Source organism: Spirillospora sp. NPDC048824 (genome assembly GCF_043198455.1).
Lineage (GTDB): Bacteria > Actinomycetota > Actinomycetes > Streptosporangiales > Streptosporangiaceae > Spirillospora.
The window spans coordinates 1-57,028 of sequence record NZ_JBICUS010000018.1 but is presented as its reverse complement, the minus strand read 5'-3'; the positions used below and the strand labels follow the sequence as shown (position 1 = coordinate 57,028).

Annotated in this window: 50 protein-coding genes, 1 tRNA gene and 1 pseudogene (1 of these 52 cut by a window edge); 20 read left to right on the top strand and 32 right to left on the bottom strand. The window is 71.9% G+C overall.

Translation table 11 applies throughout. From position 1 onward, the window contains the following. On the top strand, positions 1–727 hold the 3' portion of the coding sequence (locus ACGFIS_RS29950) for a class I SAM-dependent methyltransferase (RefSeq protein ID WP_392973306.1). It extends 83 nt beyond the left edge of the window; only the last 727 of its 810 coding nucleotides appear in the window; its start codon lies off the left edge, out of view; its stop codon occupies positions 725–727. Between the two features lie 184 nt (positions 728–911). On the opposite strand, the gene ACGFIS_RS29945 is transcribed toward ACGFIS_RS29950, so the two are convergent. Both ACGFIS_RS29945 and ACGFIS_RS29940 read right to left on the bottom strand, forming a co-directional pair. Further along, the gene (locus tag ACGFIS_RS29945) at positions 912–1,517 is read right to left on the bottom strand and encodes a GNAT family N-acetyltransferase (RefSeq protein ID WP_392906192.1); all 606 of its coding nucleotides are present in this window, start codon (positions 1,515–1,517) and stop codon (positions 912–914) included. Between the two features lie 6 nt (positions 1,518–1,523). Beyond that, positions 1,524–3,140 (bottom strand): XRE family transcriptional regulator, encoded by a 1,617-nt coding sequence (locus ACGFIS_RS29940; RefSeq protein WP_392906193.1) that lies wholly within the window; start codon positions 3,138–3,140, stop codon positions 1,524–1,526. Between the two features lie 431 nt (positions 3,141–3,571). Between ACGFIS_RS29940 and ACGFIS_RS29935 the strand changes: the two genes are divergently transcribed. From ACGFIS_RS29935 to ACGFIS_RS29920, 4 genes and pseudogenes are all read left to right on the top strand, one after another. After that, positions 3,572–3,865 carry a hypothetical protein gene (locus tag ACGFIS_RS29935; protein WP_392973304.1) on the top strand — a complete coding sequence of 98 codons (294 nt, stop codon included), beginning with the start codon at positions 3,572–3,574 and terminating at the stop codon, positions 3,863–3,865. Between the two features lie 248 nt (positions 3,866–4,113). Beyond that, the gene (locus ACGFIS_RS29930) at positions 4,114–5,109 is read left to right on the top strand and encodes a mechanosensitive ion channel family protein (RefSeq protein ID WP_392906196.1); all 996 of its coding nucleotides are present in this window, start codon (positions 4,114–4,116) and stop codon (positions 5,107–5,109) included. A 72-nt stretch (positions 5,110–5,181) separates the two neighbouring features. Further along, a pseudogene (locus ACGFIS_RS29925) lies at positions 5,182–5,547 on the top strand (globin); the annotation flags it as partial. A 24-nt stretch (positions 5,548–5,571) separates the two neighbouring features. Next, entirely contained in the window at positions 5,572–7,143 is a 1,572-nt protein-coding gene (locus ACGFIS_RS29920) for a glycoside hydrolase family 13 protein (RefSeq protein ID WP_392973302.1), read from the top strand. Between the two features lie 169 nt (positions 7,144–7,312). On the opposite strand, the gene ACGFIS_RS29915 is transcribed toward ACGFIS_RS29920, so the two are convergent. The 17 genes from ACGFIS_RS29915 to ACGFIS_RS29835 all read right to left on the bottom strand — a co-directional run bounded on the left by ACGFIS_RS29915 (position 7,313) and on the right by ACGFIS_RS29835 (position 27,540). Continuing rightward, positions 7,313–8,758 carry a S28 family serine protease gene (locus ACGFIS_RS29915; RefSeq protein ID WP_392973300.1) on the bottom strand — a complete coding sequence of 482 codons (1,446 nt, stop codon included), beginning with the start codon at positions 8,756–8,758 and terminating at the stop codon, positions 7,313–7,315. Positions 8,759–8,955: 197 nt separating this feature from the next. Further along, complete coding sequence (locus ACGFIS_RS29910; protein WP_392973298.1) at positions 8,956–9,549, bottom strand: GNAT family N-acetyltransferase; 594 nt, start codon at positions 9,547–9,549, stop codon at positions 8,956–8,958. Beyond that, positions 9,546–9,983 (bottom strand): acyl-CoA thioesterase, encoded by a 438-nt coding sequence (locus ACGFIS_RS29905; protein ID WP_392906204.1) that lies wholly within the window; start codon positions 9,981–9,983, stop codon positions 9,546–9,548. The genes ACGFIS_RS29910 and ACGFIS_RS29905 overlap by 4 nt, the downstream gene beginning before the upstream one ends. A 139-nt stretch (positions 9,984–10,122) precedes the next feature. Beyond that, positions 10,123–11,451: an enolase C-terminal domain-like protein gene (locus ACGFIS_RS29900; protein WP_392906206.1), complete on the bottom strand. Its 1,329-nt coding sequence runs from the start codon at positions 11,449–11,451 to the stop codon at positions 10,123–10,125. Beyond that, entirely contained in the window at positions 11,448–12,932 is a 1,485-nt protein-coding gene (locus tag ACGFIS_RS29895) for an aldehyde dehydrogenase (NADP(+)) (RefSeq protein ID WP_392906208.1), read from the bottom strand. Before ACGFIS_RS29895 ends, ACGFIS_RS29900 begins: the two co-directional genes overlap by 4 nt. 191 nt (positions 12,933–13,123) lie before the next feature. Continuing rightward, positions 13,124–14,785 carry an energy-dependent translational throttle protein EttA gene (ettA, locus tag ACGFIS_RS29890; protein WP_392906209.1) on the bottom strand — a complete coding sequence of 554 codons (1,662 nt, stop codon included), beginning with the start codon at positions 14,783–14,785 and terminating at the stop codon, positions 13,124–13,126. A gap of 88 nt (positions 14,786–14,873) precedes the next feature. Further along, positions 14,874–16,160, bottom strand: a complete 1,287-nt coding sequence (locus ACGFIS_RS29885; RefSeq protein WP_392906210.1) for a GGDEF domain-containing protein — start codon at positions 16,158–16,160, stop codon at positions 14,874–14,876. Between the two features lie 368 nt (positions 16,161–16,528). Further along, on the bottom strand, positions 16,529–16,996 hold the full coding sequence (locus ACGFIS_RS29880) for a single-stranded DNA-binding protein (protein ID WP_392906211.1): 468 nt from the start codon (positions 16,994–16,996) through the stop codon (positions 16,529–16,531). A 114-nt stretch (positions 16,997–17,110) separates the two neighbouring features. Further along, a complete protein-coding gene (locus tag ACGFIS_RS29875; protein ID WP_392906212.1) occupies positions 17,111–18,820 on the bottom strand; it encodes a GTPase family protein in 1,710 nt (569 codons plus the stop codon). Beyond that, positions 18,817–20,799, bottom strand: coding sequence for an AAA family ATPase (locus tag ACGFIS_RS29870; protein ID WP_392973296.1), 1,983 nt, complete (start codon positions 20,797–20,799; stop codon positions 18,817–18,819). The genes ACGFIS_RS29875 and ACGFIS_RS29870 overlap by 4 nt, the downstream gene beginning before the upstream one ends. After that, complete coding sequence (cobA, locus tag ACGFIS_RS29865) at positions 20,796–22,034, bottom strand: uroporphyrinogen-III C-methyltransferase (protein ID WP_392906215.1); 1,239 nt, start codon at positions 22,032–22,034, stop codon at positions 20,796–20,798. Before cobA ends, ACGFIS_RS29870 begins: the two co-directional genes overlap by 4 nt. A 136-nt stretch (positions 22,035–22,170) precedes the next feature. Beyond that, a complete protein-coding gene (cobT, locus tag ACGFIS_RS29860; protein WP_392906217.1) occupies positions 22,171–23,268 on the bottom strand; it encodes a nicotinate-nucleotide--dimethylbenzimidazole phosphoribosyltransferase in 1,098 nt (365 codons plus the stop codon). Positions 23,269–23,294: 26 nt separating this feature from the next. Beyond that, positions 23,295–24,467 (bottom strand): pyridoxal phosphate-dependent aminotransferase, encoded by a 1,173-nt coding sequence (locus ACGFIS_RS29855; RefSeq protein ID WP_392973295.1) that lies wholly within the window; start codon positions 24,465–24,467, stop codon positions 23,295–23,297. After that, positions 24,464–25,066, bottom strand: coding sequence for a precorrin-8X methylmutase (locus ACGFIS_RS29850; protein ID WP_392906221.1), 603 nt, complete (start codon positions 25,064–25,066; stop codon positions 24,464–24,466). Before ACGFIS_RS29850 ends, ACGFIS_RS29855 begins: the two co-directional genes overlap by 4 nt. A 56-nt stretch (positions 25,067–25,122) precedes the next feature. Next, the gene (locus ACGFIS_RS29845; RefSeq protein WP_392973293.1) at positions 25,123–26,403 is read right to left on the bottom strand and encodes a precorrin-6Y C5,15-methyltransferase (decarboxylating) subunit CbiT; all 1,281 of its coding nucleotides are present in this window, start codon (positions 26,401–26,403) and stop codon (positions 25,123–25,125) included. 16 nt (positions 26,404–26,419) lie between these two features. Continuing rightward, positions 26,420–26,896 (bottom strand): hypothetical protein, encoded by a 477-nt coding sequence (locus tag ACGFIS_RS29840; protein ID WP_392906224.1) that lies wholly within the window; start codon positions 26,894–26,896, stop codon positions 26,420–26,422. Continuing rightward, positions 26,893–27,540 carry a GNAT family N-acetyltransferase gene (locus ACGFIS_RS29835; protein WP_392906225.1) on the bottom strand — a complete coding sequence of 216 codons (648 nt, stop codon included), beginning with the start codon at positions 27,538–27,540 and terminating at the stop codon, positions 26,893–26,895. The genes ACGFIS_RS29840 and ACGFIS_RS29835 overlap by 4 nt, the downstream gene beginning before the upstream one ends. A gap of 39 nt (positions 27,541–27,579) precedes the next feature. On the opposite strand from ACGFIS_RS29835, the gene ACGFIS_RS29830 reads away from it, so the two are divergent. After that, positions 27,580–28,176 carry a TetR/AcrR family transcriptional regulator gene (locus tag ACGFIS_RS29830; protein ID WP_392906227.1) on the top strand — a complete coding sequence of 199 codons (597 nt, stop codon included), beginning with the start codon at positions 27,580–27,582 and terminating at the stop codon, positions 28,174–28,176. A gap of 66 nt (positions 28,177–28,242) precedes the next feature. Here ACGFIS_RS29830 and ACGFIS_RS29825 read toward each other — a convergent pair whose 3' ends face one another. Next, positions 28,243–28,875, bottom strand: a complete 633-nt coding sequence (locus ACGFIS_RS29825; RefSeq protein WP_392906228.1) for an ATP-binding protein — start codon at positions 28,873–28,875, stop codon at positions 28,243–28,245. A 192-nt stretch (positions 28,876–29,067) separates the two neighbouring features. Here ACGFIS_RS29825 and ACGFIS_RS29820 point away from each other — a divergent pair, with 192 nt between their 5' ends. From ACGFIS_RS29820 to ACGFIS_RS29800, 5 genes are all read left to right on the top strand, one after another. After that, entirely contained in the window at positions 29,068–29,913 is an 846-nt protein-coding gene (locus ACGFIS_RS29820) for a helix-turn-helix domain-containing protein (RefSeq protein ID WP_392906230.1), read from the top strand. Continuing rightward, positions 29,910–30,110, top strand: a complete 201-nt coding sequence (locus ACGFIS_RS29815) for a DUF397 domain-containing protein (protein ID WP_392906231.1) — start codon at positions 29,910–29,912, stop codon at positions 30,108–30,110. The genes ACGFIS_RS29820 and ACGFIS_RS29815 overlap by 4 nt, the downstream gene beginning before the upstream one ends. 109 nt (positions 30,111–30,219) lie before the next feature. After that, on the top strand, positions 30,220–31,239 hold the full coding sequence (locus ACGFIS_RS29810) for an LLM class F420-dependent oxidoreductase (protein WP_392906232.1): 1,020 nt from the start codon (positions 30,220–30,222) through the stop codon (positions 31,237–31,239). Between the two features lie 97 nt (positions 31,240–31,336). Then, the gene (locus tag ACGFIS_RS29805) at positions 31,337–32,992 is read left to right on the top strand and encodes an acetolactate synthase large subunit (RefSeq protein WP_392906233.1); all 1,656 of its coding nucleotides are present in this window, start codon (positions 31,337–31,339) and stop codon (positions 32,990–32,992) included. 56 nt (positions 32,993–33,048) lie between these two features. Further along, positions 33,049–34,143 carry an AI-2E family transporter gene (locus ACGFIS_RS29800; RefSeq protein WP_392973291.1) on the top strand — a complete coding sequence of 365 codons (1,095 nt, stop codon included), beginning with the start codon at positions 33,049–33,051 and terminating at the stop codon, positions 34,141–34,143. A 14-nt stretch (positions 34,144–34,157) separates the two neighbouring features. Here the strand turns inward: ACGFIS_RS29800 and ACGFIS_RS29795 are convergent, their stop codons facing one another. Both ACGFIS_RS29795 and ACGFIS_RS29790 read right to left on the bottom strand, forming a co-directional pair. After that, on the bottom strand, positions 34,158–34,952 hold the full coding sequence (locus ACGFIS_RS29795) for a methyltransferase domain-containing protein (protein ID WP_392906236.1): 795 nt from the start codon (positions 34,950–34,952) through the stop codon (positions 34,158–34,160). 133 nt (positions 34,953–35,085) lie between these two features. Next, positions 35,086–35,301, bottom strand: a complete 216-nt coding sequence (locus ACGFIS_RS29790) for a hypothetical protein (RefSeq protein ID WP_392906238.1) — start codon at positions 35,299–35,301, stop codon at positions 35,086–35,088. 292 nt (positions 35,302–35,593) lie between these two features. Here ACGFIS_RS29790 and ACGFIS_RS29785 point away from each other — a divergent pair, with 292 nt between their 5' ends. Beyond that, complete coding sequence (locus tag ACGFIS_RS29785; protein WP_392906239.1) at positions 35,594–35,941, top strand: hypothetical protein; 348 nt, start codon at positions 35,594–35,596, stop codon at positions 35,939–35,941. 97 nt (positions 35,942–36,038) lie between these two features. Further along, entirely contained in the window at positions 36,039–36,737 is a 699-nt protein-coding gene (locus ACGFIS_RS29780; protein ID WP_392906242.1) for a DUF4328 domain-containing protein, read from the top strand. On the opposite strand, the gene ACGFIS_RS29775 is transcribed toward ACGFIS_RS29780, so the two are convergent. The 3 genes from ACGFIS_RS29775 to ACGFIS_RS29765 all read right to left on the bottom strand — a co-directional run bounded on the left by ACGFIS_RS29775 (position 36,717) and on the right by ACGFIS_RS29765 (position 40,726). Further along, positions 36,717–40,073, bottom strand: coding sequence for a DNA polymerase III subunit alpha (locus tag ACGFIS_RS29775; protein ID WP_392906243.1), 3,357 nt, complete (start codon positions 40,071–40,073; stop codon positions 36,717–36,719). The genes ACGFIS_RS29780 and ACGFIS_RS29775 overlap by 21 nt on opposite strands. 1 nt (position 40,074) lies before the next feature. Next, on the bottom strand, positions 40,075–40,350 hold the full coding sequence (locus ACGFIS_RS29770) for a DUF6504 family protein (RefSeq protein WP_392906244.1): 276 nt from the start codon (positions 40,348–40,350) through the stop codon (positions 40,075–40,077). A 106-nt stretch (positions 40,351–40,456) separates the two neighbouring features. Continuing rightward, positions 40,457–40,726: a hypothetical protein gene (locus ACGFIS_RS29765; RefSeq protein WP_392906246.1), complete on the bottom strand. Its 270-nt coding sequence runs from the start codon at positions 40,724–40,726 to the stop codon at positions 40,457–40,459. A 320-nt stretch (positions 40,727–41,046) separates the two neighbouring features. Between ACGFIS_RS29765 and ACGFIS_RS29760 the strand changes: the two genes are divergently transcribed. The 4 genes from ACGFIS_RS29760 to ACGFIS_RS29745 all read left to right on the top strand — a co-directional run bounded on the left by ACGFIS_RS29760 (position 41,047) and on the right by ACGFIS_RS29745 (position 46,079). After that, positions 41,047–41,721 (top strand): TetR family transcriptional regulator, encoded by a 675-nt coding sequence (locus ACGFIS_RS29760; RefSeq protein ID WP_392906247.1) that lies wholly within the window; start codon positions 41,047–41,049, stop codon positions 41,719–41,721. A gap of 70 nt (positions 41,722–41,791) precedes the next feature. Beyond that, positions 41,792–42,754 carry a quinone oxidoreductase family protein gene (locus tag ACGFIS_RS29755; protein WP_392906516.1) on the top strand — a complete coding sequence of 321 codons (963 nt, stop codon included), beginning with the start codon at positions 41,792–41,794 and terminating at the stop codon, positions 42,752–42,754. A 73-nt stretch (positions 42,755–42,827) separates the two neighbouring features. Next, a complete protein-coding gene (locus ACGFIS_RS29750; RefSeq protein WP_392973289.1) occupies positions 42,828–44,261 on the top strand; it encodes a DUF4389 domain-containing protein in 1,434 nt (477 codons plus the stop codon). A gap of 78 nt (positions 44,262–44,339) precedes the next feature. Further along, entirely contained in the window at positions 44,340–46,079 is a 1,740-nt protein-coding gene (locus ACGFIS_RS29745; protein ID WP_392973287.1) for a serine/threonine-protein kinase, read from the top strand. A gap of 18 nt (positions 46,080–46,097) precedes the next feature. Here the strand turns inward: ACGFIS_RS29745 and ACGFIS_RS29740 are convergent, their stop codons facing one another. Next, positions 46,098–47,072, bottom strand: coding sequence for an alpha/beta hydrolase (locus tag ACGFIS_RS29740; RefSeq protein WP_392973285.1), 975 nt, complete (start codon positions 47,070–47,072; stop codon positions 46,098–46,100). Between the two features lie 133 nt (positions 47,073–47,205). On the opposite strand from ACGFIS_RS29740, the gene ACGFIS_RS29735 reads away from it, so the two are divergent. Beyond that, entirely contained in the window at positions 47,206–49,002 is a 1,797-nt protein-coding gene (locus ACGFIS_RS29735) for a protein kinase (RefSeq protein WP_392906252.1), read from the top strand. Positions 49,003–49,025: 23 nt separating this feature from the next. On the opposite strand, the gene ACGFIS_RS29730 is transcribed toward ACGFIS_RS29735, so the two are convergent. Beyond that, on the bottom strand, positions 49,026–49,661 hold the full coding sequence (locus ACGFIS_RS29730; RefSeq protein ID WP_392906253.1) for a LysE family translocator: 636 nt from the start codon (positions 49,659–49,661) through the stop codon (positions 49,026–49,028). 122 nt (positions 49,662–49,783) lie between these two features. Here ACGFIS_RS29730 and ACGFIS_RS29725 point away from each other — a divergent pair, with 122 nt between their 5' ends. Continuing rightward, positions 49,784–51,322, top strand: a complete 1,539-nt coding sequence (locus ACGFIS_RS29725) for an ArnT family glycosyltransferase (protein ID WP_392906254.1) — start codon at positions 49,784–49,786, stop codon at positions 51,320–51,322. Positions 51,323–51,335: 13 nt separating this feature from the next. Here ACGFIS_RS29725 and ACGFIS_RS29720 read toward each other — a convergent pair whose 3' ends face one another. From ACGFIS_RS29720 to ACGFIS_RS29705, 4 genes are read right to left on the bottom strand one after another with little or no spacing between them, the layout of a single operon-like run. Beyond that, entirely contained in the window at positions 51,336–51,977 is a 642-nt protein-coding gene (locus tag ACGFIS_RS29720; protein WP_392906255.1) for a DUF1444 domain-containing protein, read from the bottom strand. Positions 51,978–52,023: 46 nt separating this feature from the next. Then, positions 52,024–53,553, bottom strand: coding sequence for a cobyric acid synthase (locus tag ACGFIS_RS29715; RefSeq protein WP_392906256.1), 1,530 nt, complete (start codon positions 53,551–53,553; stop codon positions 52,024–52,026). After that, entirely contained in the window at positions 53,550–54,446 is an 897-nt protein-coding gene (locus ACGFIS_RS29710) for a cobalamin biosynthesis protein (protein WP_392906258.1), read from the bottom strand. The genes ACGFIS_RS29715 and ACGFIS_RS29710 overlap by 4 nt, the downstream gene beginning before the upstream one ends. Then, positions 54,430–55,221 carry a phosphotransferase enzyme family protein gene (locus tag ACGFIS_RS29705; RefSeq protein WP_392906260.1) on the bottom strand — a complete coding sequence of 264 codons (792 nt, stop codon included), beginning with the start codon at positions 55,219–55,221 and terminating at the stop codon, positions 54,430–54,432. Before ACGFIS_RS29705 ends, ACGFIS_RS29710 begins: the two co-directional genes overlap by 17 nt. A gap of 113 nt (positions 55,222–55,334) precedes the next feature. On the opposite strand from ACGFIS_RS29705, the gene ACGFIS_RS29700 reads away from it, so the two are divergent. Beyond that, positions 55,335–55,411 (top strand) — tRNA-Arg (locus ACGFIS_RS29700). Between the two features lie 204 nt (positions 55,412–55,615). Here the strand turns inward: ACGFIS_RS29700 and ACGFIS_RS29695 are convergent. Beyond that, positions 55,616–56,650, bottom strand: coding sequence for a tyrosine-type recombinase/integrase (locus ACGFIS_RS29695; RefSeq protein ID WP_392973283.1), 1,035 nt, complete (start codon positions 56,648–56,650; stop codon positions 55,616–55,618). Positions 56,651–57,028: the final 378 nt, after the last annotated feature.

The window sequence follows — 57,028 nt, the reverse complement described above, 5'->3', positions numbered from 1 at the left end:
GTCCGCCGGCCACCTCGACCTGCTCGGTCCCGGCGCGCAGCCGTCGCCGTCCCTCGCCCAGTCGGCGATGGAGTCGACGTTCCTGCCGCAGATCTACGAGCACGTGTGGCGGCCCGTCGGGTTCAACCTGGCCAAAGGCTGGCCGTTCGGCCCGGACACCGCCGCCGAGCACGCGATGGCCCGCGACTGGCTCGGGCTCTCCCACCCCGGCTACGCGGCCCGGCCACCCGCGACCGTCCTGGACGTGGCGTGCGGACCCGGCAACGTCACCCGCGCACTCGCCGAAGGCGTCGGGCGGGGCGGACTCGTCGTCGGGCTCGACACGTCCCAGACCATGCTCGCCCGCGCCGTGGAGGACACCGCGGACGGCGACGTCTGCTACGTCCGCGGCGACGCCGTCGACCTCCCGTTCCGGGACGGGACGTTCGACGCCGTCTGCTGCTTCGGCGCGCTGTACCTGTTCGACGACCCCTGGACGGCCCTGGACGGCATGACCCGCGTCCTCAAACCCGGCGGCCGGCTCATCATCCTCACCTCGCGGCGCCCCGTCCCGCTGACCGCGGCCCGCATCGGCGGGGAGCTCATCCGCCGCGCCACCGGTCTCACCGTCTTCGGCGACCGCGAGATCACCAGGGCCCTCTCCGAGAGGGGCTTCACCGCCGTCCGGCAGCACCGCTACCCGCTGATGCAGGTGGTCGGAGGCAGCCGCGGCCACCCCCTCCCCTAGTCGACGACCGGGGATGACGCTACGCTCCCACCAGAACGCGCACGGGAACACTCCCGTGCGACATCGCCCCCTCCTGGGGTTGGGAAGCCTCCAGGAGGGGGTTTGGTGTTCGAGCCCAACCCCGGGCCGCGCGGCCTCGCGGCGGACCGCGCCTCCGGCGCGAGGCCCCGCGGCCCGGGTGTCTTCAGCGGAGCGGCTTCTCTATGTAGATGTTGACGATGCCGCCGATCGCCTCCCGGCGCGTCTCCGTCCAGCCGAACTTGCGGTAGAGCTCGAGCGCCGGGGCCTGCAGTTCGGTCGTGTCGCCGCGCAGGACGCGGTAGCCGAGCTCCTTGGCACGTTCCTCCAGGGCCTGGACGACGGCGGCGCCGTAGCCGCGGCGCTGGACGGCGGGCAGGACGCGCAGGCGGACCATCTCGACGGCGTCGAGGACCGGGTTGCCGGGCGCGTATCCGCCGAACGCGCGGGCGCGGCCGCCGGGGACGAGGTCGGCGCGGCGCAGGCCGCCCATGGCGACGATCCCGCCGTCGAGTTCGCCGACGATGAACTCGCCGTCGTTGCGGAGGTAGATGTCCTCCATCCGGAAGAAGTCGTGGTCGTAGTAGACGCCGTCGCCGGGACGCAGGCCGACCTGGGCCAGGCCTTCGCGGTGCAGCGCGAGGACGATGCCGTGGTCGGCGGCGTGGTAGCGGCGCAGCCTGAGCTCTCCGAAGCTCCAGACCGGCGGCTCGTCCTGGATCCGGACGAGAGTGTGGGCGGGGTGGTCCTGCCAGGGGGTGTTGTCGGGCATGCCGCGTCAGACCTGCTCGGACGGGGAGACGGACGGGCGCTCCTGCGCCGGGCTGGTGACCCAGGGGCCGGCGAGCGCCTCGTAGAAGTCCTTCAGCGCCGGTATCTCGCCGTGCTTGGCGGCGACGGCCGCGCCGATCTGGCGGGCGCGGTGCACGAGGATGTCGGACCGGTGGTCGGACGGCAGTTCGAGGATGGCCTCCCGCCCGGCCACGAGCGCGCCGTCGGGGTTGCCGGCGTGGAACTTGCACATGGCCCGGTCGAGGCGCACGAGGGTCAGGTCGACGCGGTCGGTGGGCGAGTAGAGGGTGAGGGCGTGGCTCAGCACCTCGTCGCCGTGCTTGTGGTCGCCGAGGCTGGTGAACGTGTCGCCCTCGTAGAAGGCCATCTGCCGGTCGGTGAACCCGTACACCAGGTCGCTGGTGTCGGCCTTGGAGAGCTGGTCGAACACCGAGCGTCCGCGGACGAGGGCGCGGCGGGCGCTGGGGGCGGCGTCGCCGCGTCCCCGCATCGCGAGCATGCCGAGCGCACGCGCCTCCACGGCGGGCGCCATGGCACCGGCGACGCCGGGCGTGCGGCCGGCGAGGTCTTGTGCCTTGCGGGCCAGGTGGAGGGCCTCGCGGGGATCGCCGTAGTACATCGGCACCAGGGACTCACGGACGGTCACCCAGGCGCGCAGCTGCCGGTCGCCGGTCTCGTCGGCGGCGGTGCGCGCGGTACGGAAGAACGAGCGGGCCAGCCGGTGGTCACCCAGGTTGATCATGATCAGGCCGGAGAGCCCGGACAGCTGGGCCGCGATCCGGCACAGGCGTTCCTGCAGCTCGACCGGCTGGCGTTTGTCGCACATGCGGCGCACCTCGCTGAAGTCCAGCAGGACGTCGCAGAGCATCCGGAGGGACGGGGTCGCCTGGTACTGCTGGCCGTAGCCGTAGGTCGTCTCCTCCCACTGGTCCAGCATGGTCGGCGAGACGGTCGCGCCCACGAGTGTGTCGTCCATCTTGCGGCGCAGGTTGTCGACTGCCCCAAGGAACTGACCGTCGAGCGCCACGCCCGCTCCGGCCAGCAGCTGCAGCAGGGTCCTACGAAGCACGATGTCCTCCTCTCCCACATCAATGGTCAGGGGGCCGTCGGCGCGGTCCGGGCCCCGTAGGTCGTTGACGGTTGCCCAGGGACGTTCGTCGGCCCTGGGGATGATCGCCCCGACGAGCGCGTCGGGGTCGGGTGCCGGGCGCCGGTCGGGTTGCCGCGGCTGCGGGACGCTCGCCGCCCCGGGGCGGCCCGCGTGACCGCGGCCGCAGATGCAGGGACCCTGGTAGTCGAGGGCGTCGGGTTCCACCCGGTAGACGGCGCAGAGATAGTGCAGATACTCGGGGCCGGGTCTCTTGTAGCCGCTCTCATAGGCGGACAGCAGCGTCTCCCCGAGGCGGGGCGCGGGTTTGCCGTCGACCTCGTAGAGCGCCTTGACCTGCGCCACGATGTCGGACAGCGCGACACCGTGGGCCAGGCGGTGCGCCTTGACCCTGCTGGTGCCGAACAGCGGTCCGCACTGCTCGTGGATCTCCTGCGCGATCTCGACCGGACCGTGTCCCCGCCCCAGAGCGCGCGCACGGATCCGGCGAGCCACGTCCGTTTCTTTCCGAGGGGGGTCCGACATCCTCCGGCCTCCTCCCGTCGTGCCGGGACGCCGCTCTCCCGGGGGAGAGGGCGATCGTCCCCGCCACGGCGACCGGTCACTTCACTTGATGGCCACGACAGATAATCTTCCGCGCACGCAGCGTAACCCTCGCCACGGGGGCGGCCAAGCGATTCCACAGAAGAAGCGGCGGTCAGGGCACCTCCCGCCTCCCCGGGGTAGAGATTCTTCCTCCACAGGGGTGCAGGCTTCCCCTGAGGTGGGGGAATTCGGTACCGGACGCCACGCCCCGTCACTTGACCCGCACCCGTGAGAGTTGCAATTCTCGCCGCGAGTGACCGAACGGATTCACAGAGTCGATCAAAGACAGCCGTCAAAGCCGGTGCTCGCCCGTGGAGCCGGCGCTCTCCAACGGAGGGGGTGTGAAGGTGGTCAGCGACAGACGCGTCGGCTACCTCGAGGAGCTGGAGCACGAACTCGACACTCAGGGCCTCGTCGCCCGCGTCGTCAGGACCCGTTCGGGGCCGGCGTTCCTGCGGGTGGTGAACCCGGAGGCCGCGAGCCTCGCGGAGGACGTCACGTGCGCCCCGGCCCCGGAGACCACGGACCACTACTTCTGGTGGTCCTGGGGGGAGCGCATGCACCGCGTCGACGACGTGGGAGGCGCCGCGATGAAGCTGGCGCACGTCCTGCAGCCCCGGGACGCTCTGACATGACGCTCTGAGAACCCGGGCGCCCCCGAGACCGAGCGTGTCCCGCGAGGCCGTGGCCAGGACGGCGCGGCAGCCGCGGACCCCGCGGGACACGCTCGCCCGATCAGCCCCTCCCCGGCCGGGCCGGGACACGTCGCCAGCGGTAGTACGAACCGGTCGGAACCGTCCCCTACGATCAGGCTCGTACCCGCCGCGGGTCCACGGCGAGGTGTCCAGGCACCACTCACGACGGCCGGGGAGGGTCTGCCGCCATGTCACTCGCCGTCGAACCGTTGCTGCCGTGGGCCCAGGACGGCTCCCCCGAGGCCGCCTGCCGCGACCGGACGCCCACCGCCTCGTGCCGGCTCGTCTGGAACATCTCGCACAACACCGACTTCACCCGGTTCTACTCGACCTGGCTCGACGGTCCCCTCACCACCCTTTTCTGGATCATCGTCACCCTGGTGGCCGCGCTGATCGTGAAGAGCATCGCGCACCGCATGATCACCAAGGTCACGCTGCGGATGGCCGAGGGCACGATGTCGGAGCGGGTCAGGGAGCGTTCCCGGACGGTCTTCGAGGGCAACCCGGCCCTGCTCAACAAGCGGCGGGCCCAGCGCGCCCAGACGCTGGGCTCGGTGCTGCGCTCGATCGCGTCCGTGCTGATCATGGGGACGGCGGCGTTCAGCGTGCTCGGCTCGCTCGGCCTCAACCTCGCGCCCATCCTGGCCAGCGCGAGCGTCATCGGCGTCGCGGTCGGGTTCGGCGCGCAGAACATCGTCAAGGACCTCCTCGCCGGGCTGTTCATGCTGCTGGAGGACCAGTACGGCGTCGGCGACTACATCGATGTGGGCACCGCCAAGGGGACGGTCGAGGCCGTCACGCTGCGCGTCACCCGGATGCGCGACATGGACGGCGTCGTCTGGTACGTCCCGAACGGTGAGATCAAGAAGGTCGGGAACGAGTCGCAGAACTGGGGCCGTGCCGTCCTGGACATCCCGGTCGACATCCACGAGGAGACCGAGCGGGTCAAGGAGATTCTGCAGACCACCGCCGACACGATGGTCGCCGACGCGCCCTGGAGCGACCTCGTCCTGGAGGAGCCCGCCGTGTGGGGTGTGCAGGCGCTCGCCGGGGACGCCGTGGTCATCCGCGTCGTGCTGAAGACGGCCCCGGGCAGGCAGGGCGACGTCGCCCGCGAACTGCGCGAGCGGGTCAAGCGGGCGTTCGACGAGGCGGGCGTCACGGTCGCCACCCCCGCCCCCTGATCGATCAAGATCGGGACCGGGGCCCGCAACGGCGCGCGTCTCGCATAGGGTGGGGAAGCTATGGCTGAACAGGTGACCTTCTATGAGGCGGTCGGCGGCGAGGAGACCTTCCACCGGCTGGTGCACCGCTTCTACCAGGGTGTCGCGGACGACCCCGACCTTCGCGCCCTCTATCCCGAGGAGGACCTCGGCCCCGCCGAGGAGAGGCTGCGGCTTTTCCTGATCCAGTACTGGGGCGGCCCCAACACCTACAGTCAGCGGCGCGGGCATCCCCGGCTGCGGATGAGGCACGTGCCGTTCGTCATCGACGAGGCCCAGCGGGACGCCTGGCTCCGGCACATGCGGGTGGCGGTGGAGGATCTGGGGCTTCCCGAGCCGCTGGAGCGGCAGCTGTGGAACTACTTCACCATGGCCGCGCAAAGCTTGGTGAACGCCCCGACATAACAGGGTAGATCGGCCTGTATGACGCGAATCCCGTGGTGGCGCAACGCCGTCGTGTACGAGGTCTACGTCCGCAGCTTCGCCGACTCCGGCGGAACCGGTGAGGGCGACCTCCAGGGGATCCGCTCCCGCCTCGGGTACCTGCGCGACCTCGGCGTGGACGCGCTCTGGCTCACGCCGTTCTACACCTCCCCGCTGGCGGACGGCGGCTACGACGTCGCCGACTACCGGGACGTGGACCCGCGGTTCGGCACGCTGGACGACTTCGACGACCTCGTCGCGGACGTGCACGCGCACGGCCTGCGGCTGATCGTCGACATCGTCCCGAACCACTCGTCGGACCGGCATCCCTGGTTCCAGGAGGCGCTCGCCGCACCGCCCGGGTCATTCGAGCGTTCCCGCTACATCTTCCGCGCGGGCAGGGAAGGGGAACGTCCCGGTGAGGAGTGGCCGCCGAACGACTGGCCGTCGGCGTTCGGCGGCCCCGCCTGGACGCGGGTGGACGACGGCGAGTGGTACCTGCACCTCTACGCGCGCGAGCAGCCGGACTTCAACTGGCGCAACCCGGAAGTGCAGCGCGAGTTCGAGGAGATCCTGCGGTTCTGGCTCGACCGCGGCGTGGACGGCTTCCGCATCGACGTGGCGGCCGGCCTGTTCAAGGACGCGTCGTTCCGCGACCTCGGCGGGCGGGATCGCCGCGCACCGAACGGTCCCATCTACAGCCGCCCCGAAGTCCACGACGTGTACCGGCGGTGGCGGCAGATCATCGACGAGTACGACGGCGACCGCATGGCCATAGGCGAGGTGTGGACGGACGGGCCCGCCGACCTCGCGCTCTACCTGCGTCCAGACGAACTGCACCAGGTCTTCCAGTTCGACCTGCAGCTCGCCTCGTGGTCGGCCACGGCGTTCCGCGATGTGGCGACGGCCGCGATGAAGGCCGTCGCGCCCACGGGGGCCGCGCCCACCTGGGTGCTGTCCAGCCACGACTCCGTTCGTCATGTCACCCGGTACGAACAGCCGGAGAGCGTCCCCGGGATCGGCTGGGCCAGAGCCCGTGCGGCGCTGCTGATGCTCCTGGCGCTGCCGGGGTCGGCGTACGTGTACCAGGGGGAGGAACTGGGCCTGCCGGAGGTGACCGACCTGCCCAGCGAGGCCAGGCAGGACCCCATCTGGGAACGCACGAACGGGCGGCTCGCGGGACGCGACGGCTGCCGGGTCACGCTGCCCTGGTCGGGCGACGCCGAACCGTACGGGTTCTCTCCCGGCGGCGTCCGTCCGTGGCTGCCGATGCCGGAACGCTGGGCGTCGCTGACCGCCGAGGCGCAGGCGTCCGACCCGTCCTCCATGCTGGCGTTCTACCGTGAGGCACTGGCGCTGCGCCGCCGCGTGCTGGACGGCCTGCCGGACGACGTGGAGTGGCTCGACTCCCCCGACACGGCCGTCTTCTTCCAGCGGGGCCCGCTCACCTGCACCCTCAACTGCGGAGAGAACCCGGTGCGGCTCCCGCCGGGCACCCTGCTGCTCGCCAGTACCCCGCTCTACGGCGATCTGCTCCCCGGCAACGGGTCCGCCTGGCTTAGCACCGGCTGACCCGGCGCGCGGAAACCCGGCGCGCACGCAAAACCGGGCGGGCGAAACCCCGCGCGTGGAAAACCGGTGGTCGAAACACGACGCGCGGAAACGCGGTGTGCCGGTCCGGGCGAGGGGTCAACGCACGGGCCCGGCACACCGCGAGCCTGACGGAACGGCTCGGTTCCCGCTACAGCGGCGGACGCTGGAGCTGGAGCGGGTCGTCGGCCCTCGGGCCGGACTTGAGCGTCTGCAGGCCGGCGTCGACACCCGCCCAGCGCTTGATGTCGGCGATGGACTTCGCCCTCTGATCGGCGGGCAGCTTGTCGATCAGGCGGCCGCTGTGGTTCGCGCCCTCGGCGACATAGACGGCGGAGTCACGGCTGCCGCGGCCGAGGCGGAACGGCTCGGCGCCCCACGGGTCGTTCGAGCCGTACAGGAACAGCATGTGGTTCGCGTTCCCCCGCACCCAGCGGTCGATGTCGCGCATCGCTCGGCCGCGGTCGAACCGCATCGGGATGTCGCGCGGGACGTAGGTGCGCGGGTGGTAGCTGTCCTCGTACCGCAGCAGGTGGCGCATGTGCTTGAACTTCGGCGACGGCCAGCCGAGCTCCGTGCCCGCCTGGTAGTAGTACGGGACGTAGGGCGTGAGGCCCTGGTCGGTGTAGAACGACAGCCCGGAGATGGAGTCGAGCGTGTCATAGATCTCGTCGTCGGAGGCGTCCACCGGCGGCAGGTCCGCGCAGTCGGACTGCAGGCTGTACTGCCAGAACGCCCACTCGTAGTCCATCACGGAGTTCTCGAACGCCCGGTCCGGGGTGCGCAGGATGTCGAACGTCCAGCCGTTCTTGCCGGCGGCGTCCGTGAAGCGCTTGAGCATCTCGGGGCGGCGCTTGAGGAACTCCCGCGCGAGCGCCTGGAGGTGGCTGCGGCATTCGGGGTCGGTGCCGACCGTCTGGAAGAACCTGTCGTAGGCGCGGTCGTCGTTGTTGCGGTAGTCGTTCGGCGCGACGTAGACGACGCTGCCGTCGACGTCACGCGGGTAGAAGCGCTTGTGGTAGACGGCCGTCATGCCGCCCTTGCTCGCGCCCGTCGAGATCCACTTCCCGTTGTAGATCCTCTTCAGCGCGCGGATGATCCGGTGCTCGTCGGTGGCGGCCTGCCAGATCGTGTCCTTGCGCCAGTCGGTCGGCTCGGGACGGGACGGGCTGAAGTAGCGGTATTCGACGGAGATCTGGTTGCCGTCGACCAGCGCGGTCGGCTCGGAGGTGAACATCACCTCCGGGGTGTGGTAGCCGCTGGTGTAGAGGACCATCGGCCGGTCGGTGGACTTGTGCTGCAGCATGATGCGCTGCTCGAACCATGGTCCTTGAGGGTCGCGATGATCGACCGGCTGCCTGTACTCGAGCCAGAACCAGCGGTGGCCGGGCAGCGTGGAGGTCTTCTCCGTCACCTCCATTCCGGGAATCGCCTTGAGCCGCTCGAGAATGTCGCCCGTCTGGACGGTGCCCGTCCGGGTCGTGCCTGCCGGGAGGGTGCCCGCCTGGGTGGTGACCGCCTGCGCCGCCGTGGCGCCGGCGCCGGTCATTCCCGCGGCGAGCAGCAGTGCCGTCGCTCCTCGTGAGACGCGCCGCATTGTGCCCCTTTCACGTGGGTTCTCCACAATCGCGTCGCGACCCTAGAGCGATACGTCAGCCGGAAACGGAGTGCTGCATCGCTTGTTATCTATCCGTGACGACTCGGTTGCCAACGGGGCAGTCAGGCGGACAACGGTCAGAAGGCACGCAACCACCGGGCGACCTCGGAGAGGGGTGCCGCCGGAGCAGGGCCGCGTCAGGCGGGGGGAGTCAGCGCGACCCCGTCGTCCCAGGGGGCCAGGCGCTCGAAAAGCCGCTCGTCATGCCAGCGCCCGTCCAGGTGAATGTGCCGGCGCGCCGTCCCCACGACCGTGAAGCCGTTGCGTTCCAGCACCTTCTGGGACGCGGAGTTGTCCACCCTCGTGAACGCCTCGACACGGTGCAGCCGGAGCGCACCGAACGCCACGTCCAGCGCCAGCCGCAGCGCCTCGGTCGCGACACCGTGTCCCGCGTGCTCGCGCGCCACCCAGTACCCGACGAAACAGCACTGCAGAGGCCCGCGCAGAACATTGTTGAGCGTGATCCGCCCGGCGATCTCACCGTCGACCAGGATGACGCCCGGCCACATCTCCTCCGTCGCATACGCCTCGACCAGGTCATGCAGATTGTCGAGCTGGCCTTCGACGGTGTAGTAGGAGTCGTCGCGCTCCGGCTCCCAGGGGCGCAGGTAATCGCGGTTTGCCTCGTAGAGCGCGGCGAGTTCCTCAGCGTCCGCCATCTGGACGACCCGCAGCCGCACCCCGGGATGGGCACGGTCCAGCGGGGCGGACGGCCCCGCGAGCGCCGTCATGCCGAGGGCGCCACATAGCGCCCGATGAACTCCCGCTCCTCCGGGGTGAAGCGGCGCAGCCGGTTCGACTCCACATCGAACGCGACGAGCGTCGAGGTCGCCTCCGCGTAGACGTTCTCGTCGTCCCGCACCTCGTAGGCCAGCTTGAACGAGGCCGCGCGCGCCTCGGTCACCCACGTCTCCACCCGGATCGGGTAGACGGTCGGCAGCAGCGGCGTCCGGTAGTCGATCTCATGCCGCGAGATCACCATGCCGCGGACGGGCTCGTCCCCCTTGCGCACCGGGTCGCCGTGGAACATCTCCAGCCGCGCGTCCTCCAGGTAGCCGAGGAACTTCACGTTGTTCACATGGCCTTGGGAGTCGATGTCACCGAACCGGATGTTGAACTCGTAGACGTGCCGGTATTCGGCCGCGGGCAGGTCGGTCTGCTGCATGTCCTCGCCTGGGGGTACGGGGGAAAACCGGATCCGGCTCGATGTTACCCGCAGTAGGTTTCCGCCCCGCCGGGGTCCCCCGGCCGCCCCCGGGCCCCCGGGCGCCCCCGGGCCCCCGGGCGCCCCCCGAACGCTCCCGTCAGCCGCGCACGAGACACGGGCGTTTCGGGTCGAACGTCCAGCCGGGGACCAGGTACTCCATCGCGGCGGCGTCGTCGCGGTCCCCCAGCCCGTGCTCGACGTAGAGCCGGTGCGCGGCCTCGATCCGCTCCTCGTCGACGTCGATGCCCAGGCCGGGCGCCTCGGGCAGCGCGATCCGCCCGTCCACGATGCGCAGCGGATCCCTGGTGAGGCGCTGGCCGTCCTGCCAGATCCAGTGCGTGTCGATCGCGGTGATCTCGCCCGGGGCGGCCGCGGCGACGTGGGTGAACATCGCCAGCGACACGTCGAAATGGTTGTTGGAGTGCGAGCCCCAGGTCAGGCCCCACGCCTGGCACAGCTGCGCCACCCGCACCGAGCCGCGCATCGTCCAGAAGTGCGGGTCGGCGAGCGGGATGTCCACCGCGTCCAGCCGGATCGCGTGGCCGAGTTCCCGCCAGTCGATCGCGATCATGTTGGTGGCGGTGCGCAGGCCGGTGGCGCGGCGGAACTCCGCCATCGTCTCGCGTCCCGAGTAGCCGAGTTCGGCGCCGCACGGGTCCTCGGCGTAGGCGAGGACGCCCTTGAGCTCGTTGCCCAGGCGGACGGCCTCGTCCAGGGACCACGCGCCGTTCGGGTCCAGGTTGATCCGGGCGCCGGGGAAGCGCGCGGCCAGCGCGCGTACGGCGTCTGCCTCCTCGTCGCCCCGGAGCACGCCGCCTTTGAGCTTGAAGTCGGCGAACCCGTACCGCTCCTGCGCCGCCTCCGCCTGCCGGACGATCGCGTCCGGCGTCATGGTCTCCTCGCGCCGGACCCGGAACCAGCCGTCCGCGCCCTCCGGCGGCGGCTCGTACGGAAGGCCGGTCTTGCGGCGGTCGCCGATGTAGAACAGGTAGCCGAGCATCGGGATCGCCCGCCGCTGGACGCCGTCGCCGAGCAGCGCGGCCACCGGGACGCCGAGGAACCGCCCCATCAGGTCCAGCAGTGCCGACTCGATCGCGGTCAGCGCGTGGACGGTGATCCTGGTGTCATGCGTCAGCGGTCCGCGCCCGCCCGCGTCCAGGTGGCCGAACGTGCCGCGGATCGCGTTCAGGATCTCGTCGGACCGTCCAATGGGCCTGCCGACGATCAGTTCACGCGCGTCCTCCAGCGTCCGCCGGATGCCCTCGCCGCCCGGCACCTCGCCGACACCGGTGCCGCCGGACGAGTCGGTGAGCAGCAGCAGGTTCCGCGTGAAGAACGGCCCGTGCGCGCCGCCAAGATTGAGGAGCATGCTGTCGTGTCCCGCGACGGGGACGACGCGCATCCCGGTGACGACCGGCGTGCTCATCGCTGCGCCCCCTGGTAGGCGATCGGACGCTGGAACCGCTCGACGGCCAGGCTCCCCACGGACGTCGTCCGCGAGTCGGACGTCGCCGGGAACGGGCCGCCGTGGACCATCGCATGCCCCACTCTCACCCCGGTGGGCCAGCCGTCCCACACGATCCTTCCGGCCAGGCGCTCCAGGACGGGCAGCAGCCGCGCCGCGGCGTCCCGGTCGCCGGGACCGGCGTGGATCGTCGCGGTCAGCTGCCCCTCCAGGCCGCGCGCCAGCTCCCGCACCTGGTCGAGGTCCGCGCATCGGACGACCAGCGAGCACGCGCCGAAAACCTCCTCCTGGAGGTCGGGACCGAAGTGCTCGGCGTCCACCGCGGCGAGCGCCGCCGCGCCCCCCACGGCCGCCTCGGGTTCCCGTCCACGTGCGAGGATCTCCACGCCCGGACGCCGTTCGAGCCGCGCCACACCGTCGGCGTAGGCGCGCGCGATGCCCGGGGTCAGCATGGGCGCGCCCGGGGTGCCGGCGATCGCCTTCGCGGCCGCGTCCAGGAACGCGTCCAGCTCCGGGCCCCTGACCGCGAAGACCAGCCCGGGATTCGTGCAGAACTGGCCCGCCCCGAGCGTCACGGAACCGACGAACGCGTCGGCCAGCTCGCCGCCACGCGCCGCGAGGACCTCGGGCAGCAGGAACACCGGGTTGACGCTGCTCATCTCCGCGTACACCGGGATCGGCCCGGGCCGGTTCGCCGCCGCCTTCGCGATCGCCAGGCCCGCCGCCCGCGACCCGGTGAACCCGACGGCCTGGACGCGCGGGTCCGTGACGAGCGCGATGCCGAGCGTCGGACCGTCCCCGTAGAGCATCGAGAACACGCCCTCGGGGAGGCCCGCCTCCCGGACGGACTCCGACACGGCCCGGCCGACCAGCTCGCACGTCCCGGGGTGGGCGTCATGCGCCTTCACGATCACCGGGCAGCCCGCCGCGAGCGCCGACGCCGTGTCCCCGCCCGCCACCGAGAACGCCAGCGGGAAGTTGCTCGCCCCGAACACCGCCACCGGGCCCAGCGGCACCTTCCCCTGCCGGATCTCCGGCCCGGCGTCACCGGCGGGATCGACGCTCACGAATGAATCACCAGCGGCGCGGAGGCCGGTGGCGAAGAGCCGGAGCTGGCCGGTGGTGCGGGCGACCTCGCCGGTCACGCGCGGGACGGGGAGCCCGGTCTCCGACGTGGCGCGGGCCACGAGATCGTCGGTGAGTTCGTCCAGCCTGCCCGCGATCGATTCGAGGAACGCGGCGCGGCGCTCGGGGGACGTCGCGCGGTAGACGTCGAAGGCCTCGTCGGCCAAAGCGCAGGCACGGTCCACCTCGGCCTCGCCGCCGTAGCGGTACTCCGGGTCGAGACGTTCACCGGTGCGGGGATCCACGGCACTGATCGCCGCGCCCGTCCCGGCGACGCGCTCGAAGCCGATCACCATGTGTCCGGTGAGCTGCGCCATCGTCCGTCCTCCTCGGTCAGGCGGGGTGGGTCAACCCGGACGATAGGAGACGGAATCGATACCTGTCCAACACGAAATACGCATCGTTCGATGCACGCCTTGTATCACTCGGCTACGGGCGCGAACACGGACGGCCGCGCGGTCGATCGAGGACCGCGCGGCCGTCCGGGAACCCGTTCAGAGGATCAGGATCAGCGGGTGAGCTTGCGGTGCGTCACCCGGTGCGGGCGGGCGGCGTCGGCGCCCAGCCGCTCGATCTTGTTCTTCTCGTAGTCGGCGAAGTTGCCCTCGAACCAGAACCAGTTCGAGCCCTCTTCCCACGCGAGGATGTGCGTGGCGATGCGGTCCAGGAACCACCGGTCGTGCGAGGTGATCACGGCGCAGCCGGGGAACTCCAGGAGGGCGTTCTCCAGGCTGGACAGCGTCTCGGTGTCCAGGTCGTTCGTCGGCTCGTCCAGCAGCAGCACGTTGCCGCCCAGCTTGAGGGTGAGCGCCAGGTTGAGGCGGTTGCGCTCGCCGCCGGACAGGACGCCCGCCGGCTTCTGCTGGTCGGGGCCCTTGAACCCGAACGCCGCGACATAGGCGCGGGACGGCATCTCGACCTGCCCGACGTTGATGTGGTCGAGGCCGTCGGACACGACCTGCCACACCGACTTCTTGGGATCGATGCCGCCGCGGCCCTGGTCGACGTAGGAGACCTTGACGGTTTCGCCGACGCGCAGTTCCCCCGCGTCCGGCTGCTCCTCACCGACGATCATGCGGAACAGGGTGGTCTTGCCGACGCCGTTCGGGCCGATGACGCCGACGATGCCGTTCGGAGGCAGGTTGAACGACAGGTCGTCCATCAGCAGCCGGTCGTCGAAGCCCTTCGTCAGCTTCTCCGCGACGATCACCGTGGTGCCCAGCCGCGGACCCGGCGGAATCTGGATCTCCTCGAAGTCCAGCTTGCGGAACTTGGAGGCCTCGGCGGCCATCTCCTCGTACCGCTCCAGGCGCGCCTTGCTCTTGGTCTGCCGCGCCTTCGGGTTCGACCTGACCCACTCCAGCTCGTCCTCAAGGCGCTTCTTGCGCTTGGCGTCCTTGTTGCCCTCGACCTTCAGCCGGTCGGCCTTCTTCTCCAGGTAGACGGAGTAGTTGCCCTCGTACGGGTAGCAGCGGCCCCGGTCCAGCTCCAGGATCCAGGTGGCCACGTTGTCGAGGAAGTACCGGTCGTGGGTGACGGCCAGGACGGTGCCCTCGTACTTGGCGAGGAACTGCTCCAGCCACTGCACGCTCTCCGCGTCCAGGTGGTTGGTCGGCTCGTCCAGCAGCAGCAGGTCGGGGGCCTCGAGCAGGAGCTTGCACAACGCGACGCGCCGGCGCTCACCACCCGACAGTGTCGTCACCTCGGCGTCGCCCGGTGGGCAGCGCAGCGCGTCCATCGCCTGCTCGAGCTGGCTGTCGAGGTCCCACGCGTTGCGGTGGTCGAGCTTGTCCTGGAGCTTGCCCATCTCCTCCATCAGCTCGTCGGAGTAGTCCGTCGCCATCTTCTCGGCGATCTCGTTGAACCGGTCGAGCATCGCCTTCGTCTCGGCGACGCCCTCCTCCACGTTCCCGAGGACGGTCTTCTCCTCGTTCAGCGGAGGCTCCTGCTGCAGCATGCCGACGGTGAACCCGGGCATGAGGCGCGCGTCGCCGTTGGACGGCTGCTCCAGACCGGCCATCATGCGCAGCAGCGTCGACTTACCGGTGCCGTTCGGCCCCAGGACGCCGATCTTGGCACCCGGAAGGAAGTGCAGGGTGACGTCGTCCAGGACGACCTTGTCGCCATGTGCCTTGCGCACACGCTGCATCGTGTAGATGTACTCGGCCATATCGTCCAGCCTAGAGGGTCACGGGCACCGCTTCGTCGCCCCAGCCCGACGCCGCGCACCCGCCCGCCCGGCCGCCGGGGCGGTGCGGTCAGCCGGGTGCTTTGGGGCCGTCGAGCGCGGGGAGACAGACGCGGTCGCGGCCGGACGACTTGGCCCGGTAGAGCGCCAGGTCGGCGGACGCCAGAAGCTCCAGGAGGTCCTGGCCGTGCGTGCGGAACAGCGCGACGCCCACGGACACCGTGACCGTCACCGTCCCCTCCTCGGCGGGGACCGCGAGCCGGCGGACACGGCCGCGCAGACGCTCGGCGACCCGGCACGCCTCGACGGTGTCGGCGCCCGGCAGGAGCACGACGAACTCCTCGCCGCCGAACCTGCCGACCACGTCGTAGTCGCGCAGCTGGTGGCACAGCGTGCTCGCCACGCCCACCAGCACCTGGTCGCCCATCAGGTGCCCGTGGGTGTCGTTGACCCGTTTGAAGTGGTCGATGTCGATCAGCAGCAGAGCCACGGCGTCATGCGTGCGCTGCGCCCGGGACAACTCGGTGTCGGCCTCCCGCTGCCAGGCCGCCGCGTTGAGCAGGCCCGTCTTGGCGTCCGTCCGCGCCGCCGCCTGCAACTGCTGGTGCATCAGGCTGCGTTGCAGCAGCATCACCGGTGGCAGCGCCAGGAGAAGCAGCCCCAGCGACAGCGCGCTCGTGATCGCCACGATGGTGCCCACGCACAGCTCCACCACGTCCAGGAGCAGGCTCTCCCGCGTCCACAGGACGTCCCGCCAGCGGCTCTCGGGGTTGGCCGCGTGCGCTGCGACCGCGACGATCGCGGTGTTCACCACGGTGAACAGCGCCGCGCACCCCACGGCCGCCGGAATGCCCGGGTACGCCTCGACGACCCACTGCGGCGCCCCCTCCAGCGGCTCGGGCACCACCAGGTGGAACACCATGGACGCGCACGCCCCGGCGATGCCGAACGCGGCGGAGACCAGCGCCCGCCGGTAGATCAGTGTGCGGCGCACCCGGAACTGGAGCAGCGCCTGCAGCGGTATCGGCATCAGCAGCGAGTACACCGGGGGCAGCAGCAGCGCGACCGGCAGCCACCACGCCGACAGCAGGTCGCGCGCGACGCCGGCCGGCATACCGAGCCGCCGGGACGCCTCGATGCACACCGCCCCGCACGCCAGCAGCGCCGCGAACGTCGCGGCGTCGCCGACCCGGAACGGCGTCTCGAACAGCCCCGCGACGGTGAGCCCCAGATGGGCGGCCACGAGCACCGGCACATAGATCACGAGCAGGGACGGACGCCCCAGTCGCGCCCGTCGCCTTGGCCGGTGGGCCAGCTCACCACCGCGGTCCTCGGCGGACGACTGCACTGCCGTCATCCTTCCCCCTTACGCGCATCACCTTCCGTAACACGATAGTTGCAACGTGTGCGGAAGGGGCGTGAAACAGGTACGTTCGGGAACGCATATGCGGGTGGCCGTTCAGACCACCGGCATCAGGGGTCCGCGGATTCGCGGCCCCGGGCACATCCTGGGGGGGATACGACCATGCGCGGCATTTCCTGGATCTGACGCCGCACACCCCGACGGTGCGGGGGCGCCGACCGGCAGCGACCCGATGCCGGCCACGCCCCCGCTCCCAAGAGCCCAGGACCCCAGGCAGAGCCACGCAGGCGACCACTGTTCCCACCCGGACACACGCCGACGCCATCGCCGAACGCGCGCACCCGAACCGCCGGGAGTGACCGTCAGGCGGCCTTGGGTTCCTTGTCCTCTTCCGCAGGAGCCGCCAATGCCCATTCGTCGGCGGCGTCGCGGGCCAGTTGGCGGTCCTCTTCGCTGAGGGGGCCGCCGCGCTGGACGGGGCGGAAGTCGGCGGTGCCGCGCAGGAGGTCGGGGCCGAGGGTGGAGGCCTCGATCTCGGCGGAGAACCGCCACTGGCCGTCGCGCTCGTACTGGCGGATGCGCAGGCGGCCCGTGACCAGGACCGGGGTACCGCGCGGGAACTCGGACGCGTTGACGTTGTCGGCGAGGCTCCGCCAGCAGTTGACGGTCAGGAACAGCGTCTCCACGTCCTGCCATTGGCCGGCCTGCCGGTCGTAGCGGCGGGGCGTGCAGCCGACCCTCAGCGAGAGGAACGGGGTTCCGTTGGGCGTCATGGTGTAGCGGGGCTCGGCGGCGACCCAGCCGGTGATGGTGATGTGCGCCTCGTTCACTGCGTCCTCCGTCGTCTCACGTACGGGTCCGTTCCGCGTACAGGTCAACGGTGGCGCAGCGGGCGCGGGCGGGAGGAGCGGCCGCGGAATTGTGGATAACCCGGCATGGGCCGGTCAGCGTCGGCCGAGGGCCACGTCCACGTTCTCGCGGAAACGGGCGTAGACCTGAAGGTCGTCCTCGATGGGCCCGATCACCTTCTGGTACGCGACGCGCTCGATGCCCACGCGCATGTGGTGCTCCATCCTGTCGCCGTGCTTGGCCGACGACAGGGCCACCAGGTTGCGGCAGGCGGACGCGGTGAGCCAGCCCATGCCGAGCGTGCACACGACCAGGACGGCGACGTACGGGATGAGGCCCGCCTCTCCGATGAGGCCCGGGTTGTCGCCGCCGAGGCCGAGCAGGCCGTAGGCGACGAGGAAGCCGATCCACACGATGCTGAGGGCCGCGACCAGAACGAGGAAGTACTGCCAGGTCTTGACCAGCCACCACCAGCGGGGCACCACGTTGAACGTGGGCAGGGCGTCCTTGAGGGATTCGCCCAGGCCCTCCGGGATCTCCGTGGCGTGCGCGCGGGCGGCGGCGCGGACGGAGCGTCCCCAGTGGGTGGGCAGTTCCTGGGACAGGCCCTCGGTGACGTTCTGGAGCGCGTTGTCCACATCGCCCTGCTGGGCGCCGATCGGGCCGGTGAAGGCGTTGCGGAGTTCCTCGCGCAGTTCGGTGAGGCGCATCCGGCGCAGCGGGTCGGAGCGCAGCCGCGCGACGATGGCGGCGACGGGCCAGCCGACGAAGTCGGCGGCGCGCAGTTCGTAGGCGCTCTCCATGGCCTCCGCGACCGCGGGCGCGCCGGCGGCGTCGGTGAAGGCCTGGACGAGGTCGGCGCGGCGGCCGTCGTCGACGGTGGTGGGCGGCTCGGTGGTGAAGCGGTAGTCGTCGAACCGCTCGGCGACCCTGTCGACGTCGGCGGACAGGCGCTCGGTGCGCGCGCGGCGGGCGGCGACGGTGTCGACGAGGACGTCGCGGAAGCCGTAGGTTCCGTCCTCGGCGACCGCGGAGGTGGTCACGATGCGCGGGTCGGCGAGGCCCTCGGCCTCCAGCAGGCGGCGCAGGTCGGCGACGCAGTCGTCGATCTCGTGCGGGGTGAGCCGGTCGACCTGGTTGAGGACGACGAGGGTGACGCCGGTGTGCCGTGCGAACGGGACGATGTAGTTGCGGTGCAGGGCCGCGTCGGCGTACTTCTGCGGGTCGACGACCCAGACGAGCAGGTCGGCGATGGTGACGAAGCGGTCGACCTCCGCGCGGTGCATCGCCTGGATGGAGTCGTGGTCGGGCAGGTCGATGAGGACGAGGCCCTGAAGGGAACTGTCGGCGCGCTCCAGGTCGAGGGCGCTGGCGCGGGCGTAGCGGTGCCGCTTGTCGACGGCCAGCCAGTCGAGCAGGGGGCCCGCGCCGTCCAGCCCCCAGACGCACGCGTGGGCCTGGGACGTCATGGGGCGGCGCATCCCGGTCGGCGACAGTTCGAGCCCGCAGATGGCGTTGAACAGGGACGACTTGCCGCTGCCGGTGCCGCCGGCGAGGGTGACGACGGTGTGCTCGCCGGACAGCCGCAGCCGCTGCCCGGCCCGGTCCAGCAGCGCGGCGGCGTCGTCCAGGACGGGCTGGTCGAGCCGGCCGATGCCGGCGTGGACGAGGCGGTCGAGCCCGTTGAGCCGGTCGGTCAGCCCGGGCGGGCCGGCGGGTTCGCCGGCGCCGTTCATGTCCGGGGCCGCGATCGGGAACCCGCCGGTGCCGGCCGGCGAGTTCGCGGGGAGGGCCGAGGTTGTCATCGGGCGACCTCGAGGTTGTAGGTGGCCTGGTACAGCTGGACGGGGACGGTCTCGTCGGGGATGCCGGCGGAGTCGAGCACCTGCCCGAACCGGATGGCCTCCTCGTCGAACAGCATCCCGATGCGGCTGCGCAGGTCGGCGCGGGCCTTGGCGCCCATGCCGCGCAGCGACTCGGCGCCGAACAGCGCCTTGAGCAGCCGCTGCGGGACGGCGCTGTTGCCGCCCTCGACGGCCACGTCGGACGTGCCGTACCCGAGCAGGCCGATCGTCAGGACGAGGGAGACCGCCTCGGTGTCGAACGAGACCAGCTTCGCGACCGAGCGCTTGGTGACGCCCTCGGTGCGGATCAGCTCCTGGACGTGGTCCTGCCAGGAGCTGACGGCCCGGGTGACGCGGCGCGACAGCTCCGGGGAGACGTGCCCGAGGTCGGCGCCGGCCCCGGCGATGACCTGGCGTCCGGACGGGTGGTCGCGCCAGCGGGCGACGACCTGTTCGGCGCCGTGCTCGGCGGACGCCATGATCAGTGATTCGAGGCTGCTGCGCAGCGCCGCCTTGAGGGCGCGGACGCGGGCGGGGCTGCGGCGGTTGCGCCGGCCGGCGGAGCGGCCGCGGCGACCGCGCTGGACGTGCAGGGAGCGCAGCAGGTCGCCGGTGCCGGCGAAGTCCTGCCAGCGGGCGAGCACCTCGCCGCGCAGGAGGGAGCCGTTGCGGGTGGCCTCGTCCAGTTCGGCGAGGGCGGTGCCGTAGCCGGCCTCGACCTCCCCGGCCAGCTCGGTGCGCTGCTCGACCTGCGCCTCGACCTGCCGGGCGAGTTCGGGGACGCGGGTGCGGAAGCTGTCCAGGACGGCGGCGAGGGTGTCGCTGATGACGATCTCGCGGTCCTCGGCGTCCTCGGCGACGCCGGTGAGCCAGGCGCGGATGTCCTCGACGGTCTCCTCGGGGAGGCGGCTCTCCTCGATGCGCGTCTCGGGGATGGTGAAGCGGCGGGCGTCGCCGACCTCGTGCTCGTCCAGCATCTCGCCGAAGTGCTCGACGATCTCGGCGCCCTGCGGCCCGGCGCCCTGCGGGACGCGCGACAGCACGACGCCGATGGTGGCGCCGTTCTCCTTGGCGCGCTGGAGCATCTGCCACACCTGGGCGTCGGCGTAGCGCGCCGCGGTGGTGACGCACAGCCACAGGTCGGCGGCGGACATCAGCTTGGTCGCGAACTCGTAGTGGTCCTCGAAGACCGAGTCGAAGTCGGGGCTGTCGAGCAGCGCGAGGCCGGACGGGAGGACGTCGCTGGCGATGATGACCAACTGGTCACCCGCGATGGCGTCGGGCGCCGGGCCGCGGACCCGTCCCATACCGGGCAGCAGCGGCCCCTCCATGAACCACTTCACGTGATCGGGGTGGCACACGAGGATGGGGCTGCTGGTGGTGGGACGCAGCACGCCGGTGGCGCTCACGCGGTCGCCGACGAGCGTGTTGACCAGCGTGGACTTGCCCGCTCCGGTCGACCCGCCGAGCACCACGAGCATCGGCGCGCCGGCGGCCTGGATGCGCGGGAGAACGTAGTCCTCCAGCTGGCCGCGCAGCTCGTCGCGGGCCTCGCGGGCCTCCTCGACGCCCGGGACGTCCAGCAGGAAGTCGAAGGCGCCGAGCTGTTCGCGGAGGCTGGTCAGCGCCCGGGTCAGCTCGCCCTGGCGCACCGTCCCGCCGCCGGGCCTGGCGGCCCGCAGGCCGCGCTTCGGCTTGGCGTCCCCGGCGGCGCCGGTCTCCGGGCCGGCCCGCGTCTCGTCGTCGGCGCCCTTCCCGGACGTCCCCTTCTTCGGCTTCTCCTTGTCGCGCACCTCGTCCTTTTCGCGCGCACGTCGCCCGCGCGCCTCTTCGTCGGGCGCGGCGTCCTCGCCGGGGACCGCGGAGTCCTCGATTCCGCGTCCCGGACCGGCGCCGGCCTCCTCGTCGTGGACCGCGCTTCGCTCTGCCGGGGGTGTCACGGATCCCGTCCCATGTCCGCTCGAATCATGTCGATCTCTCGTGCCACGTTCACCACGTCGCCCACGACCACGATCGCCGGCGGCCGGACTTCACCGGCGGCCATCGCGTCGGCCACCGTACCCAGGGTCGCCGTCAGCGACCTCTGGCCGGGGAGGGTGCCGTCCTGGATCACGGCGACCGGCGTGTCGGACGATCGACCATAGCGCATGAGGGCCGATGCGATGGGCTTCATCCGCTCCACCGCCATGAGCAGGACGATGGTGCCGTTCGTGCGTCCCAGCGCCTCCCAGTCGACGGTCGAGGCCTCATGCCCGGGGGGGACGTGCGCCGAGACCACGTGGAACTCCTGCGCGACGCCCCGGTGGGTGACCGGGATGCCGGCCGCGGACGGGACGGCGACGGCGCTGGTGATGCCGGGAACGACCATGACCGGGACGCCGTGGCGGGCGCAGTGCAGGGCCTCCTCGCCGCCGCGCCCGAACACGAACGGGTCCCCGCCCTTGAGGCGCACGACGAACCGTCCCTCGCGCGCGTGCTCGACCAGGTGTCCGTTGATGATGTCCTGGGTGACCGTCCGCCCGTAGGGGATCTTGGCCGCGTCGATCACCTCGACGTCGGTGGCCAGCTCGTCCAGCAGCCCGCCGGGGGCGAGGCGGTCGGTGACGACGACGTCGGCCATCGCGAGGAGCTGCCGGCCGCGGACGGTGATCAGGCCGGGGTCGCCGGGGCCGCCGCCGACGAGGGCGACTCCGGCGGGCTTGCGCCGGGAGTGCCGCGATTCCAGGGCCCCGTCGCGCAGCCCGGCCACCACCGCGTCGCGGATGCCCGCGGCGCGCCGGGGGTCGCCGCCGAGCAGGACGCCGACGGTCGCGTCGCCCGCGTGCCCGCTCGCGGGCGTCCAGGCGGGCGAGGACTCGGCGTCGTCGGCGCGGACGGCCCAGATGCGCGCGGAGTCCGCCTCCGCGACCACGTCGCCGTTGACCTTCGCGTCGTCGGTGACGGCCTGCACCAGCCAGGCCCCGGCGCAGTCGCCGCGCTCGTACGGGCGCCGGTGCCAGGTGATCTTCCCGCGCTCGGCCAGGCCCTCCAGGGAGGCGGTGACCTCGGGTGAGACCAGCACGACCGAGGCGCCCGCGTCCAGGAGGGCGGGCACACGGCGCTGGGCGACCCGTCCTCCGCCGACGACGAGGACGCGTCGCCCGCCGAGTCGCAGGCCTAGCAGGTACGGGGGCACGTGGGTGAGTCTCTCGATCGGATGTGCGGAGCAGCTTGCGGACGCCGGTTACGGACACGTGTCTTCGTCGAACAAAGGTACTCGGGTTCACCAGTGCATGGAGAGTGCCTCAGCCCGTTCGATAGCCGAGCGTGACTCATTCCGTGATCTTTTGGTGACGACGTCCGGCGTCCTTGCCGCTGACTCCGGCCGAGTCGAACGTGGCGACCTCGTGCAGCACCCGCACCGCGCCCTGGACCAGCGGCAACGCCAGCAGCGCGCCGGTCCCCTCGCCGAGCCGCAGTTCCAGGTCGACGAGCGGGCGCAGGCCCAGCGCGTCGATGGCGGCGGTGTGGCCGGGCTCGGCCGAGCGGTGTCCCGCGACGCACGCCCCGGCGGCCCGGGGGCACATCGCGGCGGCGACCAGGGCGGCGGCCCCGGCGATCACCCCGTCGAGGACGACCGGGACGCGCAGCGACGCCGCGCCGAGGATGAACCCGGCGATCGCGGCGTGCTCCAGCCCTCCGACCGCGGCGAGGACCTCCATGGGGTCGGCGCCGTCTCCGGCGGGCAGGCCGTGCAGGTCCAGGGCCGTCCGGACGACCTCGACCTTGCGGGCGTGGGTGGCGTCGTCGATGCCGGTGCCGCGGCCGGTGACCCGCTCCGGCGGCAGGCCGGTGAACGCGGCGACCAGCGCGGCGGACGCGGTGGTGTTGGCGATGCCCATGTCACCGGTGATCAGGCACCCGGCGCCGGAGGCGGCCAGGTCGCGCGCCACGCCGATGCCGGTCGCCACGGCGCGGCGGGCCTCGTCGGCGGTCATCGCGGGCCCGCGCGTCAGGTCGGCCGTGCCGGGCGCGATCTTGCGGAGGAGCAGCCCGGGTGCCGCGTCGAGGGCGGCGGCCACGCCGATGTCGACGACGGTGACCTCGGCGCCGACCTGGGCGGCGAACGCGTTGACCACGGCGCCGCCCGCCAGGAAGTTGGCCACCATCTGCGCGGTGACCTCCTGCGGCCACGGGGTGACGCCCTGGGCGTGGACGCCGTGGTCGGCGGCGAAAACGGCGACCGCGGCGGGTTCGGGCATCGGCGGCGGGCACTGCCCGGTCAGCCCGGCGAGCCTGACCGACACCTCCTCCAGGACGCCGAGTGACCCGGGCGGCTTGGTGAGACGGGCCTGATGGTCGCGGGCGTCCCGCATGGCGGTCTCGTCCAGCGGCGCGATGGAGGCGATGGTCTGCTCGATCAGGTTCACGGTGTCCTTTCTGGGGCGGCCCTTGCTCAGATGCCCAGTTCGCCGAGCACTTCTAGCAAGGCGTCATTGGACGGCCGGTCGCGTACGGCGATGCGTAGCCAGTCGGGGCCCAGCCCTGGGAATGTGTCGCCTCGCCTGACGGCGTAGCCACGCTGCCTCAGCAGGGCCCTGATACCGAGGGCGTCGGGCACGCTCAGGCACAGGAACGACGCTCGCGCCTCGGGTACGACGTAGAGGCCGCGCGTGCTCAGTTCCGCCGCGAGCCTGTCGCGTTCGGCGCCGAGTTCGGCGGCCCACGCTTCGGCTTCGGCGACCGCCTCCGGTGTGGAGCACGCCTCGACGGCGACGAGCGCGGGCGTGGACACGGCCCAGAGCGGCTGCGCTTCGGTGAGCCGTCCCACCAGGTGGGGATCGGCTAGGACGTACCCGGCGCGCAGCCCGGCGAGCCCCCATGTCTTGGTCAGAGAGCGGATGACCACGACCCCGGTGGGCAGCCGGGAGGCCAGGGACTCCGGTTCGCCGGGGACGCAGTCCATGAACGCCTCGTCGACCACGACCGTCCGGCCGGGTCTGGCCAGCGCGGCGACGGCGTCCGCCGGGTGCAGGACGGAGGTGGGATTGGTCGGGTTGCCGATCACGACGAGGTCCGCGTCGTCGGGGATCAACGGCTGTTGCCGGGGGGTCTGGGGGGTCGTCCCCCCAGAAGTGAACGGCTGTTGCCGGGGGGTCTGGGGGGTCGTCCCCCCAGAAGTGAACGGCTCTTGCCGGGGGGTCTGGGGGGTCGTCCCGCCGGAAAGGGAGACGGGGTCGAGGGTGAAGTCCTTGGTGAGGATCACCCGCTCCACGGCGTGCCCGGCGGCCCTCAGCGCGGCCTCGGGCTCGGTGAACTGCGGATGCACGACCACCGCCCTGCGCGGCGCGAGAACCCGCGCGAGCAGGACGAACGCCTCCGCGGCGCCGGCGGTGAGCAGGACCTCGCCGGCGGACCTGCCGTGCCGCCTCGCGACCGCCCGGCGGGCCGGACGCGGGTCGGGGTAGGCGGCCAGGTCCGCGATGGACGCCCGGAGCCGCTCGGCCAGCCACTCCGGGGGCATGCCGGTCCGGACGTTCACGGCGAAGTCGGCGAGCCCGCCGCCGACCTCCGCGTCCCCGTGATGGCGCAGGTCGACCTCGTCCGACTCGAAGGGGGGCGCGGTCACAGGAACCCCGCCTCGTCGTCCAGGTACAGCAGCGCGTTGACGGCTGCCGCGGCGGCCACGGAACCGCCCTTCTCCGAGACGTTGCTGAGCTGCGGCAGCCCGCTTGCGCGCAGCGCGTCCTTGGCCTCGCAGGCGCCGACGAAGCCCACCGGCATCCCGATGACCAGCGCCGGGCTCACCCGGCGGGCGATGATCTCGGAGATCGCCTCCGGGGAGGAGCCGACCACCCAGACCGCGCCCGGGCCCACGTCGGCGTACGACAGCCGGACCGCGGCGGCCGACCGGGTGATGCCCGCGGCGCGCGCCATCCGGGCGGCCGCCGGGTCGGCGGCGTGGCAGACCGTGTCCCGGGCGGTGATCCCGGCCGCGACCATCCCCTCGTCGGTGACGATCGGCGCGCCGTCGCGCAGCGCGGCCCAGCCCTGCCGGAGGTACTCCTCCCTGGTGACCAGGTCCACCGCGTACTCCAGGTCGGCAGTCGCGTGGATCACCCGCTCGGTCACGGCCCGCCACAGCGGCGGCATCGGGGACAGGTCGACGCGGGACCGCAGGATCTCATACGACCGGACTTCGATCGGGTGGGGTTGACGGACGGTCAACTGCGCCTCCTGCTTCGCTTCCAGGACGGGACAAGGGTTTCACGGCTTGCGGGGGGTCACGCCCCTGGGCCGGATCCGTCCAGGTCGTCCGGCTCGCCGGGAAGGGCGGGGATGGTCTCGATGGGCCGGGAGGTACGGGACGTCCGCCGTCCGGGGACAGGGGTGTCCCGCACGCCCCAGACGACGATCACCGGGTCCCCGGCCGGCCCGGACGGGTTCAGCGGGGTCGCCTGGAGCCGGACGGCGTCGGCCGTGAAGCCCTGCTCGGCCAGGACGTCCAGCGTCTTCTGGGCTTCGTCGGCGGCGGCGACGGCGACGAGGCGGGCGGGCTTGAGGCCGGCGCAGACGCGGACGGCTTCCGGTCCGCCGCGTCCGGTGAGGCCGGGCCCGATGAACACGGCGTCGGGCCTGGGCAGGTGACCGGCGGTGGACCGCACGTCCCCGGACGCCATCGCCACCTTGACGCCGTGCAGCCGGACGTTCTCCCGGATCCGCTCACATGCCGCATGGTCGCGGTCGACGGCGACCACGGCCGCGCCGAAGCGCGCGCATTCGATTCCCACGGAGCCGTCACCGGACTCCACGTCCCACACCATGTCGCCGACTCTCGGGCCGAGCTTGGCCAGGACGAAAGCCCGGACGTCCGGCGGCGGCCCCGGCCCGTCGCCGAATGCGTCCGCGGGCAGCGCCCATCCGGCGGGGGCCGGAGCGGGCCCCGAGATCCAGCTCGTTTCACCCAGTGCGTGACGGTTGTCCAGGACGAGCACCACGACCGGGTCGTTCCAGGGACGAGTGGTGGCCTCAGCCGGCCGGACGTGGACGACGCGCTCCCCGGGCCCGTCCAGGTCCTCGCAGACCACGAACGAACGCGGCGTCACGGGGAACAGCGCGCGCGCCAGTTCCGCCGGTCCCGCGCCAGGCCCGGTCAGTACCGCGACCTTGGGGTGGGCTCGGCACGCGTTCACGGCCTGCCGCAGGTGCCCGTCCCGGGCCGAGACGACCAGCGCGTCGTCCCAGGGCAGCCCCGCATGGGAGAAAGCCCGCGCCACCAGGGGCGCGGCAGGCAGAGCCTCCGGTGCGTGGCCTTGTTCGAGCAGCACACGGAGAATCCCGAAGTGGCCGGGATCGCCGTCCACGACGAGCACGACGTCCTGGTCTGACACGTCGACGCCTTTCAGCGCGCCCGCGAGGTCCTCGGTGACGACCTTGCGGGCGCCGGGCGCCAGTGGGAGACCGTCAAGGCGACCGGGGCCTCCCACGACCACCGCGGCGCTTTCCACAGCCGCCCGGGCCGCATCGGAAAGCGGCGAACCGTCGCGGCCGACAACCGTCAACATCGCCTGAACCCGCCGCCTACCGGGCCATCCGCCCGAACATGCCGACCATGCGCTCACCCGCCGCATCGACCAGAACGACCTGCGCGGCGACCGGGCTGGTGGCCGAGCCGGCGGCCTCGGCTGCGAGCCGCTCCAGCTCACCGGCGGTCCGGCGGCACAGCTCCCGGCCGAACGGGCCTAGCATGCCGGCGGCCTCCCACAGCTCGTAGGCGTGGCGGGCCGCCGGGGCCCCGGCCACCTCGGCGGCCAGCGCGGCGCCTCCGTCCATGTCGACGGTGATCGATTCCAGGACGGCGGCATCGTCCAGGAGGGCGACCTGCTCGCCTATGCCGGCGACCAGGACGACCTGCGCGAGCCCGTCCTTGACCGCCGTGCGCAGCCCGTCCGTGCCGGCCGGGACGAAACACGCGTCCGGCAGCTTCGGCAGCATCCGGCGGGCCGTGTCGCGCACGCCGTCCCCGTACATCACGAGCGTCCTGTCCTCAGCGGTCACCGGCGCCGTCCCTCCTCGTCCTGGGCGACGAGCCTCCCGGAGGAGCCGCCGGAGCGCCGGCGCGGCACGCCGGCGGGCTGCGATCCGGGCCGCGCGTCGGTGGCGACGCGGCTGAACACGACCATGTCCCGGCTGACGCCGCCGGCGTCGCGTTCCGCTCCCCGCGCGACGCCCTCGCGCACGTAGCCGGCCTTCTCGGCGACGCGGATGGACGCGTGGTTGGTGACCATGGCGCGCAGTTCGACGCGGAAGAGCCCGCAGTCGCGCAGCGCCCAGCCGGAGACCAGCGACAGGGCCTCGGTGGCGTGGCCGCGTCCGCGGACGCCCGGACGCATCCCGTAACCGACCTCGCTGGTCAGGTGCTCCCAGTTCACCTTGAACAGCCCGATGGTCCCGAGCAGGTCGCCGGTGTCGCGGTCCGTCGCCGCCAGGTGGATGCCCAGCCCGAACCGCTGCACCTTGTGGACGCCCTCCCGCAGGAACCACGCGATGGGGTCGGCCTCCAGGACGCCAGGGAAATTGGGCGGCAGGAAGTCCTCACCGGCGCGGATCACCTCGATCAGTGCGGGCGCGTCATCGATGCCGAACGGGCGCAGCACGAGCCGTTCACCCTCAAGGCGGACAGTTCTCTCGAAGGCGTTCACGCGCGCTCCCTCCCCGCCTGCACAGCATAGGCTGTCGCGGTGAGTTACCAGCGCCTGTCCCCGGACGAACGGCGGGCCCAGATTCTCGACGTCGCGCGGCGGATGTTCACCGAGCTGCCCTACGCCGAGGTCTCCACCGCCGCGATCGCACGGGAGACCGGAGTCCAGCGCGGCCTGATCCACTACTACTTCGGGACGAAACGAGAACTGTTCCTCAAGGTCGTCCAGGGTCTCACGGCGTCGGCCGCGCTCCAGGTACCGCCGGTGGACGAGCGGATGACGCTGCCCGATGCGATCGAACTGTGCGTGAACCTGTTCCTCGACACGGCGGAGCAGAACGCGACGACGTGGTTCGCGGCGCTGGACGCCGAGGGGTTCGGGCAGGACCCGGAACTGCTGCGCATCGTCAACCGGTTCCGCGACGAGGCGGTCGAGCACATGCTCGCCGTCCTGCGGGTGCCGGAGCCCACCGAGACCCTGCGCGCCGTCCTGCGCACCTACTCGGGGCTGGCGGACGCGGCGACGCGGCAGTGGCTCCAGGAGAAGACGCTCGACCGCGACCAGGTGCACACGCTGCTCGCGCGGTCACTGCTCAATCTGGTGTGCGACATAAGCCCGGCTCTGGAGAAGCACTAGAAGCTCGACGGGCCGGGCGGGAGCGGCGGTCGCCCCTGGCACCGCGAACCAGACGGCTCGACGGGGCTAGGCGGGAGCGGCGGTCGCCCCTGGCACCGCGAACCAGACGGCCTTGCCGCGGACCGGCGGCCCGAGCCTCGACAGCGTCCGCAGCATGCCCCAGCGTTCCCCGGACAGCTCGCGGACGATGCTGAGCCCGCGTCCGCAGTCGCCGGACGTCCACGAATAGCCGGGCAGGGCGGCGTCGGCGAGCGCGTCGAAGACGGCGCACCGCACCTCGCCGGCGTCACCGGAACCCCCGTCACGAGGACCCTTGCCGCGAGGACCCCTGTCACCAGGCGCCCTATCACGAGGACCCCTGTCACCGGCATCTCCGTCACCGGCCTCGGCGTCGCCGGTCTCGCCTCCGGCCACGTAGAGCCACAGCTCGTGGGGGCCGTGCTCGCCGGCGTGCTGGTGCGCGTTCGTCGCGAGCTCGCTGACCATGAGCTGCGCGTCGGCGATCACGTCGCGTGGAACGCCGAGCGAGGCGAGGGCGTCATGCAGGACGCCGCGGGCGTGGCCCGCACATCCGGGCCCGCCCGGGAGGGCCCAGACCCAGCCGGGCCTGGTGCCCGCCGCGGCACGGGCGTTGTCGGTGGCGTCGGCCATGGCGTCGGCCATGGACTGCGCTGTCAGGTCGGCTGGCGTGCTTGTCACGGGTTCCTCCCGCGGTCTACGTGCCCGGGTGCGCCGGCCGGTCCGTCACTGTCGGTCTCCGGTCGGTCACGGAACACAGCGTGTCGTGAGATTCTCACGATCGCAACTGTCTTCACAGAATTGCTCCCCCCTTTCTGCCGGGTTCGTCAATCGCGTTGTGGCGCGCGCCGAGAGTGGTAAGACTCCACTCCCATGACCTACCGCCCCACCGTTCGTGGCCGCCGCCTGGCGCGGGAGCTCCGCAAGCTGCGGGAGGAGCAGGGCCTGACCCTCCAGGAGGTGGCGGACCGGCTCGACTGGTCGCGAGCCACCGTCTCCCGCCTCGAAACCAGCCAGACCCGCCCGAAACCCGGTGACATCGCCGACATCCTCGATCTGTACGGGGTGCCGAGCCCGGACCGCGACGCGCTCATCACCCTCGCCCGGCAGGCCGGCCAGCGCGGCTGGTGGACCGCCTACCAGGACGTCTTCGCCGGCAGCTATGTCGCGCTTGAGGACGAGGCGTCGCACATCCGCACCTGGGATCCCCAGCTCGTCCACGGGCTGCTGCAGACCGAGCAGTACTCCCGCGCCGTGATCACGGCGGGCCGGCTGCTGCCCGCCCAGGAGGACATCGAGCGCCGCATCTCCGCCCGCAAGATCCGCCAGGCCCTGCTCGACCGGGCCGACGCGCCGCGTCTGCAGGTCGTGTTCGACGAGGCGGTCCTGCACCGCCCGATCGGCGGCGGCGAGGTGATGCGGGCGCAGCTGGACGCCCTCGCCACCGCCGCGGCGACCCGCCCAACGGTGTCGATTCAGGTACTTCCGTATACAGCCAAGGAGCATGCGGGCCTAGACGGACGATTCACCATATTGTCGTATCCGGACCCCGCAGACCCAGATATCGCCTATGTAGAGGGCACCATGGGTGACGTTTACCTTGAGAGTGCGGAGGCAATAGCAAAACATAGGGACCGCTTCGATCGCATCGAGGCGGCCGCCCTGTCCACCGAGGAATCCGCGCACCTCATCGCCGAGGCAGCAAGGAGCAGCCCGTGACCAACCCGCAGCGCGAACTCACCTGTGCCCCCTGGCGAAAGTCGTCCCACAGCGGGAGCGGCGACCAGTGCGTCGAGGTGGCGCCACTGTCCGGCGACCTGTGCGCGGTACGCGACTCCAAGGACCCCTCCGGACCGGCGCTGGTGCTGACACCGTCCGCCTGGCGGGGTCTCCTGGTCGCGATCAAGGAGGTCTAGCGACGGTTCGATCCGGGGGCCGCGGCGGGAGGCGCCGCGGCCCCCGGCCCTTCCACGGAACTAGAACGTGTTCTAGTATCGCCTCCGTCGGCAATCGGAGGGGTGCAACGTGACCGCGGAACTCAAGCTCGGCATCAACGTCGGCTACTGGCAGCGCGACGTCGACGACCAGACCGAGACGGTCCTGGCCGCCGAACGGTGCGGCTACGACTCGGTGTTCACCGCCGAGGCGTACGGCTCGGACGCGTTCACCCCGCTGACCTGGTACGCCGCCCGCACGTCCCGGATCAAGCTGGGCACCGCCGTCGTGCAGATCTCCGCCCGCACGCCCGCGGCGACCGCGATGCACGCGCTCACGCTGGACGCCCTCTCGGGCGGGCGGATGATCCTCGGACTCGGCGCGTCCGGCCCGCAGGTCGTCGAGGGCTGGTACGGGCAGCCGTTCCCCAAGCCGCTCGCCCGCACCCGCGAGTACCTCGACATCGTCCGGCAGGTGTGGCGCCGCGAGGCCCCGGTGACCAGCGAGGGCCCGCACTATCCGCTGCCGCTCCCCGGCGGCGCGGGCCTCGGCAAGCCGCTGAAGCCGATCGTCCACCCCGTCCGGCCGGAGATCCCCGTCTACCTGGGCGCCGAGGGGCCGAAGAACGTCGCGCTGTCCACCGAGGTCGCGCAGGGCTGGCTGCCGCTGTTCGTCGACCCGCAGCAGATCGAGCCGGTGTTCGGCGCGTCCCTCGCCGGCCGTCCCGGCGACTTCGAGATCGCCGCGACCGTCACCACGATCGTCACCGACGACCTGGAGTCCGCGCTGCAGTTCGCCAAGATCCCGCTCGCGTTCTACATCGGCGGGATGGGCGCCCGGGACCGCAACTTCCACCTCGACCTGATCGGCCGGCTCGGCTACGCGGAGCAGGCCGCGCGCGTCCAGGAACTCTTCCTCGACGGCCGCCGCGACGAGGCGATCAAGGCCGTGCCGGACGAACTGGCCGACTCGATCTCCCTCCTCGGCCCCATCGGGCGGATCAAGGAGCGGCTCCAGCTCTGGCGGGACAGCCCCGTCACCACCGTGCTGATCGCCGGCGTGCGGGACGAGCCCACACTGCGCGCGATCAAGGACCTGGCCGACTCCTGACGAGATCGATCGCACATCACCGGGCGGAATGGAGGTAGGGGCCCGGGTGCTGCACCAGACAGCACCCAGCCATACACAGACTGGAGATGGACGCACCATGTCCACGCAGGAAGACGCCGCCCGCCTGCTCGTCAGGACCCTTGAGGCGGAGGGCGTCGAATACGTCTTCGGCATTCCCGGCGAGGAGAACATCCACTTCGTCCACGCCCTGAACGACTCCCCGATCCGCTACGTCCTCGTCCGGCACGAGCAGGCCGCCTCGTTCATGGCGGAGATCTACGGGCGGCTCACCGGCAAGGCGGGTGTGGCCTCGGCGACGCTCGGCCCCGGCGCGATCAACCTGCAACTCGGCGTGGCGGACGCCACCACCAACAGCACACCCGTCGTCGCGATCTCCGCACAGGTCGGCCTGGACCGCATCTACAAGGAATCGCACCAGATCGTCGACCTGGTCTCCCTCTTCCGCCCGATCACCAAGTGGTCGGAGCTGGCCCCCAGAGCCGAGGCCCTGCCCGAAATGGTGCGCAAGGCGTTCAAGACCGCACAGACCGAACGTCCCGGTGCCGTCTACCTGGCGATCCCCGAGGACGTCGAGGCCGCCAAGGTCTCCGCCGACCTGAAGCCGCTGCCGGTCAACGTCGTCCGCGCCCAGGAGCCGTCGCCGTCGCAGATCGCCCGCGCCGCCGACGTCCTCGCCGTCGCCCGGCGCCCCGTCGTCCTGGCCGGCCACGGCGCGACCCGTGCCCGCGCGAGCGCCGCGCTGCGGCACTTCTCCGAGCATCTCGGCCTGCCGGTCGCGACGACGTTCAACGGCAAGGGCGTCTTCCCGGACGACCACCGCAACGCCCTCGGCGCCGTCGGCTTCATGCGCCACGACTACGTCAACTTCGGTTTCGACCAGGCGGACGTCCTCATCACGGTGGGGTACGAGCTCCAGGAGTTCGACCCCGTGAAGATCAACCCGAACGCCGACAAGAAGATCATCCACATCCACCAGTTCCCCGCCGAGGTCGACGACCACTACCCGGTCGAGGTCGGCGTCCAGGGCGACATCTCCCGCACCCTGCACGCCCTGGCCGGCAGCGTGCACCGCCGCTTCGACGTCAACGGCACCGGCCGGAGGATCCGCCAGATGCTCCACGACGAGCTGGCGGAGGGCGCCGCCGAGGACGGCCATCCGCTCTCGCCCCGCCGCATCGTCGCCGACGTCCGCGCCGCCATGGGCCGCAACGACATCGTCCTGGCCGACACGGGCGCGGTGAAGATGTGGATGGCGCGCATGTACCCGACCTACGAGCCGAACACCCTGCTGGTCTCCAACGGCCTGTCGTCCATGGGCTTCTCCGTGCCGGGCGCGATCGCCGCGAAGCTCGCCCACCCCGACCGCAGGGTCCTCGCCGCCACGGGCGACGGCGCGTTCCTGATGAACTCCCAGGAACTGGAGACCGCCGTCCGCGAGAACATTCCGATCACGGTGCTGATCTGGGACGACTCCGCCTACGGCCTGATCGAGTGGAAGATGGACCTCGACCTCGGTGAGAGCTCCAACATCAAGTTCGGCAACCCCGACTTCGTCCGGTACGCGGAGAGCTTCGGCGCCCGCGGCCACCGCGTGGAGAGCGCCGCCGAGCTGCTCCCCACCCTCCGCAAGGCCCTCGCCGACGACACGGTCTCCGTGATCACCGTCCCCGTCGACTACTCCCACAACCTCCGGCTGACGGACAAGCTGGGCGATTTGACCGACCCCTTCTAGCGAGCGGTTCGCGCTGCGCGGCGATTGCCGGGCGGATCACCGGGTACGGGCGGCGGGTGACGTCCGGCAAGGGATTCGACGCCGTCCCGTCCACGTTGCGCAACACGGCGGCGGTGGCCGCGTGCCTCCTGGTCATCGTGGCGGCGGTCGGCGTCCTGGTCTACGCCTTCACGAAGGTCGCGTCACTGGTGATGGCGGTGATCGCCGCGCTGCTGCTGACCGCGCTGGTGTCGCCGGTCACGCGCCAGGTGCGGCGGCTGCGCGCCCCCGCCTGGGTCGCCGCGCTCTCCGGCCTGCTCACCGTGCTCATCGCCATCGGCGGGTCCCTCGCGCTGGTCGGCAACCGGATCGCCGGCCAGTGGCAGGAGATGCGCCGGAGCCTGACCGAAGGGCTGCAACGGGCCCAGACCCAGATCGTGAACGCGCTGCCGATCAGCGACCAGCAGCTCGACACCCTGGTCGACGGCGCCGTGCGCGCCCTCCGGCGGTCGTCGCCCGACCCGGTCGCGAGTGCGAGCATGGTGACGAAGGTGGGCGCCTCCGTGCTGATCGCCCTGTTCCTGCTGTTCTTCATGCTGAAGGACGGAAGGAGCATGTGGGAGTGGGCCCTGCGGCTCGCGCCCGAGCGGCGCCGCCCGAAGGTCGACGTCGCGGGACGCGCGGGGTGGCGGGCGCTGGGCCAGTACGTGCACGGGATCATCCTGGTCGCGCTGGCGGACGCCGCCGGCATCGGGCTGGCGCTCGTGCTGATCGGAGTGCCGTTCGCCCTGCCGCTGACGCTGCTGACGTTCATCGCGGCGTTCATCCCCATCATCGGGGCGATCCTCGCGGGCGCCGCCGCGATCCTCATCGCCTTCGTCAGCGGCGGGACGACCGACGCGCTGCTCGTGCTGGCCGCCGTCGTCGCCGTCCAGCAGGCCGAGAGCCACCTGCTGCAGCCGCTGATCATGGGCCGGACGCTGCATCTGCACCCGGTCGTGGTCGTCGTCGCCGTGGCCGCCGGAACGCTCGCGGCGGGCATCGCGGGCGCCATCGTCGCCGTCCCGCTCGTCGCGGTCGTGTACCGCGTCGCGTCCGTGCTGGCGGCCGACGACGAGGAGCCGGAGGCGGACCCCCCGCTCGCGGCGGAGGGGCCGCCCGCCTCACGGTGACGGGCGGCGGCGGATCAGGCGCGGCAGAGGATCTCGCCGTGGGTCACGGAGTACCAGCCGTCTTCGGCGGCCGCCCATTCCTTCCAGCCCTCGTAGACGCGCTGAAGTTCGTCGCGGGTGGCGTGGCCGCCGGCGACGGCGTGGTCGGCGACCGAGGACCTGATCATGCGGCCGCCCCAGGATTCGCTCCACCACTCGCGTTCCCCGGGCGTGGAGTAGCACCAGGCCGAGGAGGAGGCGGTGACGTCGGTGAAGCCGGCGGCGCGGGCCCAGGACACCAGCCGCCGGCCGGCGTCGGGTTCGCCTCCGTTGCCGCGGGCGACCCGGTAGTAGATCGGCAGCCAGGCGTCCATGCCGGGCGGCTCCGGGTACCAGATCATGGCGCCGAAGTCGGCGTCGCGTGCGGCGACGATGCCGCCGGGCCTGGTGACGCGGCGCATCTCGCGCAGGGCCCGGACGGGGTCGGCGACGTGCTGCAGGACCTGGTGGGCGTGGACGACATCGAACGTGCCGTCGGCGTAGTCCAGGGCGTGGACGTCGGCGACGGCGAACTCGACGTTGTCCAGGCCGGCGGTGTTCTCGCGGGCCTCGTCCACGACGTCCTCGGCGGCGTCGGCGGCGACGACACGTCCCGGGGCGACGCGTCCGGCCAGCCCGGCGGTGATCGTGCCCGGGCCGCAGCCCACGTCCAGCACCGCGTTCCCCGGGCGCAGGTGCCCGATCAGGTAGGCGGCGGAGTTCTCGGCCGTGCGCCACCGGTGTGAGCTCAGCACGCTCGCGTGGTGGCCATGGGTGTAGGTCGGGGCCATCGGGATCACCTCTCTGTCCGTGCCCTCACCCTACGATCACTTCTCACATTCTGGGAACTATGTATCAGTATTTGAGACAGCATCACAAAGAAAAAAGGGACCGAGGTCGCTCGGTCCCTTTTTTCGTCGTCGGTCAGGCCGCCACGGCGATGCGTGCGGGCACCGGCCGGGTGGACGGCGTCTGCCGCATGGGCAGTGCCTCCACAGGAGCCAGCGCGGGGGAGGTCTCGGCGTAGGCGTTCAGCGTCGCGTGCGGAAGTTCGGTGAGCCACGGCTCCACGACGGTCCGCTCGGCGGGCCCGTCAAGCCGCGGGTGGGAGAGATGGAACGTGCTGGTCGCTGCTCTCATGCCAACACCCCTTCCTTAGCCCGGTGGGCCGCGCCTTTGCGGAGGCCACCGACTGTCACATACCCCTACGTACGTCATCACAAGCAACTCGGTTCGACTCCTGTTCCCAGGTGTCGCCCGAATCACAAGGCCAACGGTACGGAGCACCTCTGACATTCTCGAACCTTTATTCGACCCCCCGGCCGGGTTCGCAATGCTGACAGAATTCGCCTTGTGGTCATCCGGGTACTGATCGTCGAGAATCAGGACGACGGACACGCGGGGGAAGGACGAGGCACTGGCACCGGAGTCGTTGAACGGGCTGCCCGTGGCGGTCGTGGCCCTCTGGGTGCTGTGCGCCTGCGGATGGGGCATCGTCCTCGCGGGCCTGCGCAGGAGCATCCACGGACCGGCCCGCGGCCCCACGCTGTTCGCGCACACCGCGACGCCCGCGGGGATCGTCCTGACGTTCTCGCTGATCGGCTTCGGATCCCTGTACGGGACGCTCGCGCTGACCGCCGAATGGTGGGCGCTGCTGCTCGTGACCGGCTTCCGCCCGGAACGGCTGCTGTCCACCGGCGGCCTCGGCCGCCTCGCCGCGTGGGCCGCCGTCACCGCCGCCGCGACGCTCGCCGGCGCGCGGCTCGTCTTCCACATCTGAACATCCGGTCCGCGGACCCGAACCCGCCATGGGCCGCGTAAGTCAAACGTACGTAGTATCCAATGCAGCGAACCGCAAAACCCGTCGGAGGTGAATCATGCCGTGTGCGTTGTGCGGCGACATCATCCCGACCGAGGTGGACCGGTGCCCGGCCTGCGGCGCGTGGGCGCGGCGCCGCGACTTCCGCGCCGTCGGCGTCGCCGTCTTCATGCTCCTCGGTTTCAACGCGTTCGTCGCCCTCGGCTCGGGGATCAGCCTCCTGCGCTTCTCCGACCCGCTCCGCTCCGCCACGCACGGGACCTATGACGCGGCGGCCACCGGCAAGGCCCTCGCGCCCTACGCCGACGTGTTCACGATCAGCGCCATCATGGCCGCCGTCACCGGCGTGCTGTACTTCATCTGGCTCTGGCGCGCCTACCGGCAGTCGCCGGGGCCGCACCAGTACCACCGGGCCTGGATCCTCCTCGGCTGGTTCTGCCCCATCGTCAACCTGTGGCTCCCCCCGCGGATGATCTACGAGGTCTGGGTGAACAGTGGCCGGTACCGGACGGCCGAACGCCAGGCCGCCGGGCTCGTCGTCGCCGGCTGGTGGGCCTGCACCCTCCTCGGCGTCGTGCTCGCCTACGCGTTCACCCATGGCAGCGTCGACACCCTCGCCGACGCCCGCTTCGACGTCCACGTCGGCGTCGCCGCAGCCGCCCTCCAGGCTCTCGCCGCCTCCCTCTCCATGGCCACCGTCTTCCAGATCACCAGGCTCCAGATCGCCCCGGGAGAGCTAGCCCGGGGCTGGGCCTGAGCTGCCCTGGCTGGTGTGCCAGAGAGCGGCCCTCGGGGGACGCTTGATGCCCGGTCCGGCGTGGCCGACGTCCGAGTACGGGGACATCGCGAACCCGGTGGGGTGGACGACGCGGTCGCCGACCGGCCGGCCCCGCGGCGCCGGGCCCGCCATGGCGGCGCGGACGGCGTCCGGGCCGCCCCGCCGCCATTCCTCGTGCAGGGTGTTCAGGTCCCAGCAGGCGTAGGCGGTGATCGAGACGGCGCGGGCCCCGGCGCGGCGGACACGGCCGCGGACGACCAGGAGCCAGGAGCCGAAGACGGTGGCGGCGCACCTGTCCTGCACCGACTCGAAGAACGCGAGGTCGATGGGGCCCGTCGCGTCGTCCAGCGTGGCGAAGATGACGCGCTGCCCCGACCTGACCGCCGGGGTCTGTGTGGCGACCTTGACGCCGGCGACCAGGACCTCGCTTCCGCCGGGACGGCCCGGAAGGTCGGCGGCGCGGACGACGCCGAGGCCGGCGAGCAGCCCGTCGTAGAAGGTCATGACGTGCCGGCTGACGTCCATGCCGAGGATGTCCAGTTCCGCCTCGACGACCTCCGCGGGCGTCATCGGAGGGAGTTCGCCCGCCGGGACGTCGTCGGCGAGCTGGATCTCCAGGGCGCCGTCGCCGTCCTCGTGGCCCAGGGGTAGCTGGCCTTCGACGACGGGGGCGCGGGCGGTGGCGCGGTCCAGGGCGCCCACGCGGCAGAGCAGGTCGCGGCGCGCGACGTCGCCGTCGCCGTAGACGCCGTCGAACGCCCCGGCCAGGACGAGGCGCTCGGCGGTCGGGCGGGAGACCCTGGCGCGGCGCCAGAAGTCGGTCAGCGACGCGTAGGGGCGTTCGGCGACGATCGCGGTGATCTCTCCGTCGTTGATGCCCCTGACCTCGCTCAGCGCGACGCGGATCCCGGCCGGGCCGCCCTCGCGGACGGGTTCGACGTGCCAGTCCGGGGCCGAGCGGTTGACGTCCAGGGGGAGGATCGGGACGCCGAAGTGCCGCGCGTCGTCCAGGATGACCCGCTTGGGGTACATGCCGGGATCATGGGTGAGGACGCCCGCGTAGAACGCGGCCGTGTGATGCCGTTTCAGCCAGGCGGACTGGTAGGTGGGCAGCGCGAACGACGCGGCGTGGGCCTTGCAGAAGCCGAACGCGCCGAACGCGGTCAGCGTCCGCCAGACCCGCTCGACGGCCGGCTCGTCATAGCCCCGGGCGAGGGCGCGTTCACGGAACCAGGCGCCGACCACGGCCTGCCCCCGCTCGTGGTTCAGGCTCCGCCGCGCCGCCTCCGCCTTCGACAGGCCGCAGCCGGTCATCACGTCGAACACGCGCAGCACCTGCTCGTGGAAGACGACCACGCCGAGGCTCTCCCGCAGCACCGGCTCAAGGTCGGGATGCGGGTAGGCGGGCTCCCTGGTCCCGGCGCGCGACTCCAGGAACGGCGACACCATGTCGGAGTTGACCGGCCCCGGACGGAACAGCGAGATGTCGATGACCAGGTCGTCCAGGTCGCGCGGCTGGAGCCTGCCGATCAGCTCCCGCTGGCCCGGCGACTCGATCTGGAAGCAGCCGAGCGTCCGGGACGTGCGGACCAGCTCGTACGTCGCGGGATCGTCGCGCGGGACGTCCTCCAGCGCGATCCGCTCCCCCGACACCCGTGCTACTTCTGCCACCGCGTGCGCCATCGCCGACTGCATCCGGACGCCGATGACGTCGAGCTTGAGCAGGCCCATCGTCTCGACGTCGTCCTTGTCGAACTGGCTCATCGGGAAACCCACGGCGGCCTGCTCGATCGGTGTCCGGTCCCGCAGCGTGGGGTTCGACAGCAGGACGCCGCAGGGATGCATGGCGATGTGCCGGGGCAGGCCGTCCAGGCGCTCGGCGATCCGGAACAGCACCTCCAGGCGTCCCGCCGCCAGGTTGCTCTGCCGCAGCTCGGGCAGGTCGTCCAGCGCCGCGCGGATCTGGTTCGCCCTGATCTGCGGGAACGCCTTGGCGATCGCGTCGATCTCCAGCGGCGGGAGCCCGACGGCGTTGCCGACGTCGCGGATCGCGCTGCGCGCCCGGTAGGTCTCCATCATCGACACGCACGCCGTGCTCTCCGCCCCGAACCGGTCGAACAGCGCCTCGTACGCCTCCAGCCTGCGGGCCGACTCCACGTCCAGGTCGATGTCGGGCAGGCCCTCGCGGCTGTCGGCGAGGAAGCGCTCCATCAGCAGGTCGTGCCGCAGCGGGTCGAGGTCGCCGATGCCGAGCAGGTGGTTGACCAGGCTGCCGGCGCCGGAGCCGCGGATCGCGCAGCGGATGCCGCGCGACCTGATCAGCGCGGCCGCGTCGGCGACCGTGAGGAAGTAGGACGCCAGCCCCTTGCGGGCGATGACGCCGAGTTCGTCGTCGAGCCGGGCCGCGGCCCGCCATGATCCGCCGAGCCCGCGCCGGGTCATTCCGGCGGCGCAGCGGGCGGCGAGCCGCGCGTACGGGTCGCCCGCCACGGCCGGCAGGTGGACGTCGTCCATGCCGAGGTCGCGGGCCGGGTCCAGGACGCAGCGTTCGGAGAGCCGGCGGGTGGCGGCCAGCAGCGCGTCCGCCTCGTCCGGGCCGCAGCTCAGTTCCGCGACGCGGCGCATCTCGGGGACCGACTTCAGGTAAGCGTGCCCGGTCCGGTCGTCGAGGTGCCGCCGGTCCAGCGGGACGAGGCGGCGCGTCACGTCCAGCACCTGCGCGACCGGGTGGTCGGCCGGCTCCAGGTAGCGGACGGCGTTGCCCAGTACGGCGGGGACCCCGGCCTCGCGGGCGAGCGCGAGCATCCGGGCCGCCCGGTGCCCCTCGCCCCGGTCGTGGTGGTCGACGATCTCGATGACGGTCTCGGCGGTGGCGCGCCACGCGTCGAGCAGCCGTGCCGCCGCGTCGGGCCGCCGTCCGGCGATGGCGCGGCCCACGTCCGACCACGGGCCGAGCAGCACGATGAGCCCCTCGGCGTGCGCGCCGACCATCTGCCGTGTGACCAGCGGGTTGCCGCGTTCGCCCGCCGCGTGCGCCGCCGTCACCAGCCGGCAGAGCGACCGCCACCCCGTCCGGCCCTCGGCGAGCACCACGATCCGTTCCTCGCCCGTGGAGGCGACCTTGAGGTCGGCGCCGACGACGGCCCCGATCCCCGCGTCGCGACATGACCGAACGTGACGGACCGCGCCGTACAGGCCGTCGCGGTCGGTCAGCGCGAGCGTCTCCATGCCGAGGCCCGCCGCGCGCTCGGCCAGCGCGGCGGGCGGCGCGACCCCGTACCGCAGCGAATATCCCGAAGCGACATGAATGTGCACGTCAGTCCCATACCCGGGAGAGCAGCCAGCTGTCAGCGGCCACGTCGAAACGCAGCTCGTAGACGCCGATCTCCCAGTCCGGGGTGGCCTCGACCCGCCAGAACTCCCGCTCACCGGTGGCCTCGCCGTCGGGCTGCTGCTCCCGCCACCAGTCACGGGTCGTGACCCAGTGCTCCAGCACCCGCCGGACGGTGTAGAGCCGGTCACGCCAGACGAACCGGATGGGACGTCCATCACTCACCCAGACGTCCACCGGGTCGCCGAACACGCGTGTCATCTGCCTCCCCCTCGCGCGCACCGCACGGGGGAAGAACATGCGGATATTCGAACAAACGTTCGCACCCGAGTCTAGAGACCCCGTGGAGGAGAGGGCAAGGCGGGGGCTACCCCAGCAGGTGGATCAGGCGGTCGGCCACGTCGGGGGCGTCGGCCACGCCGGCCATACCGCCCGGCCAGAGGTAGTACCAGCCGTCGCCGGACAGGCTCGCGACGACCATGATCTGGCGCCGGGTCCGCGGGCCCGTCACGCCCAGCAGGGACTCCTCGGGACCGGCGAGCCGCCACGAGAGCCCGCGCGCCTCGACCTCGTGCGCGAGCACCGCGAGGTGACGCCGGCGCTCCTCGGCGATCTCTCGCCCACCGACTACAGACACTTCAGCCGCCTCAGCATGGTCCGGACCGCCGGAACCACCTTGGGCGATCATCCGGCGACAACTGGTGACCGAACCTCAGCATGACCCTAAAACCGGGGCTGCGCAGGGAGAATCCGAAGAGTGGGACGGCTCTTTCACAATCCTCGGGGGATGGTCCTCCAGCGGCGGCGCGACGCACCCGGTGCGCGTGCGCCAATCGGCCGAGCCCGTCACTTCCGAATGCCGGAGTCCGGCGCGCATACGGAGGACGCGTCCGTGATAGAAGCCTCTGTGAGCCGGGCGTCCAGCGCCCGCGTCAAGCGGACAGAAGGAGCGAGCCGATGAGCGCCGTCCCCGCCGGCGACCCGTCAGGCCCCGCAGACGAGCGTGCTCCCGCGCGCGCTCTGGCCGGGCTCCGTGAACGCAAGAAGCAGCGGACGAGGTCCGCGCTCGTCGACGCGGCACTGGACCTGTTCCTCTCCCAGGGTTACGAGGCGACGACGATCGACGAGATCGTGGCGGCCGTGGACGTGTCACAGCGGACGTTCTTCCGCTACTTCGCCACCAAGGAGGACGTCGTCACGAGCTTCCTCGCCGAGCACGACGACGTCCTGCGGGAGGCGCTGGCGGCGCGTCCGCCGGGGGAACGGCCGTTCACCGCGCTGCTGGAGTCGCTGCGCGTGATGCTGCGGACGATCGCCGAGGGCGACCCGGCCGACGGCACCCGGTTCCGCCGCGTCCGGCAGGTGATCGAGGCGACGCCGTCGCTGATGGCGGCGCAGATGGCGCGTCACTCGGCGTCCGCGGAGACGCTCGCCGCCGAGATCGCGCGGCGCGAGGGCGTGGACGTCGAGAACGACCTGCGGCCGCGGATCGTCGTCGCGTTCTTCCTGGCGGCGGTCAAGGTCGCCTTCGAGGACTGCGCCCGGCGCGACATCTGGGACGCCGGGACGGTCGCCTCCCGCGTGGAGGAGGCCGTCGCGGTGGTCGCCCGGACGATGCGCGACTGGATCTGAACGTCCCGGCGGGAATGCCCGCCGGCGGCGGCGGGTTCCGATGACCAGCATCCGACTGCAGGAGGGCGACATGCGCGCGATCATCATCACCGAGACCGGCGGCCCCGAGGTCCTGGTGGCCGGGGAGCGCCCCGACCCGGAACCCGGCCCCGGGGAGGTGCTGATCGACGTCGCGGCGGCGGGCGTCAACTTCATCGACGTGTACTTCCGGACGGGCGCCTACCCGCAGGCCCTCCCGTACACGCCGGGCATGGAGGCGGCGGGCACGGTCGCGGCGGCGGGTGACGGCGTCACCGAGTTCGCGGTGGGCGACCGCGTGGCCTGGTCCGGCGTGCAGGGCGGCTACGCGGACAGGGCCGTGGTCCCGGCGGACAAGGTCGTCCCCGTCCCCGGCGGCGTCGGTCTGGAGGACGCGGCGGCGTCACTGCTGCAGGGCATGACCGCGCACTACCTGACGCGGTCGACGTATCCGGTCCAGGCGGGCGACACCGTCCTGGTCCACGCGGCGGCGGGCGGGATGGGGCTGCTGCTCACCCAGGCGGCCAAGGCCCTCGGCGCCAGGGTCGTCGGCACGGCCTCGACGCCGGAGAAGGAGCAGCTCGCCAAGGACGCGGGCGCGGACGTCACGATGGGCTACGACGGTTTCCCGGAGAGGGTGCGGGAGCTGACCGGCGGCGAGGGCGTCGCGGCCGTGTACGACGGCGTCGGGGCGCCCACGTTCGACGGAAGCCTGGCGAGCCTGCGCCGGCGCGGCGTCCTCGCGCTGTACGGGGCGGCCGGCGGGAAGGTTCCGCCGTTCGATCCGCAGCGGCTCAACGCGGCCGGATCGGTGTACCTCACGCGCCCGTCGCTCACTCATTTCACCGAGGTCCGCGAGGAGCTGCTGGAACGCGCCGCAGCGGTCTACGGATGGGTGGAATCGGGTGCCGTGCGGGTCCATGTCGGGCACCGCCACGACCTCGCCGAAGCCGGTACGGCGCACGCCGACCTGGAGGCGAGGCGGACCACCGGCAAGCTCCTGCTGATCCCCTGACCGGCACGCCGGCGACCCCCGGCTCCCATAAGGTGGGGACGGAGAGACGATCTTCCGAGGAGCGCCGCCCCCCATGACGACGACCGCCGCCGGACCGCTGGAGCAGGACGAACCCCGCGTCCTCGGGCCCTACCGCCTGCTCGGACGCCTGGGCCGCGGCGGCATGGGCACCGTCTACCTCGGCGCCGAACCCGACGGCCGCCGGGTCGCGGTGAAGGTCGTCAACCGGGAGCTGGCCGGCGAGCCGGCGTTCCTCGCCCGGTTCCGCCGCGAGGTGACCGCGGCGCGGCGCGTCCACCGGTTCTGCACCGCGCCCGTCCTGGACGCCGAACTCGACCAGGACCCGCCCTACATCGTCACCGAGTACATCGACGGGCCGAGCCTGGAGAAGGCCGTCCAGGGCAAGGGGCCGCTGCCCGGCTCCGACCTGGAGGGCCTCGCCGTCGGTGTCGCCACCGCGCTCGCCGCCATCCACGGCGCCGGCATCGTGCACCGCGACCTCAAACCCGCCAACGTGCTGCTGTCGTCCACCGGCCCGCGCGTCATCGACTTCGGCATCGCCCGCGCCCTGGACTCCCCCGGCGAGCCCACCCGCACCGGCCAGTTCGTCGGGACCCCGTCCTCCAGCCCCCACCCGCCACCAATCAAACGACGAGTTTCACTCGGCTCAACAAACTACATCGCGCCCGAGGTGCTGCGGGGCGAACCGGTCGAGCAGGCGTCGGACGTGTTCTCGTGGGGCTGCGTCGTCGCCTACGCCGGGACGGGACGTCCCCCGTTCCAGGGCAAGACGGTCGCGGAGACGTTCCACCGCATCGGCACCGAGGAACCGGACCTCACCGGCCTCGACCCGCGGCTGCGCGAGATCGTCGCCGCCGCGCTCGCCAAGGACCCGCGCGGCCGGCCGACGGCACGGCGGCTCCTCACCCGGCTCGTCGGGCAGGAGCAGGCCGACCCCGAACGCGCCGCGGAGACGATCTCGGCGTCCTGGCGGCGGCCGGATCCGGCCTCGGAACCCGGCCCGATCGCCGCGGCGGACACGGCCGGAACGGTCGGGGACCACCCGGCGGCCGCGGCGAACGCGGAGGTCCCGCGGCCGCGCCCCGTCCCCGGGGCGGACGAGCCCGCACCCGCCGAGGCCCCGGCCGCCGCGCCCGCGCCGCGAAAGGACGTCGAGCGCGACCCGGGCGCGGCCGAGCAGACCGTCGTGGTCGACCTGCCCTTCCCGGCGGCGTGGCAGGGGCCGCGGCGCTGGTTCACCCTCCTGCGCGGCCTGCTGGTGGTCCCGCACCTGGTCGTGATGCTGGTCATGTACACGGCACTGGTGTGCGTGATGCTGCTCAGCTGGTTCGTCATCCCGTTCACCGGCCGCTATCCCCGCCCGCTGTACGGGCTCGTCGTCGGCTGCCAGCGGTGGTCCGGCCGTGTCGTGGCGTACGCGTTCGGCCTCACCGGCGAGAAACTGCCGCCCTTCCGGACTCTTCCACGTTCACGCCGAACGCCCTGACACGCTTCGCGCGTCTCAATTGCCGTGGACCGCTAGGGTTCTACGAAAAAGACTCCCGTATTCCAGTTCAGGATCACGATGACCACGCACGCAGGAGAGAACGGCGAGGCCCTGCGCCCCGAGGACCCCGAGGAGCTCGGCCCCTACCGGCTGGTCGGCAGGCTCGGCCGCGGCGGCATGGGGACGGTCTACCTGGGTGAGGACCGGGCGGGACGCCGCGTCGCCGTCAAGGTGATCAACCGGGAGCTGGCCGGTGAGAGCACCTTCCGGGACCGGTTCCGGCGCGAGGTCACCGCCGCCCGGCAGGTCCGCCGGTTCTGCACCGCGCCGGTGATGGACGCCGAGCTCGACACCGACCCCCTGTACGTCGTCACCGAGTACATCGAGGGTCCCAGCCTGGAGAGCGCCGTCGCCGAACGCGGCCCGCTGCCCGGCTCCGACCTGGAAGGCGTCGCGGTCGGCGTCGCCACCGCGCTCGCCGCCATCCACGCCGCCGGCATCGTGCACCGCGACCTCAAACCCGCCAACGTGCTGCTGTCGTCCACCGGCCCGCGCGTCATCGACTTCGGCATCGCCCGCGCCTTGGACGCCGCCGACGGGCCCACCCGCACCGGCCAGTTCGTCGGGACCCCGAACTACCTCCCGCCCGAACTGCTGCGCGGCGAGCAGGTGACGCCCGCGTCCGACGTGTTCTCGTGGGGCTGCGTCGTCGCCTACGCCGGGACGGGCAGCGCGCCGTTCGCGGGCAACACCGTCCCGGAGATCTTCTACCGCGTCGCGCACGACGAGCCGAACCTCGACCGGCTGGACTCGGGCCTGCGCGACATCGTCGCCGCCGCCCTCGACAAGGACCCGCGCAACCGCCCGTCCGTCCAGGACCTGCTCGGGCGCCTCGTCGGCAACGGCACGACCGACCCGGCGACGCTCGCCGAGACCGTCCAGGCGGGCTGGCACGGCCCCGCGGCCGACCCGACCGTGCAGGCACGGGCCGGCCAGGCACAGGCCGGCCCGTCCGCCTACACCCGGCCCGCGGTCCCGCCCGACGCCGACACCACGCGCCGCGACGGCGGACACCCCGGCGGCCCCGGCCCCCGCTCCGGCCGGACGGCCGGACTCCCCCGCCGCCCGCTGATCATCGGTGCCGCGGTCGCCGCCGTGCTGGCCGTGCTCGCTGTCGTCGGGTTCACCGTCCTGCGCTCCGACGGCCCGCCGGACAACCTGGCCACCGCGTTCAGCGACGCGTTCTCCAACAGCGACTCCGGCTGGGGCGACATCTACGACAAGCAGTACGGCTACGCGGCGGGCAAGTACCGGATGCAGACCAACGGCTCCAGCGGCGAGGTCGCGCGCTGGGTGCCGAAGGACAAGGTCGAGGACATCCCCGACCCGATGCTCGCGACCGTCACCGTGGCGGTCGACCAGGGCTCCCCGGACAGCATGTTCGGCATGCTCTGCCGCGCCAACGACGACGGCAAGAAGCAGTACCTGTTCCTCGTCCGCAATGACGGCAAGGGCGCGGTGCTCCGCAAGTTCAACGGGGACCTCGGCACCAAGGACCTCGCCAATCCGGACTCGGTCCCCGGTTTCGACCCGGATTCTCCGACCACGGTCCAGATCGCCTGCGAAGGCCAGGGGAAGGACGGCGCGGAGGTCCGGCTGCGGCTCTGGGTGAACGGCGAGCAGGTCATCGACAGGACCGACACCGACCAGCCGCTTCCCAACGGCTGGGTCGGGCTGCAGATCATCCGGGGCGGCAACGCGGCCGAGCAGATCGTCGCCGACTTCGACGACTTCGACATGTCGAAGATCCTCGGCTAGCCGCCCGGCGGCCGGCCGTCAGCGCCGGCCGGGCAGGTAGCCGTTCGTCCAGCGGGTCAGCTCCTCGAAGACCTGCGTGCGTGCGGACTCGGCCGACAGCATCAGGTCGTGCAGGCCGCCGTCGATCCGGACGAGCGTCACGTGCCGCCCGATCCTCGGCGCCCACCGCGCCATGTGCTCGACGTCCAGGACGGCGTCGGCGCCGGTCACGTCCAGCACCTTGCGGGTGGGACGGACGCTGCGCGTCGACGCCATGACCAGCACCGGGACGTCGACGTCCAGGCCCTTGTGCAGCCGGAGCTGCCCGCGGCGCACGGCCGCCAGCCACGCCGCCCGCACCGGGAACCCGAGGATCGGCTTCCACGCCAGGTCGAAGTCCCACTCGCCCTCGTGGTCGCGGTGGATGCTCCGCGGATACCGGTCCGACACGCCCGCCGGCAGTTTCGCCTTCGGGAACCGCGGGCGCAGGAGCCGCGCGAGCCCGGCGCCGGCCTTGCGCATCACGAGCGGCTCGGCGATGTCGAGGAACGGGCTGTTCAGGAACACCGCGTCGACCAGCCCCTCGCCCTTCGCCCGGTCCGCCCACAGCGCGGCGATCAGGCCGCCGGTCGAGTGGCCGTTCAGCAGAAGCGTGCCGTGCCCGTCCACGTCCCGGATGATCCGGACGGCCTCGTCGATCTCGGGGAAGTAGTCCGACAGGCTCTCGACATAGTTCGGGGTCTGGTGCGGGCGCAGCGACCGCCCGTACTTGCGCAGGTCGAGCGCGTAGAAGTCGAAGCCGAGGTCGACGTAGAAGTCGGCCAGATGCTTCTGGAAGAAGTAGTCGATGAACCCGTGCAGGTACAACACCGCCCCGCGGGACGGGCCGGCGGCGGAAGGCGCGGTGCGCCTTCGCCGCACCAGCGTGGCCACGACCTCCCCCTCGGCGTCCCTGCCCATCGGCAGCTCGATCGCCTCGTATCCGGGGCCGAGCACGTCCACCGTCACGTCCACTCTTTCCTCCCGAACCCGCCCATCGATACCGGCATCTAAGCGTATGGGCGGGACGTTCACGGCCGCACGCGGGAACGCGCGGGCCTTGTTCCCACGTCTATGAGACAAACCCCTCCGGCTCCGGGAGACCCCCATGCAGGCCCCCCTTCGTGACCGTGACCCGCGGCAGCTCGGCCCCTACCGGCTGCTCGGGCGGCTCGGCCGCGGCGGGATGGGCACGGTCTTCCTCGGCGAGGACGCATCGGGCCGGCAGGTCGCGGTCAAGGTCATCAACCCGGAGCTGGCCGACGATGAGGCGTTCCACGAGCGGTTCCGCAGTGAGGTGACGGCGGCGCGGCAGGTCCGCCGGTTCTGCACCGCCGCGGTGCTGGACGCCCGGCTGGACGGCGACCCGTTGTACGTGGTCACCGAGTACGTCACGGGCCCGGCGCTGGACGCGGCCGTCAAGGAGGGCGGGCCGCTGCGCGGCGGCGACCTGGAGGCCCTCGCGGTCAACATCGCGACTGCGCTCAGCGCGATCCACCGCGCCGGGATCGTGCACCGCGATCTGAAGCCGTCCAACGTGCTGCTGTCCCCCGCCGGGCCGCGCGTCATCGACTTCGGCATCGCCCGCGCCCTGGACGCCCCGGACGGGCCGACCCGGACCGGCCAGTTCATCGGCACCCCCGCCTACATGGCGCCGGAGCTGATGCACGGCAGGAACATCACACCCGCGGCGGACGTCTTCGCCTGGGGCTGCGTCGTCGCGTACGCGGGCACGGGACACGCCCCGTTCGGCGGCGGCACGCTCCCGGAGACGATCAACCGGGTGACGAGCGGCGAACCCGATCTGGACGGGCTCGACGACACGGCGCTGCGCGCCGTCGTCGCCCGGTCGCTGGCCAAGGACCCGGCCGGACGTCCCTCGGTCAAGCAGCTTATCCAGGCGCTGACCGGCGAGGAGGAGCCGCCGTCGACGCCCCCCGCGGTCGCGCTGCCGGCGGCCGTGCGGACGTTGCCGGAGGCCAGGCCCGGACCGGCGCCCGAGGCGCCGGAGGCGGCGGTCCCCACCAGTGTCGAGTCTGTCCCGGCGACGCATCCGGTGGACGCGCCGCCCGCCGCAGGCGCCTCACAGGTCCCGCCGCCCGCGCCGCCGCCGCAGACGCCGCCGTCACCGATGACGCCGCACACGATGCCGCCGTCACCGATGACGCCATCGACGATGATGTCGAAGCCGCACCCGTGGCGGCGCCGGGGCCTGGCCGTGGGCGCCGCAGCGGCCCTCGTCGGGGTGTCCGCCGTGTTCGGCGTGCCGAACCTGAGGTCCGACGATGGGAAGTCCTCGGGGGGCTCTGAGACCACCCGGGCCGCCGCCGGCTTCGGCGAGCAGCCTCCGGAGGTCGACGACAAGGTCTTCGACGACGACTTCAGCGACGAGACCTCGGGCTGGAGGACGCCGGCCACGCCGATCTGGGACGCGTCCTACCGCGACCGCAAGTACGAACTCCACGTCCTCCCCGCGACGAACCGAACCACCGTCGACGCGCCCGTGGACGACGTCCCCGACTCGCAGCTCATCGAAGTGAAGGTCGAGCAGAAGGGCGGCGAGGCGGGCGTCTACTGCCACGGACAGGGCACCGGCTTCGCGTTCCTCCTGCGCGAGGACGGGCGGGTGCGCATCGCCAAGATGGACGGCTCCAGGCTGACGGACCTGGCGACCGGCACCGCCACCGACCTCCGCAGCAACGACGACCGCGTCCAGGCCGCGTGCGTCGAGGACGGGTCGGACGTCAAGCTCGGCATGTGGGTCAACGGCGAGCACGTCACGAGCACCACCGCGGCGGCTCCCGCCGATCACCCCGGCCCCAGCGGGCTGATCGCGTCGCGTCCCGAGGGCGTCTCCGGGCAGTCCGAGGCGACGTTCGACGACTTCGCCCTCTGCTCGGTCTAGTCTCCAGGTCCGGTTTTGCCCGGCTACTCCTTGCGGCCGGTCGTCGCGACGGTGACGCCGAGGCCGATCATCATCAGCCCGCCGGTGCCGCCGATCGCCGCGAGGCGGCGGGGCGAGCGGGCGAACCAGGTGCGGGCCGCCCCGGCGGCGACGCCCCACACGCTGTCGCACAGCAGCGCGATGAGCGCGAAGATGAGCCCGAACACCATCATCTGCAGCGGCACATGACCGTGCTCCCGCACGGCGAACTGCGGCAGGACCGCCGCGAAGAACACCGTCGTCTTCGGGTTGGTGACGCCCACGATGAAGCCCTGCAGAAGGGCCCGCCCGCCGCGCGCCCCATCGTCGCGGCCGACCGCCTCCTGGAGCGAGCGGCGGTGCCGGAAGGCCTGCACCCCAAGATAGACGATGTACACCGCGCCGACGGTCTTCAACGCCGTGAACACGACCGCGGACCGTTCCACGATCGAGCCGACGCCGACCGCGACGGCGACGGTCAGCACCAGCGCGGCCAGCACACCGCCGACGACGCCCGCGAGGGCCGTGCGGCGGCCGTGCGCCAGCGCCCGGCCGACGACGAACAGCACGGACGGGCCCGGGATCACGATGATGACGAACGCCATCGCGGAGAAGGCGAGCATCTGATGTGTCGACACCATGACCACACGGTATGCCGCGCGCCCCGTCCCGTCCCACCGGTTTTCCGGGCGCCGGGCGCTGTCCGGCTGTGGACGGGATGACGATCGTGACTCCGTCCGGACCGGCGGCATAAGGTTCGATCATGTCCGCTCCGGCCTCCGCGGGATCCGATCCCGCCGAGACCATCCCCCCACCGGATTCCCCCGCCGTCGCCTGGCGGCCGGTCCTGCTGATCGCCGGGGTGCTCGGCGTCGTGCTCCTCGCCGTCAGCGCCCGGTACGGCTACCACCGCGACGAACTGTACTTCCGCGTCGCCGGACGGCACCTGATGTGGGGGTACCCGGACCAGCCGCCGCTGCTGCCGCTGATCGGCCGGGCGGTCACCGCCGTGTTCGGCGACTCGCTGGTCGCGCTGCGCGTCCCCGCCGCGCTCTTCTCCGCCGCCGGCGTGGTCGCCGCCGCGCTGACGGCCCGGGAGATGGGCGGCGGACGGCGGGCCCAGCTCCTCACCGCCGGCGCGTACGCGGTGTGTCCCTTCGTCGTCGCGGCCGGCCACCTGTTCTCGACCGCGACGCTCGACCTGCTGCTGTCGACGACGATCGTGTGGCTCGTCGTCAGATGGGTGCGGATCCGCGACCAGCGGCTGCTGCTCGCCGTCGGCGCCGTGTCCGCCCTGGCACTGAACGTCAAGTACCTGGCCGCGTTCGTGCTGGCCGCACTCGTCGCCGGGCTGCTGATCTCCGGGCCGCGCGAGTTCCTGCGACGCCCCATGCTCGCGGCCGCCGTACTGATCGCGGCCGCCGCGGTCGTCCCGGGGCTGATGTGGCAGGCCGGCCACGACTGGCCGCAGCTCGACATGGCGGACGCGATCGCCGGGAACGGCGATTTCGCCGGACGGCCCGGGTTCGTCCCGTTCCAGATACTGCTGACCGGCGTCGTCCTGTCCTGGCTGTGGATCTACGGCCTGTGGCGGACGTACCGGTCCGCGGACCTGCGGCCGTTCCGGTTCCTCGGCCACGCGTACGTGCTGCTGACCGTCCTGTTCCTCCTCACCGCCGGGAAGCCGTACTACCTCAGCGGCCTCTGGGCGGCGCTGTTCGCGGCCGGGGCCGTCGAGATCGAGCGGAACGGCGCGCCGCGCGGCTGGGGCTGGGTGCCGGCCCTGCCCGTCTACGTGATCACCGCCGTCACGACCGCTCTGCTCACCCTGCCCGTCTACCCGGTGAAATGGCTGGCCGACACCCCGCAGCCCGCCGTCAACGCCGACTCCGCCGAGACGGTCGGCTGGCCCCGGTTCGCCGCCCGGGTCGCGGAGGTCCACGGCTCCCTGCCGCCGGACGAGCGGTCCAAGGCGACGATCATCGTGAGCAACTACGGCGAGGCCGGGGCGCTCGACAAGTACGGGCCCGGCCTCGGCCTGCCCCGCGCGTACAGCGGGCACAACGGCTACTGGTACTTCGGACGTCCCCCGGACACCGGCGGCCCCGCGATCGTCGTCGGACCCGAAACCGAAGCGGGCGCGCCCTACCTGCGGCGGTTCTGGACGGACGTGCGCCCCGCCGGCCGCATCGACAACGGTGTCGGCCTCGACAACCAGGAACAGGGCAAACCGGTGTGGATCTGCCGCGGGCAGCGCGCCCCGTGGCCGGAGCTGTGGCCGCGGCTGAAGACGCTGTCGTGACGCGCCGGGCGGTTCAGGGCGTCAGGACGTCCCAGACGCCGGCGCGGCGCACCATCAGGTTGTGGGTGAGCAGGCTCCCCGGCGGCACGTCCCACGCCGGATCGCCGCCGCCGTCGCCGCGGTCCTCGGCCCACACCTGCGCGACCGCCCAGCGGAGCTTGTCGACGCCGTCCGGGTGACCGGTACCGGACGCGACGAACACGTCCCGCGCCGGGGCCGCCACGACGAGGTCGCCCTCCACGTCCTGGCCCAGCTTCTCCAGGAACCCCTCGTCCAGCAGCAGGCCCGACTCCAGGCTCCCCCGCCGCGCCGGAGCGCCCGTCCCGGACAGCGACACCGTCACGGCGCGCACGTCCGGATACCAGCTGAGGCTCAGCTCGGGGCGCAGACCACGCAGGTTGATCACCGCGCGGCGGCGCAGCTCCTCCGGCGGCACGCCCAGCTCGGCGCAGTGCCGGCGGGCCACATGCTCGTAGCGGCGGCCGGCCGGGGCGGCCTCGTCGGCGATCTCCAGCGCGTAGCTGACATACAGATCGCCGGCGAACGGGTCGCGGATCGGCTCCTCGTCCGGCGGCAGCGGAAACTCCAGCTGGACCTCCGCCGGCACCCGCGCCTTCATCAGCGGGACGATCAGACTTGACCGCGGGTCGGTCACGGGACGTTCCTCCTGATGCCTGTTGCGGCCGGTGCCATCGAAGGGATCACCCTACCGTCGTGGCCGTGCCCGGCCCATCGGCGCGCACCTCCGGCGGCCCGCCTGGCGGGACGACGGAAAGGTTCCGCGGCGCCCCGTTCTCGATGATCCGCCACACGGCATCGGTGTCCAGATGCTCCTCGACGAGGTCGCCGAGCGTGTCCAGAGTCGCCTCCCGCAGGGCTTCGAACGACACATCCGGGGCGGGCGTGAAATCGCGGCCGCTTTCCCTCGCCACGTCCTGGAGAAAGGCGCGCCTGAACCCGTCGTTCTCCATGGCGCCGTGCCAGGTCGTCCCCCAGACCGCCCCCTGCCGGCATCCGTCGAGGAACGGCTCCCCCCTCGCGACCACGACACCATGGTGGATTTCATAGCCGTGGACGTCTTCGCCGTAGGCACTCCCCAATGGCCGCCCGAGCGTCTTCTCCTCCCTGAACTCGACCCGTGCGGGCAGCAGGCCGAGCCCCTCGACCCGTCCCGCCCCCGACTCGACCTGATCGACGATCTCTTCGGCGAGCATCTGATAGCCGCCGCAGATGCCGAGCACGGGCCTGCCCGCACGGGCACGGCCGCCGATCGCGTCGGCCATTCCCCGCTCGCGCAGCCAGGCCAGATCACCGACCGTGGCCCGGGTCCCCGGCAGCACGACCAGATCGGCCTCGGCCAGATCCCCGGCGCTCGCCGCATAACGGACGACGACCCCCGGTTCGCAGGCCAGTGCGTCCAGATCCGTGAAATTCGAGATCCGGGGAAACCGCACCACGGCGACCCTCAGGGTCTCGTTCCCGACCGGCCCCTTCGCCTCAGGCCGAGGCGCCTCCAACGCGAGAGCGTCCTCGGAATCCAGATACAGCCCGGACTTCCACGGCAGCACACCCAGCGTCGGCCGGCCGGTGAGCGTCTCCAGCTGCTCAAGCCCCGGCTCCAGCAATTCCCTGGCGCCCCGGAACTTGTTGATGACGAATCCCGCGATCAGCGCCTGATCGGCTGGTTCCAGCAGGGCGACCGTCCCGTACAAGGACGCGAAAACACCACCACGGTCGATGTCGCCCACAACGATGACCGGCAGTTCCGCGGCCCTCGCGAGCCCCATGTTCACGATGTCGCCGGCCCTCAGGTTGATCTCGGCGGGGCTTCCGGCCCCCTCGCAGATCACCACGTCGTACTCGTCCCGAAGCTCCTCGAGACTTTCTTTCACGACGCCCTTGAGCCATTCCCTGTGCTCCCCGTACTGCAGCGCGTCGACCTCCGCCACGGGCCGTCCCAGAACGACGACCTGACTACGCCGATCGCTCCCCGGCTTGAGCAGCACCGGATTCATCACGGCCCTCGCCGCCACCCCCGCCGCCTGCGCCTGCATGTACTGCGCCCGCCCGATCTCCGCCCCGTCACCCGTCACCATCGAATTCAGCGACATGTTCTGGGCCTTGAACGGCGCGACCTTCACACCTTTTCTCGCCAGCCACCGGCACAGCCCCGCCGTGACCACGCTCTTCCCCGCGTCCGACGTCGTTCCCGCGACCAGAAGTCCACTCACCGCAAACCCCAGATCACGGCCGCCGCCGCGAACGTCACCGCCGCCGAAAGCCGCACGGCCCTCGTGATGTCCCGCACCTCCGGTGCCCTGCCGCCGCCCATCTCGGGACGCCGCTCAACCCGTCCCCCGTACTCGTTGACGCCCCCGAGCCGCACCCCGAGCGCCCCGGCGAACGCGGCCTCACACCGTCCGGCATTGGGACTCGGATGCTTGCCCCCGTCCCTCACCAGCACCCGCCACGCGGCACGCCCGGAGAAAGCCGCGACCAATCCGCCCGTCACCCGTGCCGGGACCCAGTTGGCCACATCGTCCAGCCTCGCCGCCGCCCACCCGAACCGCTCATACCTCGGATTCCGGTACCCGACCATCGCATCGAGCGTGTTGACCGCCCGATACATCAGCAATCCCGGAATTCCGCCCACGGCACCCCACACCAGCGGAGCGACCGACGCATCCGACGTGTTCTCCGCCACCGACTCGACAACGGCCCGCGTCAAGCCCTCCGCATCGAGCCCACTCGGATCCCGCGCACACAAATGAGAAAGCCGCCCCCTCGCCGCCTCCAGATCCCCCCGCTCCAGCACCCGGGCCATGACCAGCCCCTCACGCCCCAGCGACGTCCCCCCGAGCACGGCCCAGGTCACGCCGGCGGTCACCAGAGCATGCGCCACCCGCCCCCGGGCGACCGCCTCCAGCCCGACCCCGAGCACCCCGGCACCCCCCACGAGAACCCCGGTGTGGACGACCCCGCGCCACCGCGAATCCCCGTACAAGGACCGCTCCGCCACCGATGCGACACGCCCGAATCCCGCCACCGGATGCCACTTCTTCGGATCCCCGAAGAACGCGTCCAACGCCACCCCGAGAACAAGGCCCTCACCAGAGACGCGCATCAAGCTCATCCCAGTACCGCTCCAGCCAGTCCTGCGCCCGCCGGATCCGCTGCCCGGCACCCCCGCGCCACATCCGCGCCCAACCCCCGCCGCCTTCCGCCCGAACCTGCATCGCCAGATACGACCGCTCGAACCGCACCCGGGCCGCCGGCAGCACGTCCCGCCGCCCCCGGGCGTCCAACCCGTACGCGTCACAGAAGATCCGCAGCCGCCGCCCCACGTCGACCCGGTACAGCAACGCGTCCCGATCCGCCGGATCGGCGATCGGCCCCCAATGCCGCAACGCCGTCACCACATCGAACAACCGCGTCGTGGGCCGCGCCAGATCGAAGTCGATCAACGCCACCGGCATCCCGCCCCGGAAGACCACGTTCTCCGGCGTCACATCACAATGCCCGATGACCTCGGGCTCCCCGTCCAGATTCGACGTCTCCCCGTCCCAGGGCGCCCCCTCCGGCGCCTCATAGGACGCCACCGCCTCGTGATACCGACGCAGCAGCCGCCCGACACCCCGCAACGCCTCATCTGAGACCACATGACCCGCCAGCGGCCGCCGCGGCGCCTCCCCCGGCACCCAGCTCAGCACCTCCCGCCCCCGCCCATCGACCCCGAGCACCCGCGGCGCACCGTCGAACGCCACCGCCTCCAGATGCCGCAGCAACCCGTGCACGGCCGGACTGTGCGCCCCGAGCGGCCTCCGCACCGTGTCCCCGACCCGTACCACGCCCTCCGACACGTCCCCACCGGAGAGCGGCATCTCAAAGTTCACCGCCACAGCACCCCAAGATAAGACCCGCCCGCCCTCTTCCGCCCGGTAAGGCCGTTATAGATGTGGAGCCTGAGGACCCTCACCCTTACACTGTTTCCCGGCGTCCCGCCGGGCGCCGGGCGCCCGTAGCTCAGCTGGACAGAGCATCGGACTTCTAATCCGACGGTCGCGGGTTCGAATCCTGCCGGGCGCGCCACCCCCACCAGCCGATCAATGCCCTGACCTGCAATGACGCCTCTCGCGCCGGTTCGGCCGGATGCAGCCAGATGCCACCGAACGCAGCCGCGCGGCACTGTTCCCGGAATATACGCGGAATGACTCCGCCCGCGTTTGCCCAGGTCAGCACACAAGACAAGAGAGGCCCCGGAACGTCCCGGAGCCTCTCCACCGCGGTTGCCGATCATGCCGCCAACGCGTCCTCGATGCGCTGGTTGGCTACCTCCCGCTGCCCATCGATGCACCTGGCGTACACACGCAACATCACATCGACCCCGTGCCCAGCGCGTTCGGCCGCTTCGGGAGCATGGACGCCCGCGTTCAGCCAGAGCGACACCGCCGCGTGCCGCAGGTCGTACGGCCGGGCCGCCAACGGCGATTCGACCTGATCCGGAGCGAGCGCCAGGACGCGAGCCCGCTTCCAGACCTGCGCGTACGCCGAGCCGGAGAACGACCGGCCGCCACTGGTGACGAACAGCCGACCATCCTCGGCCGCCCCGAAGGCTTCGAGGTGTTCCCGGAGCATCGTCACCAACTCGGGAGGGATCGGGACGGGCCGCACGATGTCGTCCTCCCGATGCTTGAGGCCCCGATCATCGAAGGTCTCCCCGGAGTCGGTGTACCGCTTGTTGGTCTGAGGCCGGGTCTTCTTCAGCGTGATCAGCCCCCACCCGGTTGCCGGAAGTTCGCAGTCCTGCCGACGCAGCCCCGCCGCCTCAGCCGGACGGAGGCCGGCGAAGTACATGCACCCGAACATCGCCCGCAGCCGAGGCCCCCGCGACCGGCCGACATAGGAAACCGCCGTCAGCAGCTCGCGAGCCTGGGACGGATTCACGACGACCCGCCGATCAACGGCCCCGTTCTGCTTGGGAGGACGCCACTTCACTCGGTCAAGGGGGTTGGCCGCCAGTTCCCCCAGTTCGACCGCGTAGCCGAGCGCATGCTTGAACACCGCCCGCTTGCGCCGGAACGTCGAGGAGGCCGCGGGTTGTCCGTCGAGTTGGAGCGCGAGAATCTCCAGCGCGGCCCGAGCCAATCGCGGTTCGTCCAGTTCGGTAATCGGCATGGACGCCGACTCCAGCCAGCGAAGCGCCGCGCCCAGTTCGGCCGACATGTCGGGACGGCGATCGTCCGGCACGAAGACAAACCGCCGGAGAAGCACCCGGAGGAGGGACGCGTCAGGACGACCGGGCATGTCCTTGACGAACACGAGCGTCACGGCCGTCATGGTGTCGGTGAGGCCCTCCCGAGACTTGGCAGCCGCATGAGGCCAACGCGCCTTGACGTAGGCACGGGCGAACTCCAGCCACGTCCGAGCGGTCGCCGCTTTGAGCATGGACAGCGGAAGGCCCGTGTCCGTATCGAACGCCTCACCGTTCTTGGCAGCCTGCCTGAGGTCAGACAGGAAGCTCTTTGCCTGTGAAGACCGTTCGAACGTCCGAGACTTCTCACGGCCGCCGACCGTCCAACGCGCGGTGTACGAGATGACCTTGCCTGGCTTGTGAGCCGCCCCGGGTTTGTTGGAGGCTCGATTGAGAGGATGATCGAGTCATGGCACGGAAGTCCCCCTACTCTCCCGAGTTGCGGCAGCGTGCGG

Excerpts from the sequence above, each read along its gene's own strand:
- ACGFIS_RS29945 (WP_392906192.1), bottom strand. The coding sequence starts at position 1,517 with ATGCCCGACAACACCCCCTGGCAGGACCACCCCGCCCACACTCTCGTC.
- ACGFIS_RS29930 (WP_392906196.1), top strand. The coding sequence starts at position 4,114 with ATGTCACTCGCCGTCGAACCGTTGCTGCCGTGGGCCCAGGACGGCTCC.
- ACGFIS_RS29920 (WP_392973302.1), top strand. The coding sequence starts at position 5,572 with ATGACGCGAATCCCGTGGTGGCGCAACGCCGTCGTGTACGAGGTCTAC.
- ACGFIS_RS29915 (WP_392973300.1), bottom strand. The coding sequence starts at position 8,758 with ATGCGGCGCGTCTCACGAGGAGCGACGGCACTGCTGCTCGCCGCGGGA.
- ACGFIS_RS29910 (WP_392973298.1), bottom strand. The coding sequence starts at position 9,549 with ATGACGGCGCTCGCGGGGCCGTCCGCCCCGCTGGACCGTGCCCATCCC.
- ACGFIS_RS29905 (WP_392906204.1), bottom strand. The coding sequence starts at position 9,983 with ATGCAGCAGACCGACCTGCCCGCGGCCGAATACCGGCACGTCTACGAG.
- ACGFIS_RS29900 (WP_392906206.1), bottom strand. The coding sequence starts at position 11,451 with ATGAGCACGCCGGTCGTCACCGGGATGCGCGTCGTCCCCGTCGCGGGA.
- ACGFIS_RS29895 (WP_392906208.1), bottom strand. The coding sequence starts at position 12,932 with ATGGCGCAGCTCACCGGACACATGGTGATCGGCTTCGAGCGCGTCGCC.
- ettA (WP_392906209.1), bottom strand. The coding sequence starts at position 14,785 with ATGGCCGAGTACATCTACACGATGCAGCGTGTGCGCAAGGCACATGGC.
- ACGFIS_RS29885 (WP_392906210.1), bottom strand. The coding sequence starts at position 16,160 with ATGACGGCAGTGCAGTCGTCCGCCGAGGACCGCGGTGGTGAGCTGGCC.
- ACGFIS_RS29875 (WP_392906212.1), bottom strand. The coding sequence starts at position 18,820 with ATGACAACCTCGGCCCTCCCCGCGAACTCGCCGGCCGGCACCGGCGGG.
- ACGFIS_RS29845 (WP_392973293.1), bottom strand. The coding sequence starts at position 26,403 with ATGTTGACGGTTGTCGGCCGCGACGGTTCGCCGCTTTCCGATGCGGCC.
- ACGFIS_RS29820 (WP_392906230.1), top strand. The coding sequence starts at position 29,068 with ATGACCTACCGCCCCACCGTTCGTGGCCGCCGCCTGGCGCGGGAGCTC.
- ACGFIS_RS29805 (WP_392906233.1), top strand. The coding sequence starts at position 31,337 with ATGTCCACGCAGGAAGACGCCGCCCGCCTGCTCGTCAGGACCCTTGAG.
- ACGFIS_RS29795 (WP_392906236.1), bottom strand. The coding sequence starts at position 34,952 with ATGGCCCCGACCTACACCCATGGCCACCACGCGAGCGTGCTGAGCTCA.
- ACGFIS_RS29790 (WP_392906238.1), bottom strand. The coding sequence starts at position 35,301 with ATGAGAGCAGCGACCAGCACGTTCCATCTCTCCCACCCGCGGCTTGAC.
- ACGFIS_RS29780 (WP_392906242.1), top strand. The coding sequence starts at position 36,039 with ATGCCGTGTGCGTTGTGCGGCGACATCATCCCGACCGAGGTGGACCGG.
- ACGFIS_RS29770 (WP_392906244.1), bottom strand. The coding sequence starts at position 40,350 with ATGACACGCGTGTTCGGCGACCCGGTGGACGTCTGGGTGAGTGATGGA.
- ACGFIS_RS29760 (WP_392906247.1), top strand. The coding sequence starts at position 41,047 with ATGAGCGCCGTCCCCGCCGGCGACCCGTCAGGCCCCGCAGACGAGCGT.
- ACGFIS_RS29755 (WP_392906516.1), top strand. The coding sequence starts at position 41,792 with ATGCGCGCGATCATCATCACCGAGACCGGCGGCCCCGAGGTCCTGGTG.
- ACGFIS_RS29750 (WP_392973289.1), top strand. The coding sequence starts at position 42,828 with ATGACGACGACCGCCGCCGGACCGCTGGAGCAGGACGAACCCCGCGTC.
- ACGFIS_RS29745 (WP_392973287.1), top strand. The coding sequence starts at position 44,340 with ATGACCACGCACGCAGGAGAGAACGGCGAGGCCCTGCGCCCCGAGGAC.
- ACGFIS_RS29735 (WP_392906252.1), top strand. The coding sequence starts at position 47,206 with ATGCAGGCCCCCCTTCGTGACCGTGACCCGCGGCAGCTCGGCCCCTAC.
- ACGFIS_RS29730 (WP_392906253.1), bottom strand. The coding sequence starts at position 49,661 with ATGGTGTCGACACATCAGATGCTCGCCTTCTCCGCGATGGCGTTCGTC.
- ACGFIS_RS29725 (WP_392906254.1), top strand. The coding sequence starts at position 49,784 with ATGTCCGCTCCGGCCTCCGCGGGATCCGATCCCGCCGAGACCATCCCC.
- ACGFIS_RS29710 (WP_392906258.1), bottom strand. The coding sequence starts at position 54,446 with ATGCGCGTCTCTGGTGAGGGCCTTGTTCTCGGGGTGGCGTTGGACGCG.